General features: G+C 63.1%; 61 protein-coding genes, 6 tRNA genes and 1 pseudogene. 27 read left to right on the forward strand and 41 right to left on the reverse strand.

The genetic code is table 11. From position 1 onward, the window contains the following. A partial coding sequence (locus ACFYXH_RS02505; protein ID WP_389559929.1) for a hypothetical protein occupies positions 1-391 on the forward strand: 391 nt, incomplete at its 5' end. 494 nt (positions 392-885) lie between these two features. On the opposite strand, the gene ACFYXH_RS02510 is transcribed toward ACFYXH_RS02505, so the two are convergent. Both ACFYXH_RS02510 and ACFYXH_RS02515 read right to left on the reverse strand, forming a co-directional pair. Further along, the gene (locus ACFYXH_RS02510; protein ID WP_389559931.1) at positions 886-1,479 is read right to left on the reverse strand and encodes a DUF4291 domain-containing protein; all 594 of its coding nucleotides are present in this window, start codon (positions 1,477-1,479) and stop codon (positions 886-888) included. Between the two features lie 150 nt (positions 1,480-1,629). Next, positions 1,630-1,956 (reverse strand): annotated as a pseudogene (locus tag ACFYXH_RS02515) (serine hydrolase domain-containing protein); the annotation flags it as partial. Positions 1,957-2,786: 830 nt separating this feature from the next. On the opposite strand from ACFYXH_RS02515, the gene ACFYXH_RS02520 reads away from it, so the two are divergent. Both ACFYXH_RS02520 and ACFYXH_RS02525 read left to right on the forward strand, forming a co-directional pair. Next, positions 2,787-3,560, forward strand: a complete 774-nt coding sequence (locus ACFYXH_RS02520; RefSeq protein ID WP_389559932.1) for a polysaccharide deacetylase family protein — start codon at positions 2,787-2,789, stop codon at positions 3,558-3,560. Between the two features lie 259 nt (positions 3,561-3,819). Beyond that, entirely contained in the window at positions 3,820-4,221 is a 402-nt protein-coding gene (locus ACFYXH_RS02525; protein WP_389559934.1) for a DUF5958 family protein, read from the forward strand. A 106-nt stretch (positions 4,222-4,327) separates the two neighbouring features. Here ACFYXH_RS02525 and ACFYXH_RS02530 read toward each other — a convergent pair whose 3' ends face one another. The 3 genes from ACFYXH_RS02530 to ACFYXH_RS02540 form a co-directional block, all read right to left on the reverse strand. Then, on the reverse strand, positions 4,328-5,140 hold the full coding sequence (locus ACFYXH_RS02530) for a leucine-rich repeat domain-containing protein (RefSeq protein ID WP_389559935.1): 813 nt from the start codon (positions 5,138-5,140) through the stop codon (positions 4,328-4,330). A 507-nt stretch (positions 5,141-5,647) separates the two neighbouring features. Beyond that, positions 5,648-6,313, reverse strand: a complete 666-nt coding sequence (gene msrA / locus ACFYXH_RS02535) for a peptide-methionine (S)-S-oxide reductase MsrA (protein ID WP_389559937.1) — start codon at positions 6,311-6,313, stop codon at positions 5,648-5,650. 205 nt (positions 6,314-6,518) lie between these two features. Then, positions 6,519-7,622, reverse strand: coding sequence for a hypothetical protein (locus ACFYXH_RS02540; RefSeq protein WP_389559939.1), 1,104 nt, complete (start codon positions 7,620-7,622; stop codon positions 6,519-6,521). A gap of 110 nt (positions 7,623-7,732) precedes the next feature. Here ACFYXH_RS02540 and ACFYXH_RS02545 point away from each other — a divergent pair, with 110 nt between their 5' ends. Continuing rightward, a complete protein-coding gene (locus tag ACFYXH_RS02545; protein WP_389559940.1) occupies positions 7,733-8,887 on the forward strand; it encodes a cystathionine gamma-synthase in 1,155 nt (384 codons plus the stop codon). Positions 8,888-8,974: 87 nt separating this feature from the next. Here the strand turns inward: ACFYXH_RS02545 and ACFYXH_RS02550 are convergent, their stop codons facing one another. From ACFYXH_RS02550 to ACFYXH_RS02565, 4 genes are all read right to left on the reverse strand, one after another. After that, positions 8,975-9,166, reverse strand: coding sequence for a DUF1059 domain-containing protein (locus tag ACFYXH_RS02550; RefSeq protein ID WP_327325726.1), 192 nt, complete (start codon positions 9,164-9,166; stop codon positions 8,975-8,977). An 82-nt stretch (positions 9,167-9,248) separates the two neighbouring features. Next, complete coding sequence (locus tag ACFYXH_RS02555) at positions 9,249-9,500, reverse strand: hypothetical protein (protein ID WP_389559943.1); 252 nt, start codon at positions 9,498-9,500, stop codon at positions 9,249-9,251. After that, positions 9,497-9,970 (reverse strand): sigma factor-like helix-turn-helix DNA-binding protein, encoded by a 474-nt coding sequence (locus tag ACFYXH_RS02560; protein ID WP_389559945.1) that lies wholly within the window; start codon positions 9,968-9,970, stop codon positions 9,497-9,499. The genes ACFYXH_RS02555 and ACFYXH_RS02560 overlap by 4 nt, the downstream gene beginning before the upstream one ends. Before the next feature lie 32 nt (positions 9,971-10,002). Beyond that, positions 10,003-10,515: a MarR family transcriptional regulator gene (locus ACFYXH_RS02565; RefSeq protein WP_327325729.1), complete on the reverse strand. Its 513-nt coding sequence runs from the start codon at positions 10,513-10,515 to the stop codon at positions 10,003-10,005. A 146-nt stretch (positions 10,516-10,661) separates the two neighbouring features. Between ACFYXH_RS02565 and ilvA the strand changes: the two genes are divergently transcribed. The 3 genes from ilvA (at position 10,662) to ACFYXH_RS02580 (ending at position 14,171) form a co-directional block, all read left to right on the forward strand. Further along, on the forward strand, positions 10,662-11,891 hold the full coding sequence (gene ilvA / locus ACFYXH_RS02570) for a threonine ammonia-lyase (protein WP_389559947.1): 1,230 nt from the start codon (positions 10,662-10,664) through the stop codon (positions 11,889-11,891). A gap of 245 nt (positions 11,892-12,136) precedes the next feature. Continuing rightward, entirely contained in the window at positions 12,137-13,156 is a 1,020-nt protein-coding gene (locus tag ACFYXH_RS02575) for an ATP-binding cassette domain-containing protein (protein ID WP_389559948.1), read from the forward strand. Positions 13,157-13,367: 211 nt separating this feature from the next. Further along, positions 13,368-14,171, forward strand: a complete 804-nt coding sequence (locus ACFYXH_RS02580; RefSeq protein WP_389559949.1) for an ABC transporter permease — start codon at positions 13,368-13,370, stop codon at positions 14,169-14,171. A gap of 311 nt (positions 14,172-14,482) precedes the next feature. Here ACFYXH_RS02580 and ACFYXH_RS02585 read toward each other — a convergent pair whose 3' ends face one another. Beyond that, positions 14,483-15,013, reverse strand: coding sequence for a GNAT family N-acetyltransferase (locus tag ACFYXH_RS02585; protein WP_389559951.1), 531 nt, complete (start codon positions 15,011-15,013; stop codon positions 14,483-14,485). Further along, a complete protein-coding gene (locus ACFYXH_RS02590) occupies positions 15,004-16,248 on the reverse strand; it encodes an XRE family transcriptional regulator (RefSeq protein WP_389559953.1) in 1,245 nt (414 codons plus the stop codon). The genes ACFYXH_RS02585 and ACFYXH_RS02590 overlap by 10 nt, the downstream gene beginning before the upstream one ends. A 157-nt stretch (positions 16,249-16,405) precedes the next feature. Between ACFYXH_RS02590 and ACFYXH_RS02595 the strand changes: the two genes are divergently transcribed. From ACFYXH_RS02595 to ACFYXH_RS02610, 4 genes are all read left to right on the forward strand, one after another. Then, positions 16,406-16,633 (forward strand): hypothetical protein, encoded by a 228-nt coding sequence (locus ACFYXH_RS02595; protein WP_389559954.1) that lies wholly within the window; start codon positions 16,406-16,408, stop codon positions 16,631-16,633. Continuing rightward, positions 16,630-16,869, forward strand: coding sequence for a hypothetical protein (locus tag ACFYXH_RS02600; protein WP_389559956.1), 240 nt, complete (start codon positions 16,630-16,632; stop codon positions 16,867-16,869). The genes ACFYXH_RS02595 and ACFYXH_RS02600 overlap by 4 nt, the downstream gene beginning before the upstream one ends. 745 nt (positions 16,870-17,614) lie before the next feature. Next, positions 17,615-17,785, forward strand: a complete 171-nt coding sequence (locus ACFYXH_RS02605; protein ID WP_389559957.1) for a hypothetical protein — start codon at positions 17,615-17,617, stop codon at positions 17,783-17,785. A 91-nt stretch (positions 17,786-17,876) separates the two neighbouring features. Continuing rightward, complete coding sequence (locus ACFYXH_RS02610; protein ID WP_389559959.1) at positions 17,877-18,731, forward strand: aKG-HExxH-type peptide beta-hydroxylase; 855 nt, start codon at positions 17,877-17,879, stop codon at positions 18,729-18,731. Here ACFYXH_RS02610 and ACFYXH_RS02615 read toward each other — a convergent pair. Beyond that, a complete protein-coding gene (locus ACFYXH_RS02615) occupies positions 18,728-19,414 on the reverse strand; it encodes a pentapeptide repeat-containing protein (protein ID WP_389559960.1) in 687 nt (228 codons plus the stop codon). The two genes, ACFYXH_RS02610 and ACFYXH_RS02615, sit on opposite strands and share 4 nt — an antisense overlap. Before the next feature lie 1,754 nt (positions 19,415-21,168). Between ACFYXH_RS02615 and ACFYXH_RS02620 the strand changes: the two genes are divergently transcribed. From ACFYXH_RS02620 to ACFYXH_RS02685, 14 genes are all read left to right on the forward strand, one after another. Further along, positions 21,169-21,360 (forward strand): hypothetical protein, encoded by a 192-nt coding sequence (locus tag ACFYXH_RS02620; RefSeq protein WP_389559962.1) that lies wholly within the window; start codon positions 21,169-21,171, stop codon positions 21,358-21,360. 189 nt (positions 21,361-21,549) lie between these two features. Continuing rightward, positions 21,550-21,915: a hypothetical protein gene (locus ACFYXH_RS02625; protein WP_389559963.1), complete on the forward strand. Its 366-nt coding sequence runs from the start codon at positions 21,550-21,552 to the stop codon at positions 21,913-21,915. Between the two features lie 96 nt (positions 21,916-22,011). Further along, positions 22,012-22,344, forward strand: a complete 333-nt coding sequence (locus ACFYXH_RS02630; RefSeq protein ID WP_389559965.1) for a hypothetical protein — start codon at positions 22,012-22,014, stop codon at positions 22,342-22,344. A 162-nt stretch (positions 22,345-22,506) separates the two neighbouring features. Further along, a complete protein-coding gene (locus ACFYXH_RS02635) occupies positions 22,507-22,869 on the forward strand; it encodes a hypothetical protein (protein WP_389559967.1) in 363 nt (120 codons plus the stop codon). Between the two features lie 353 nt (positions 22,870-23,222). Beyond that, a complete protein-coding gene (locus ACFYXH_RS02640; RefSeq protein WP_389559968.1) occupies positions 23,223-23,987 on the forward strand; it encodes a hypothetical protein in 765 nt (254 codons plus the stop codon). A gap of 26 nt (positions 23,988-24,013) precedes the next feature. Further along, complete coding sequence (locus tag ACFYXH_RS02645) at positions 24,014-24,346, forward strand: hypothetical protein (protein WP_389559971.1); 333 nt, start codon at positions 24,014-24,016, stop codon at positions 24,344-24,346. Positions 24,347-24,592: 246 nt separating this feature from the next. Further along, positions 24,593-24,904: a hypothetical protein gene (locus tag ACFYXH_RS02650; RefSeq protein ID WP_389559973.1), complete on the forward strand. Its 312-nt coding sequence runs from the start codon at positions 24,593-24,595 to the stop codon at positions 24,902-24,904. 741 nt (positions 24,905-25,645) lie between these two features. Next, positions 25,646-25,870 (forward strand): hypothetical protein, encoded by a 225-nt coding sequence (locus tag ACFYXH_RS02655; protein WP_389559975.1) that lies wholly within the window; start codon positions 25,646-25,648, stop codon positions 25,868-25,870. Next, on the forward strand, positions 25,867-26,091 hold the full coding sequence (locus tag ACFYXH_RS02660; RefSeq protein ID WP_389559977.1) for a hypothetical protein: 225 nt from the start codon (positions 25,867-25,869) through the stop codon (positions 26,089-26,091). The genes ACFYXH_RS02655 and ACFYXH_RS02660 overlap by 4 nt, the downstream gene beginning before the upstream one ends. Next, entirely contained in the window at positions 26,092-26,433 is a 342-nt protein-coding gene (locus ACFYXH_RS02665; protein ID WP_389559979.1) for a hypothetical protein, read from the forward strand. A 1-nt stretch (position 26,434) separates the two neighbouring features. Next, positions 26,435-26,755: a hypothetical protein gene (locus ACFYXH_RS02670; RefSeq protein ID WP_389559980.1), complete on the forward strand. Its 321-nt coding sequence runs from the start codon at positions 26,435-26,437 to the stop codon at positions 26,753-26,755. 103 nt (positions 26,756-26,858) lie between these two features. Then, positions 26,859-28,322, forward strand: coding sequence for a DUF3987 domain-containing protein (locus ACFYXH_RS02675; protein ID WP_389559982.1), 1,464 nt, complete (start codon positions 26,859-26,861; stop codon positions 28,320-28,322). 18 nt (positions 28,323-28,340) lie between these two features. Further along, entirely contained in the window at positions 28,341-29,039 is a 699-nt protein-coding gene (locus ACFYXH_RS02680; RefSeq protein WP_389559984.1) for a hypothetical protein, read from the forward strand. Positions 29,040-29,334: 295 nt separating this feature from the next. Beyond that, a complete protein-coding gene (locus tag ACFYXH_RS02685) occupies positions 29,335-29,676 on the forward strand; it encodes an Lsr2 family protein (RefSeq protein WP_389559986.1) in 342 nt (113 codons plus the stop codon). A gap of 399 nt (positions 29,677-30,075) precedes the next feature. On the opposite strand, the gene ACFYXH_RS02690 is transcribed toward ACFYXH_RS02685, so the two are convergent. From ACFYXH_RS02690 to ACFYXH_RS02795, 22 genes are all read right to left on the reverse strand, one after another. Then, positions 30,076-30,285, reverse strand: a complete 210-nt coding sequence (locus tag ACFYXH_RS02690; protein WP_389559988.1) for a hypothetical protein — start codon at positions 30,283-30,285, stop codon at positions 30,076-30,078. A gap of 7 nt (positions 30,286-30,292) precedes the next feature. Beyond that, positions 30,293-31,078 (reverse strand): peptidoglycan-binding protein, encoded by a 786-nt coding sequence (locus ACFYXH_RS02695; protein ID WP_389559990.1) that lies wholly within the window; start codon positions 31,076-31,078, stop codon positions 30,293-30,295. Positions 31,079-31,137: 59 nt separating this feature from the next. Next, entirely contained in the window at positions 31,138-31,422 is a 285-nt protein-coding gene (locus ACFYXH_RS02700; RefSeq protein ID WP_389559992.1) for a hypothetical protein, read from the reverse strand. Between the two features lie 69 nt (positions 31,423-31,491). Continuing rightward, a complete protein-coding gene (locus ACFYXH_RS02705; protein WP_389559993.1) occupies positions 31,492-32,919 on the reverse strand; it encodes a glycosyl hydrolase family 28-related protein in 1,428 nt (475 codons plus the stop codon). Between the two features lie 152 nt (positions 32,920-33,071). Further along, the gene (locus ACFYXH_RS02710; RefSeq protein ID WP_389559995.1) at positions 33,072-34,145 is read right to left on the reverse strand and encodes a hypothetical protein; all 1,074 of its coding nucleotides are present in this window, start codon (positions 34,143-34,145) and stop codon (positions 33,072-33,074) included. A gap of 2 nt (positions 34,146-34,147) precedes the next feature. Next, complete coding sequence (locus ACFYXH_RS02715) at positions 34,148-35,365, reverse strand: siphovirus ReqiPepy6 Gp37-like family protein (RefSeq protein ID WP_389559996.1); 1,218 nt, start codon at positions 35,363-35,365, stop codon at positions 34,148-34,150. Between the two features lie 26 nt (positions 35,366-35,391). Continuing rightward, complete coding sequence (locus tag ACFYXH_RS02720; protein WP_389559997.1) at positions 35,392-36,390, reverse strand: phage tail domain-containing protein; 999 nt, start codon at positions 36,388-36,390, stop codon at positions 35,392-35,394. 9 nt (positions 36,391-36,399) lie between these two features. Beyond that, a complete protein-coding gene (locus tag ACFYXH_RS02725) occupies positions 36,400-40,926 on the reverse strand; it encodes a transglycosylase SLT domain-containing protein (RefSeq protein ID WP_389559999.1) in 4,527 nt (1,508 codons plus the stop codon). 9 nt (positions 40,927-40,935) lie between these two features. After that, the gene (locus ACFYXH_RS02730) at positions 40,936-41,349 is read right to left on the reverse strand and encodes a hypothetical protein (RefSeq protein WP_389560000.1); all 414 of its coding nucleotides are present in this window, start codon (positions 41,347-41,349) and stop codon (positions 40,936-40,938) included. Then, positions 41,349-41,654: a hypothetical protein gene (locus ACFYXH_RS02735; protein WP_389560002.1), complete on the reverse strand. Its 306-nt coding sequence runs from the start codon at positions 41,652-41,654 to the stop codon at positions 41,349-41,351. The genes ACFYXH_RS02730 and ACFYXH_RS02735 overlap by 1 nt, the downstream gene beginning before the upstream one ends. 69 nt (positions 41,655-41,723) lie before the next feature. After that, a complete protein-coding gene (locus tag ACFYXH_RS02740; RefSeq protein WP_389560004.1) occupies positions 41,724-42,314 on the reverse strand; it encodes a hypothetical protein in 591 nt (196 codons plus the stop codon). A 78-nt stretch (positions 42,315-42,392) separates the two neighbouring features. Further along, positions 42,393-42,779 (reverse strand): hypothetical protein, encoded by a 387-nt coding sequence (locus tag ACFYXH_RS02745; RefSeq protein WP_389560006.1) that lies wholly within the window; start codon positions 42,777-42,779, stop codon positions 42,393-42,395. Beyond that, positions 42,776-43,138 (reverse strand): hypothetical protein, encoded by a 363-nt coding sequence (locus ACFYXH_RS02750; RefSeq protein ID WP_389560007.1) that lies wholly within the window; start codon positions 43,136-43,138, stop codon positions 42,776-42,778. Before ACFYXH_RS02750 ends, ACFYXH_RS02745 begins: the two co-directional genes overlap by 4 nt. After that, the gene (locus ACFYXH_RS02755) at positions 43,135-43,464 is read right to left on the reverse strand and encodes a head-tail adaptor protein (RefSeq protein WP_389560009.1); all 330 of its coding nucleotides are present in this window, start codon (positions 43,462-43,464) and stop codon (positions 43,135-43,137) included. Before ACFYXH_RS02755 ends, ACFYXH_RS02750 begins: the two co-directional genes overlap by 4 nt. Then, a complete protein-coding gene (locus ACFYXH_RS02760) occupies positions 43,448-44,020 on the reverse strand; it encodes a phage gp6-like head-tail connector protein (protein WP_389560010.1) in 573 nt (190 codons plus the stop codon). Before ACFYXH_RS02760 ends, ACFYXH_RS02755 begins: the two co-directional genes overlap by 17 nt. Positions 44,021-44,047: 27 nt before the next feature. Then, positions 44,048-45,133 (reverse strand): hypothetical protein, encoded by a 1,086-nt coding sequence (locus tag ACFYXH_RS02765; RefSeq protein WP_389560012.1) that lies wholly within the window; start codon positions 45,131-45,133, stop codon positions 44,048-44,050. 66 nt (positions 45,134-45,199) lie between these two features. Next, the gene (locus tag ACFYXH_RS02770; RefSeq protein ID WP_389560014.1) at positions 45,200-45,751 is read right to left on the reverse strand and encodes a hypothetical protein; all 552 of its coding nucleotides are present in this window, start codon (positions 45,749-45,751) and stop codon (positions 45,200-45,202) included. A 39-nt stretch (positions 45,752-45,790) separates the two neighbouring features. Beyond that, on the reverse strand, positions 45,791-47,218 hold the full coding sequence (locus ACFYXH_RS02775) for a phage portal protein (protein WP_389560016.1): 1,428 nt from the start codon (positions 47,216-47,218) through the stop codon (positions 45,791-45,793). Positions 47,219-47,228: 10 nt separating this feature from the next. Further along, positions 47,229-48,791 carry a hypothetical protein gene (locus tag ACFYXH_RS02780; RefSeq protein WP_389560017.1) on the reverse strand — a complete coding sequence of 521 codons (1,563 nt, stop codon included), beginning with the start codon at positions 48,789-48,791 and terminating at the stop codon, positions 47,229-47,231. Positions 48,792-48,804: 13 nt separating this feature from the next. Next, complete coding sequence (locus tag ACFYXH_RS02785) at positions 48,805-49,230, reverse strand: hypothetical protein (RefSeq protein WP_389560019.1); 426 nt, start codon at positions 49,228-49,230, stop codon at positions 48,805-48,807. After that, the gene (locus ACFYXH_RS02790) at positions 49,227-49,382 is read right to left on the reverse strand and encodes a hypothetical protein (RefSeq protein WP_389560021.1); all 156 of its coding nucleotides are present in this window, start codon (positions 49,380-49,382) and stop codon (positions 49,227-49,229) included. Before ACFYXH_RS02790 ends, ACFYXH_RS02785 begins: the two co-directional genes overlap by 4 nt. A 58-nt stretch (positions 49,383-49,440) precedes the next feature. Continuing rightward, positions 49,441-49,516: transfer RNA gene (locus tag ACFYXH_RS02795), tRNA-Pro, on the reverse strand. A 19-nt stretch (positions 49,517-49,535) separates the two neighbouring features. On the opposite strand from ACFYXH_RS02795, the gene ACFYXH_RS02800 reads away from it, so the two are divergent. Further along, positions 49,536-49,916 carry a GntR family transcriptional regulator gene (locus tag ACFYXH_RS02800; RefSeq protein ID WP_389560022.1) on the forward strand — a complete coding sequence of 127 codons (381 nt, stop codon included), beginning with the start codon at positions 49,536-49,538 and terminating at the stop codon, positions 49,914-49,916. A gap of 825 nt (positions 49,917-50,741) precedes the next feature. Here the strand turns inward: ACFYXH_RS02800 and ACFYXH_RS02805 are convergent. The 6 genes from ACFYXH_RS02805 to ACFYXH_RS02830 form a co-directional block, all read right to left on the reverse strand. Continuing rightward, a tRNA-Glu gene (locus ACFYXH_RS02805) sits at positions 50,742-50,814 on the reverse strand. 56 nt (positions 50,815-50,870) lie between these two features. Then, positions 50,871-50,942 (reverse strand) — tRNA-Asn (locus ACFYXH_RS02810). Between the two features lie 15 nt (positions 50,943-50,957). After that, positions 50,958-51,031: transfer RNA gene (locus tag ACFYXH_RS02815), tRNA-Pro, on the reverse strand. A 60-nt stretch (positions 51,032-51,091) separates the two neighbouring features. Further along, positions 51,092-51,166, reverse strand: a tRNA-Ile gene (locus tag ACFYXH_RS02820). Between the two features lie 5 nt (positions 51,167-51,171). Then, a tRNA-Phe gene (locus ACFYXH_RS02825) sits at positions 51,172-51,245 on the reverse strand. 44 nt (positions 51,246-51,289) lie between these two features. Then, entirely contained in the window at positions 51,290-51,622 is a 333-nt protein-coding gene (locus ACFYXH_RS02830) for an HNH endonuclease (protein ID WP_389560023.1), read from the reverse strand. A 512-nt stretch (positions 51,623-52,134) separates the two neighbouring features. Between ACFYXH_RS02830 and ACFYXH_RS02835 the strand changes: the two genes are divergently transcribed. Next, a complete protein-coding gene (locus ACFYXH_RS02835; protein WP_389560025.1) occupies positions 52,135-52,602 on the forward strand; it encodes a hypothetical protein in 468 nt (155 codons plus the stop codon). A 51-nt stretch (positions 52,603-52,653) separates the two neighbouring features. On the opposite strand, the gene ACFYXH_RS02840 is transcribed toward ACFYXH_RS02835, so the two are convergent. Next, complete coding sequence (locus ACFYXH_RS02840) at positions 52,654-53,625, reverse strand: hypothetical protein (protein WP_389560027.1); 972 nt, start codon at positions 53,623-53,625, stop codon at positions 52,654-52,656. Between the last annotated feature and the right edge of the window lie 715 nt (positions 53,626-54,340).

Genomic DNA, 54,340 nt, shown 5'->3' on the forward strand with positions numbered 1-54,340 from the left:
GGCAGGCGGCTGGACGTCACTCCTCCCGCTCCAGTCGAACGGCCAGCTGTACCTGCTGTCGTACAGGGCCGAGTCGGGCGACGCCGCGCTGGACCGTTTCAAGCCCGACGGTAGCTACTCGGAGGTGTGGCGCCAGGGTTGGGCAGGCGGCTGGACGTCACTCCTCCCGCTCCAGTCCAGCGGCCAGCAGTACCTGCTGTCGTACAGGGCCGAGTCGGGCGACGCCGCGCTGGACCGTTTCAAGCCCGACGGTAGCTACTCGGAGGAGTGGCGCCAGGGTTGGACAGGCGGCTGGACGTCACTCGTCCCGCTCCAGCTGAGCGGCCAGCAGTACCTGCTGTCGTACAAGGCCCAGTCGGGCGACGCCGCGCTGGACCGGCTCGACCCCTGAGCCAGTATTCGTGCCTCAGGACAGGCCCAGAGTGACACCCGTGTGTGCCCTACCGCCCCGCGCCCACGAGGATCCTTCGAGCACATCGCATCGAATGCCTGCAGCCTGTAAACGTCGTGGCAGCGATGTCACCGTGGGTTCAAATCCCACACCCACCGCACGTGGATGGCCCCTGACCAGTCAACTTGGTCGGGGGCCGGTCTCGTTTCGATGCCCCGTGATCGACCGGTGTTCCCCCTGAATCCCCGCTCCACGGGCACGCGAGGGGCGAGGCTGTGGAAGCGCACCCAGCGTTCCGCGTACGTAGTGCGGAACGTGTGGGCGAGGGCGGACGGCCGCCGTTCCTGCCACAGCCCCTCCAGCAGCTCGGGGGTGAAGCCGGAACTCACCCCTCGGCCTTCGCGACGCCGATGGGGCACGAGACGCCCGTCCCGCCGATGCTGTGCTGCCATGTGTCCCAGGGGCGACAGTTGGTCGTTGGGCGGGCTCGCCCGTCACGGATGCAGGTGTGTCAGCAGTTCGTCCGCGGCGGGGTAAGGACGCTCCTGGGGCAGCAGTTGGGCCGCGGAGTCCACGTCGCCGTGGCTTACGAGCGCGTGGATGTCACGGGCGAGCGGAGTCACGTCGCTGATGGCGACCGTCCACTCGTCCGCGTAGCGTCGTACGGCCTCACCGGAGAGCCCGAGTTGCAGCGAGCGGTACGGCAGTGGCCGCAGGTGCAGATCGCGCTCGGGGTCCCATTGGACGCGGGCGAGTGCGCGCTTCACCTGACGTTGCCAGGTGCTGCGGTCGGGATGCACCCCGCGCACGTAGCTCGACAGGCACGCGTGGCGCAACGCCCACTCGAAGCCGCTGCGGGAGATCTCGATGGCGAGGACTGTCTCCTGACCGGCCTTCGTGCCCCATCCGCAGCGGTACATCATCCACAGGAACGACGGCTTGATCCATGTCATCCGGTCCCGCTTCCACGTGGCGGGGAAGCGACCCTCGCGGACGGCCGGCAGGCCGATGTCCGGGGAGTACGCCTGGTAGACGGTGACCGTGGATGCCGTGTGGAGCGCACGGATCCCGCGTTGCGGTTCTTCCATGGCGTACAGGGTGGTGCCGGCCGGGCCGGTCGGCCATTGATTTTCGATCGCCCCTTACAAGGCGGCGCCCCCGCTGCGACTGTGTGGGCGGGACCCTCCACTGGACGAGCCCGTCCGAAACCGCAGAGTGAAGTGTCCCTCCCAGAAGGAGTCCCAGTCGGGCAGGCCAGCCGTGTGCGCGAGCAGGTGGCGTACCAGCACCTTCTCTTTGCCCGCCGCGGCGAACTCCGGCCAGTACCGGGTGACCGGCGCGGCCAGGTCGAGTTCGCCACGGTCGGCGAGAACCAGCGCGCACAGCGCGGTCATCGTCTTGGTGACGGACCAGACGTTGACGATCGTGTCGCGCTGCCACGGGATCGTACGGTCGGCGTCGGTGAAGCCGCCCCAGACGTCCACCACCGGCCGGCCGTCCACGAAGACGGCCACCGAGCCACCGGCGTCTCCCTCGTCCAGCAATGCCGCCAGCGCGCTGGGCACGGCAGTGCCACATCGGCGATGGCGGTTGGTGCACCGTTGGTGATCATTACGTCAATGGTTGTGCTACTGGACCAGGGGGTTGAAGCCGTGACCAAGGATGCACGGCCCGCGGCCGAGCGTGCCTGTACGGCTGCGGCTTCCCGTTCTGCCTTGAGCGCCCTGCGATGAGGGACAAGGAATGCCGCGACCGCGACCAGGAGTGCTGCCAGTGTGCTGCCCACTGTCCACGCCTCACCCATGGCCCGCTCCTGACGTCAGACCTCTGTTCCGTCGATTCTGAGTGCCACACTCGTTGCCTGGTTGGACCCTGCTGAGCGAGACCGCCGCACCGTGTCACAGCGTGGCATAGGGCTGCCGCCGCGAGATAGGCGGCAGTCTCGGTGTCGTCGGGAAATTCGCGCCGCTGATGCGACGCCCGAGGCCGTAGTCGAGTCGCTTCGCCTCAAGGGCCTTTGCCCCACGTACAGCTCGAAAGGTACTGCTGGTGTCAGAGCCCCGCTTTGTTGCTGGGGAGCCAAAGTCGCGCCGGTCGAGGGTGAGTGTCGCGTTCATTGGCCTTCCACCAGGCGCTGGACTGTCCACCAACGCCTTGCTTCGTCGTCGGGGATGTCCGGGGAGGCTGAGTGGAACGACACCCGCACCGTGGCCGCCGCCCTGAGAACGGGCCAACTGGCCCGGTTCTGGCCGCTGCCGGCCGAGTTGTCCGCGAACTCCCCCGAGATTGTCCGCGATCGGTAACGGACGCATCCCGTGGCCGCCGCCCCTCGTCCTGCCAGGTGGTCGCAAAGTGACCGGGGATCGGCCAGGGACTGGGCGAAAGCGGGGCGGACATGGCACGGCACGGTGGTGGGCGGGGCTGGTACGGCAAGCTGGTCGGGGCGGCGCTCGGGGTGACGGTGCTCGCCACCGGTGCCTCGGTGTGGACGGCGCAGGCCAGCGCCGTGGGCGGCTCGTCGCCAAAGGCGGCCGCGTCGGCGACGCCGGGCAGTGACGTCAAGCAGGTCGCGGTGACCATCGCGCACGCCTCGGACAAGGGGACGCGCGGCGTCAACATCACCATCGACGACGGCCCCGCCCCTGTGTGGACCCCTCAAGTGCTGGACGTGCTGCGGGAGTACGGGGTGAAGGCCACGTTCTGCATGGTGGGGATGCAGGCGCAGGCCCACCCGGACCTCGTGAAGAAGGTGGTCGCGGCCGGGCACCGGCTGTGCAACCACTCGGTGTCGCACGACACCACCATGGACAAGAAGTCCCAGGCCTACCAGTCGCAGCAGATACGCGACGCCGAACGCATGATCACCGAGGCGTCCGGAGGTGTACGGCCGATGTACTACCGGGCGCCCGGCGGGGCCTTCACCCCTCACAGCCGTACGCTCGCCGCTTCCCGGGGGATGCGCCCGCTGGGCTGGAACGTGGACACCAAGGACTTCGAACGACCGGGCACGGACGCCATCGTCGCCACCGTCGAGCGGGAGCTGCCCAATGGGCCGACGCTCCTCTTCCACGACGCGGGCGGCGACCGTTCCCAGACCGTCGAGGCCCTGCGCCGGATCCTCCCCTGGCTCAAGGAGCAGGGCTACTCCTGCGGCTTCCCGGTGCGTTGAGCGGCCCTGGTCGGTCCCGGCGTTCGAGGTCCCGGCCCCGGCGCGGAGCGCCACCCCCAGCCCGGGCTGGGCAGCTCAGCGGCGTCGAGCCCACAGCATGCCCTTCGCCGGCAATGATGCCCATCCGGTCCTGCTACTCCTGGCCAACGGATCCTGGTGCTCGGTCAGTTCGATCAGTATGAATGCTGTCCGGGGCGGGGGCACGGGTCGTTACTTTGTTGGTTTGCGGGATGTTGCACGGTCAGGAGGCGAAGCAGTGATGCGTGAACGCGAGATCATCCTCAACGAGCTTGCTCAAGGGCTCCGTCCGATGCCAGAGGGCGTCGCGTGGTTCGAAAATCTCGCGGACGAGGAGCAGCGTCTGACGCTGCGTGAACTGTCACTGTTCTGTGGTCAGGCCCGTACCACAAAGGAAGACGCGGCAGAGGGTATAGCGCGTTCAGGGATACGACCCACCCATACACCTGCCGTGATGGCCAGCCTGGGACGCTTCCACATGTCCCAACTGCCTATGTATGAGCTCACCAAGGCGTTCCGGCTACTGGTCGCTCTGCTCGGCATCGCGGATGCTCGGAGACACCAGCGCTATTGCGCTGAGGGGTGCAGTCATGAGTGGCATCAGCTGGTGGCCGACCGAGATGCGGGAGCATCCGATACGTGATCCGCGCGAGTGCCGTGGTCTCGGTCAGGAGACAGTCCAGTTATCAGTGCTGCTGTTCATTGGACCTGGGGGGTATTGCATACCCAAGAGCACCAGCTGTGGACGGTTAGAGGTAGTCCGGAGACGGTTGGTCGACTCGGCCGCCTGCGTGCGTCGTTGGGATGTAGTCCCCAGCGCCACGGGGCAGAGCTGTCAGGCACTGTGGCGAGCATGCATTGACCAACAGGGGAAGGGCGTCCGTGGCTACTCGCAAGGAGATCCATGCCTGACGGAGCTCGGTCTGTTTGATCTGCTGGCCGCAAACGCTGCATGAGCGGATTGTGGTCGCACCCCAAATATGAGGATCCAGATCTCCGCGATCGAGGCGGTCCGCCGAGCTGCTCCCCGGGCGCTGAAGCCGGGGGAAGGGTGCCCGCAACTTGTAGTTGCCGTAGAGCGCGCGTGTGCTGACCGTACTTCTGGTGAGCTTTGAGCATCTGGTGATCTCGTAAGGGAACCAGTGCAGCCGGTATGAGGTGTAGGGGGTGAACTCCTCCAGGCTGCTCATGGCGCCGATCTCCGGGGGGATCCGGACGAGGTTACTGCCGTAGAGGACAAGGTGCCTGACGGCGGTCAGCTTCGCGATGGTAACGGGCAGGGTAATGATCTGTCGGCGTTCATCGGGGCTGAGTTCGGCGAGCGGGCGGAACTCCTCTCTGCCGTCAGCGGCCGCTTCCTCGATGAGCGCGAGCAGGCGCTGCCAGCTCAGGGCTGACGTGTCCTGACGTTCTGGGTGGAAGCCCACGCGCGCACGTGGATGTGGCTTGCGCTGGTCGAAGCACATGCAGGTGTCCCGGTAGGAGCCGCGACTGCCGGGGGCCGGGTCCGATGTATCACCCCAGCGATTCACGAAACGTGCAGGTTCTTCCTGATCCACCATGGCGCGAACATTACAAAGGTTCTCCCGCCGCGGCACAGTGGCACTCCATCAGCCGTCGGCCTTCCGCGACACCGATCGGGCAGGCAGCGCCCCTTCCCCGCCCAGGCCGCGGTATCGGGCTGGTGACTGCTCTCGCTTGACCAGGGTGGGTGTTCTCGCTTGCGCTGTCGGCTGCTCAGCGCTCGACGAAGCGAGGCTGCGGCCATGCTGTGATCGGCTCGCTGGACGCCGAGTAGATCTCCAAGAGCGAGAGATAGCCGTCCTTCGTGAAACACCATTGCCCCGGCGTCCTCGGGCGAGATGTACCAGGCATCCGCAGCCGGATTGCCGTGCGTCGGAGCCGGCGGCACCGCGGCGCGGTCCACCGCCAGGTCGACCGTCACACAGCCGCATCCGCACCTGTCCGCCACCTGCGTATGCGGAATCTGAGTGCGCAGCGCGCTGCTCACCGGATCCGAGCCGGTCAGCAGCGCCTTCAACGTCGCCGTCGCCTGCTGGGAGAGAGGCTCAGCCATCTGCCTTGGCGACGCCGATCGGGCAGGAGACACCGGTGCCGCCGATCCCGCAGTAGCCGTTAATGTTGCGGTCAAGATACTGCTGGTGATACCCCTCAGCAGGCCAGAACGGCCGCCCCTCCGCAGGGAGCAGTTCCGTCGTGATCGTGCCGTATCCCGATCCCGTCAGGACCTTCTGGTACGCCTCGCGTGATGCCGCCGCGGCCTGCGCCTGGGAATCGGAGTGGGTGTAGATCGCCGAGCGGTACTGCGTGCCCACGTCATTGCCCTGGCGGAAGCCCTGCGTCGGGTTGTGGGACTCCCAGAACAGCTTCAGCAGCTCCGCGTACGAGACGACCTTCGGGTCGAAGACGACGCGTACCGCCTCCGTGTGGCCCGTCAGGCCCGAGCAGACCTCTTCGTATGCCGGGTTCGGTGTGTAGCCGCCCTGGTAGCCGACCAAGGTCGTCCAGACGCCTTCCGTCTGCCAGAACTTGCGCTCCGCGCCCCAGAAACAGCCCAAGCCGAAGTCCGCGATCTCCAGACCCTCCGGGTACGGGCCCAGCAGCGGGTTGCCCAGCACCGTGTGGCGGTCGGGGACGGAGAATTCGGGGTCGGGGCGGCCGCGTAGGGCCTGGTCGGGGGTGGGGAGCTCAGGGGTGCGGCGGGACAGGAACATGCGGGGCTCCTCAGGGTGTGGGGTCCATACAGGGGAACGTACGGACCCCGCCGGGCATTCCTCAGCCTGCTGCCTCGCGGACCCCTTCCTCGCGGGCCGCGATGTACGCCTTCGCCGGGTCGGGGAAGTGCCTCGACCCGGCGTCGACCCGGCGTCGAACCGGCGTCGATCCGTCGTCGAACCGCCGCTGACGCGCCCCGCCGCGTCAGCGCGGCAGCGTCGCCGGGCTGCCGCCGTTCGCCTCGTACCCGGCCACCGCCAGCGCCCGGTAGACCGTGTACTCCGCCGCCGGATCGCCGCTGTGCGTCCACGGCAGCGCGCCGATGTGGCCGTCCACCCGCACCAGTTGGTTCATCGCCTCCGCCCACCTCTCGGAACGTACGAGGAAGAAGATCAGCAGATGGCGTACGTGCGCGAGCATCGGGTCGTCGGCGCGGGCGGAGTGCACCGCGAAGAGTGCGCCCTCCACCGCCTTTGTGACCACCGCGCTCTGATGGAAGCCCTGGACCAGAACCACGTCCGGGATGTGCTCGTACACCGCGAAGAGCGGGAGAGCGGCAAGGAGCGAGCCCTGCGGGGCGCGTGCCGCGGCCGTTGTCGCGAAGTGGTCCGCCTCCTCGCGCGAGCCGTGCCACTTCTCGCACCAGTACTGCAGCGCGGCCAGATGCGCGCCCATGTGCTCCGGCGCGCGGTCGATGACCTTCGCCCACACCTGGTCGAACTGCTCGGGGGAGTAGCCGAGTCCGCGCGCGACGGCGAGTTCGACGATGTACGGGATCGGGTCGCCGGGCGCGAGCAGTGCCGCCTCGCCGCAGACCGCGCGGGCCTCCTCCAGGATGATCCGGAAGTCGTCCGTCCCGGCGGTCGAGGACCGCCAGGCCTGCTGCACCAGGAACTCGGCGTGCACCTGCGCGGCGCCCGCGTCCTTCGGGGACTCGGTGCGCCAGGCGCGCAGCCACGCGCCGCCGACGCCAGGCCGCTGCTGGAGCTCCAGCGACGCGGCGCCGGCGAAGGCCTGGACGCGCTGCCAGCGCACCTCGCCCTCCTTCGGGGTGCCGGCCAGCAGCTGGGCGGCGGCCCGCCACTCCTGGGTGCGCTGGACGACATCGAGTACGTCGAGGAGGTCCTGGTCAGGTCCCGGCAGCCGGATGTCCAGCTCCTCCTGGCGCACAAATCCGTAGGTGTCCGGGTCGGCGGCGTCGGGCGAGCCGGGCGCGACCTGGCGGATGCCGGAGCGGCGGCGCAGCAGGTAGGGACCGAAGGCCGCGGCCAGCAGAGCCATCGCGATCAGGAACCAGAGAATCTCCATGACCCCATTGTTCCGGACAGGGGTCGGGTGTTCCGGACAGAGGTCGGTGTTCCGGACAGAGGTCGGGCCGGGGCCACGTCCGGGGCCCCGGCCGGACTACGCTCGGGCTCATGAGTGACCAGCACAGCTTGCACAGCTTCGAGACCCTTGCCATCCACGCGGGCAACACCGCGGATCCGCTGACCGGCGCGGTCGTCCCGCCCATCTACCAGGTGTCCACCTACAAGCAGGACGGCGTGGGCGGACTCCGCGGCGGCTACGAGTACAGCCGCAGCGCCAACCCGACGCGTACCGCGCTGGAGGAGAACCTGGCGGCCATCGAAGGCGGCCGGCGCGGACTCGCCTTCGCGTCCGGACTCGCGGCGGAGGACTGCCTGCTGCGTACGCTGCTGGCGCCGGGCGACCATGTGGTGATCCCGAACGACGCGTACGGCGGCACCTTCCGGCTCTTCGCGAAGGTCGTCTCGCGCTGGGGCGTGGAGTGGTCGGTGGCCGACACCTCCGACCCGGCGGCGGTACGTGCCGCGGTCACCCCCAAGACGAAGGTGATCTGGGTCGAGACGCCCTCCAACCCGCTGCTCGGCATCACCGACATCGCGGCCGTGGCGGACGTGGCGCGCGGCGCGGGCGCGAAGCTCGTCGTCGACAACACCTTCGCCAGCCCCTACCTGCAGCAGCCGATCGCGCTCGGCGCGGACATCGTCGTGCACTCCCTCACCAAGTACATGGGCGGGCACTCGGACGTCGTCGGCGGTGCGCTGATCGCGGCGGACGAGAGGGTCGGCGAGGAACTGGCGTACCACCAGAACGCGATGGGCGCGGTGGCGGGCCCGTTCGACGCGTGGCTGGTGCTGCGCGGTATCAAGACCCTGCCCGTCCGTATGGACCGGCACAGCGAGAACGCCGGCCGCGTCGCCGAGATGCTCACCAAGCATCCCAAGGTCACCAAGGTCCTCTACCCGGGGCTGCCGGAGCACCCGGGGCACGAGATCGCCGCGAAGCAGATGAAGGCGTTCGGCGGCATGGTCTCGTTCCGGATCGCGGGCGGCGAGGAGGCGGCTGTCGAGGTCTGCAACCGCGCGAAGCTCTTCACGCTGGGCGAGTCCCTGGGCGGCGTCGAGTCCCTCATCGAGCACCCGGGCCGGATGACGCACGCGTCGGTGGTGGGTTCGGCGCTGGAGGTCCCGGGAGACCTGGTGCGCCTGTCGGTGGGCATCGAGTCGGGCGACGACCTGCTGGCGGACCTGAAGCAGGCGCTGGGCTGACCGCGTCCGTCCGGCAGCCGGTCCGTCCGGCAGCCGGTGGGTCCGCAACGCCGGACGGGCTTGACCGAGCCCGTCCGGCGAACGACGTCAGGCGCTGACCTTCTCGTCCTCGAGGGTCTCGCGGATCTGCCCGCGCAGCTCCAGACTGTCCGGGTGCCCGTGGACGGAGACCGCGTGTTCACTGGCGGCCCGTACGACTTCCTCTTCCTCACCGGCGATGGTGAGGGAGCAGTTCGTCTCGCTGGGGAACTTGCGGCAGTCGGCAACTTTTCTCGTCATGGCGACCTCCTCGGTCGGTCTGTACGCCGCTTCCTTCAGCATAGATCCGTACAGGCCGGACACATCCTGACGAAAGGGCGACTTACCAGCCCTCCAGTGGAGGAGTCGTCTTCGTCGGCGGCGTGACCCACGGCTCCGCCGTCGCCGCCCAGATCGCGAACGCGATCGCCGCCGCCACCAGCAGCAGCCATGCCGCGCGGCGCAGCGCCCGGTGGCGGCGCAGCAGGCGGGTGCCGTGTTCCGCGGCGCGGGCCGCCAGATCGGCCGGGACCGGCGGATGCCGGGTCTCCAGCATCCGGCGGACCTCGTCCTCCTTGCGGTCCGGGCGGCTCATGACACCGCCTGCACCGGGGCGCGCGGCGGCGCCGGCGGGGCGCTGCGCATCGTCGCGATCGCGCGCGTGCAGATCGCGCGGACCCGTTCCACCGGGAGTCCGATCAGCGCCGCCGTCTGCTCCTCGGCCACCCCTTCGTACAGGCGCAGCACCAGAATCAGGCGCTCCTGCGGGGTGAGGCGTTCCAGTACGCCGCCGTGCGCCTTGTGGTGGCGCCAGCCGCTGCGTGCGAAGCGGGCGGCGAGTTCCTGACGGGTGCGGTCGTACGGGTCCTCGCCGCGCAGCCGGTCCCACTCGGCGTACGTGTGGGCCAGCGCGGCGGTCAGCAGCTGCTGCGCGTGCGGATTGACGCCGGGCGCCTCCGCGGTGAGCAGCGTCGCCGCATGCAGTAGTCGGCCGGCCGCGCCCGCGACGAATGCCTCGAACTCCCGGGCCCGGCGACGTCTCTGGGCCGTCTGCCGCTCGCTCACCTCCTCATATAGAGGCAGATGCGCTACCGGGGTCAAGAGGTCGGCGGTGTCTCCGTGTCCACGGGCGGCAGGCCGGACTGGCGTGCGGAGAGCGCGGAGTTGAAGCGGGTGAGCAGAGTGCAGAACGACTCACGCTCCGTCTCCGTCCAGCCGTCCGTCACCTGGGCCATCAGCTCGCGCCGCGAGGAGCGGACCTCTTCGAGCCTGGCCTGGCCGCGCGGGGACAGCTGGAGCACGACCGCACGGCCGTCCTCCGGGTGCGAGGTGCGCTTGACCAGGCCGGTGTCGACGAGCGGCGCCACCTGGCGGGTGACGGTCGACGAGTCGATGCCCATCCCCGCGGCCAGCGCCTTGACGCCCATCGGGCCTTCCAGGTCGAGCCGGTTGAGAAGCAGATAGGCGGCGCGGTCCATGGAGTTGCGGACCTGGCCGACCCCGCCGAGCCGGGTCTGTTCCGCGCGGCGTGCGAAGACGGCGACCTGGTGCTGGAGAGCATCGAGGAGGCCGGGGTCGAGATGAGTCGTCATGTCCTGAGAGGTGGGCATGGCTAGGGGGCTCTCTCGTGCGGTGGTCGGTTGGTGGGGGACAGAGTACGCGGCCTTCACCCGGTGCGTACCAGCGCTGCACAAACCAGTGGGGAAGCACGGGATCCGGGCGGCCGCCGGGTCGATGAGCTGCGAGACTGGGCGTCATGAGCTTCAGTACGTCTGGCACCTTGCGTCCCGTCATTCTCGACGACATCCGCGGTGCACAGAAGATGCTCTCCGGGGTCGCGAGGACCACCGCGATGGAGGGCAGCAGGCATCTGTCGCGGCTGGTGGGCGCGCCCGTCCACCTCAAGTGCGAGAACCTTCAGCGCACCGGTTCGTTCAAGCTGCGCGGCGCGTACGTACGGATCGCCGGCCTCTCCCCGGAGGAGCGCGCGGCGGGCGTCGTGGCCGCTTCCGCCGGCAACCACGCGCAGGGTGTGGCGCTGGCGTCCTCGCTGCTCGGCGTGCATTCCACCGTGTTCATGCCGATGGGAGCGCCGCTGCCGAAGGTCGCCGCGACCAGGGAGTACGGAGCCGAGGTGCGGCTGCACGGTCAGGTCATCGACGAGACTCTGGCCGCTGCGCAGGAGTACGCGCGCGATACGGGCGCGGTCTTCATCCACCCCTTCGACCACCCGGACATCATCGCCGGGCAGGGCACGGTGGGTCTGGAGATCCTCGAGCAGTGCCCGGAGGTGCGGACGATCGTCATCGGTATCGGCGGCGGCGGGCTCGCGGCCGGTATCGCGGTGGCGGTGAAGGCGCTGCGTCCCGATGTGAAGCTGATCGGTGTGCAGGCGGAGGGCGCGGCCGCGTACCCGCCGTCTCTGTCCGCCGGGCACCCGGTGTCGATCGATTCGCCGACGACGATGGCGGACGGCATCAAGGTGGGCCGGCCCGGCGACGTTCCGTTCAAAATCATTGGCGATCTCGTCGATGAGGTCCGTACGGTCACCGAGGACGCGCTCTCCAGCGCGCTGCTGCTCTGCCTGGAGCGGGCCAAGCTCGTTGTCGAGCCTGCCGGGGCGAGTCCGGTGGCGGCGCTGCTGAGTGACCCGCGGTCGTTCCAGGGGCCGGTTGTCGCCCTGCTGTCGGGCGGCAATGTGGACCCGCTGCTGATGCAGCGCATCCTGCGGCACGGCATGGCGGCGGCGGGCCGCTATCTCTCGCTGCGGGTGCGTCTGACGGACCGGCCGGGAGCGCTTGCCGCACTTCTGGCGGCATTGTCAGTGGTCGACGCTAACGTGCTTGACGTGAGTCATGTACGGACCGATCCGCGGCTCGGGCTCACGGAGGTGGAGGTGGAGTTGCAGCTGGAGACGAAGGGCCCGGAGCACTGCGAAGAGGTCGCGACGGCGCTGCGCGAGGCGGGTTACACGATCACGGGCTGAGCTGGGGGCACGCGCTCGCCGTCACTTCCTCGCGAATCGCCTCGGGACATCGTCTCGGGACACCGCATCGGGACACCGTCCAGAACATGGCCTCGGACATCACTGCCTCGCGACACAGTCTTGAGTGTCGCGATGTATCGCGTTATGGTGGCGCCTGCCATGCTCCCGCCGGGCGCTGGAAGACGTACACGTCCAAGTTTTCGCACCAAGAACCCACCCACCTGTCACCACCTTGGGAGACCCATATGCCAGGCGCCATATACGCCGAAGGTCTGGTCAAGACCTTCGGCGAAGTAAGGGCTCTGGACGGTGTCGATCTCGACGTCCCGGAAGGTACGGTCCTGGGTCTTCTCGGCCCCAACGGAGCCGGCAAGACCACCGCCGTGCGCGTACTGACCACCTTGCTGCAGCCCGACAGCGGCAAGGCAGTCGTCGCCGGTATCGACGTCCTGAAGCACCCGAACGAAGTCCGCCGCTGCATCGGCCTGTCCGGCCAGTTCGCCGCGGTCGACGAGTATCTGACAGGCCGTGAGAACCTCCAGATGGTCGGCCAGCTCTACCAGATGAGCGCGCGCGACGCGAAGGCACGGGCGGTCCAGCTGCTCGACCGCTTCAACCTCGCGGACGCCGCCGACCGCCCGGCCAAGACGTACTCCGGCGGTATGCGCCGCCGGCTCGACCTCGCCGCCGCCCTGGTTGTCTCCCCGCCCGTGATGTTCATGGACGAGCCCACCACCGGGCTCGACCCGCGCAACCGGATGCAGCTGTGGGAGGTCATCCAGGAACTGGTCGGCGGCGGTACGACACTGCTGCTCACCACCCAGTACCTCGAAGAGGCCGACCACCTGGCCGACGACATCTGCGTCATCGACCACGGCAAGGTCATCGCCCGCGGCACCGCCGACCAGCTCAAGGCCCAGACGGGCGGCGAGCGCGTCGAGGTCGTCGTGCACGAGCGTGACCAGATCGCCCCTGCCCGCGAGGTCCTGCTCGGCCTCGGCAAGGGCGATGTCGCCGTCGCCGACCACACCCGCAAGCTCACCGTCCCGGTCACCGGCGGCGCGAAGCTGCTCGCCGAGGTCATCCGCGAACTGGACACCCGGGGTGTTGAGATCGACGACATCGGTCTGCGCCGCCCCACCCTCGACGACGTCTTCATCTCGCTCACCGGCCATGCCGCCGAGCTCCAGGACGAGGAGAGCGGCGAACCCGAGGACGCCGTGGCGGCCAAGGGCAAGAAGTCCCGGAAGGAGAGCACGAAGTGACCACCACTACGGAAGCCCTGAAGCCGGCGGCGCCGAGGCCCCGCGGCGGCGTCGTCCAGTCCGTCAACGACTCGCTCGTCGTCGCCAAGCGCAATCTGATCCGGATGACCCGCATCCCGAATCCTGTTCGCTCGTCTTGGCTAGGTTTCGCTTCGTCGCACAGCCGAGACATGCACGTGAGTGGGCTGGGAGCCCGGAAGGAGCAGACAACGTGAGCGGCACGAGTGATTCGTTGGTCATCGCCCGGCGGAACGTGATTCGCATGGCCCGGATTCCCGAAGTGGTCGTTTTTGGGCTCATCCAACCGATCATGTTCGTGGTGCTGTTCAGCTACGTCTTCGGCGGATCGATCAGCGTGCCCGGCAGCGGGCTCAGCCCCTCCGGGTACCGAGAGTTCCTGATGGCGGGCATCTTCGCCCAGACCGTCACTTTCGCCACGGCGGGTGCCGGTGCGGGTATCGCCGATGACATGCACAAGGGCCTGATCGACCGGTTCCGGTCGTTGCCGATGTCCCGCGGTGCCGTGCTCACCGGCCGTACCCTCGCCGACCTCGTGCAGACCGCGCTTACACTCGTAGTTCTCGCAATCGTCGCTGTCCTCGTCGGCTGGCGCACGCACGAGAACTTCGGCAAAGTGCTCGCTGGCTTCGGCCTGCTGCTGCTCCTTGGGTATGCGTTCTCCTGGATCGGTGCGCTGATCGGCCTTTCCGTACGAACTCCCGAGGCGGCCACCTCCGGCGGACTGATCTGGCTGTTCCCGCTGACGTTCATCTCGAACGCCTTCGTGCCGTCCGAGAACATGCCGCCGTTCCTTCAGACCATCGCGAACTGGAACCCGTTCAGCGCCACGGTGCAAGCCTGTCGTGAACTGTTCGGCAACCTGCCGCCGAACTATCCGGTGCCGGACGCCTGGCCGATGCAGCACCCCGTGATCGCGTCGGCGCTCTGGTCGGTCCTGATCATCGTGGCGTTCCGGACGCTGGCGGTCCGGAAGTACCGTCAGGCGACCGGTTGATGGCTCCGCTTTCCAGAATTCCTTTCAATCACGTGGGCTAGGTCTCGACTGACACATTTGGTCGCCTGACCAGTGGAAACAACATCCGAGGGAGCCCCCTCCGCGGAGGGGGCTCTTCGCGTGCGTCAGCAGACACGACGACGGCCCTCCTCAAGGGGTACATGAGGAGGGCCGTCAGCCTCAGTGTACGTGCCGGCCAGCGGCCACACGGAAGATCCGGGCGCAGCCGTTCATCAGCTCATCGGCCTGACTCTTGGCTGATCCGCCCCAGGTGTGTTCGGGCCGTCCTGAAGCGGCACCTGAGACAAAGCTCAGTGCTGTTCCGCTTCAACGTGTAGATGGAGCGCCTTCACCATGACCGCGTATAGAGGTGAGTCGTCGGAGGACTTTGCCTCGCCTGCCTTGCAGTAGCCCCAACGCTCGTACAGGGCCCGCACCCTGGGGCGCCCAGCCTCTACCTGGAGCGTAACCATGTCGGCAGTCACCTCCTTGAGTAGCGCGTCATGGATCTGCTGTGCCCGTCCAGTACCGCGCCATTTGGGAATCACCATGAGTTCGGACAAAGCGAACACGGAACCCCTGAGGTCGGAAGGACGCCGATGACCCTTCCACCAGCCACCCGGCTTGAGCGCAGAGCCGTAGGCATAGCCAACCGGGCCGCCCTCCTCCCAGCCAGAAATGCATTGCCAGTCTTCTCGTGAAGACCAGAGATCAACGTAGTAGGAGAAGCGCTCACGCGAGTGGAACGGGTCCGAATCGTCGGCGTATGCCTCGTCGTGGATGTCCAGCAGCAGAGAACGCACGTCCCGTGCGTCTGAGTGCGTGTAGCGCTTCAGATCCATTGGGCAGACTCCTCGACCCACTCGGCAACTTCGGGCGCCTTCGAGCCCGAGGCTACGAGCACGTTGCGTGTGGCAGCCAGAGTGTTGGTCGTGCGCCGTGACCCAGACGCCGAAGGAAGCATCACGTACGCCTTGCGACCTGTCGCGCTGGCGAGTTCCAACTCCCCTTGCCTGGCCTGAGCGAGGGCCAAGTGCGCCGTATACAAGGCCCGGTTACGAGCCATACCATCTGGCAGGCTCGCAAGGGTGCGGTGCAAGCAGTATTCAGCCCTTCCGTGATCCCCTAGTGCCGTCCACATGAACGAGGACAGGGCGTCAAACTCGCTGCTGTCGTAGAAACTGACCCACTCGGGGCGCTGTTGCTCGGTGGCCCGCGCAAAGGCGCGTTCGGCATCGTTGAGGGCACGCAGAGCGTCGGACCGCCGCGCTGGCAGGCGTGCTAGTCCGTTGGCGTTGCGTACGTGCCCGAGAGAGGCATAGAGCGGATCTCGCCGTGCGACTGACGAGCGCTTCATCACCTCTGCACCTGCTACGGCCTCAGGATGGTTCTCCCGCATGCTGGACGTCAGGAACATGTGGTTCCAGACGTGAAACATCGCCTCGCTGTCCCGAGACAGGCCAGCGAAGGTCAAGGCTCTGTCGAGATGTACGCGCGCCCGCTGTGGTGCGCTGGCGTCGAGCGAAGCGAAGGCGGCGGAGCTGATGACTTCCGCGGCGAGCCGATGAAGCATGTTCCGCACGCGCGTCGAAGCCGTGGACACTGCTAGAGCGGACTCGATTCGAGAAGCCAGTTCCACCGCAAGGTTCTCCACCCTCTTCGAGCCCCGTCCCGCTTCGTCAGCCCGGAGATTGGCAACGTAGTCCTGATGGAAGCGCCGGACATCACTGATGCCAAGTCGCCCATGGTCGCTGATACCTGAGGTCCCGAGGGCTATGGCTGAGCCGCTCGCTGCGTGGAGGAACGTACGACGGTGCACAGGATCTGCCTCCTTCTTGCGGGGCACGAACCCTAGATCCTCGGAACTGGCAGTGAGTACCCGTTCCAGGGGGAGCCTGATGCGATCCTGCGGCCACTTCGTCTTGCCGCGTAGCCATCGGCGTACGTCCGCGTCAGTGACCCTGCCCAGCTTGCCCGTCAGAAGTTCGATCTCAGCATTGACCTGACGTGCTAACTCAGCCTGACCAATGCCGAGTTGTTCCATCCGGTCAGCAAGCTTCTCGTTGTCCTCCGGCATGTCCCCACGGTAGCCCTGAGCGACCCCACGGACACAGGTGAAGGTAAAAATCACCGGGGTCACGCAAGGGCGTTCCACCTTGTTTCACCTGTCTCGCTTCTCGAAGGCGTCGTTGACTGGTCGTCACCAGCCGGCACCTGGCAATGGAGGATGCGACATGGCGACGACAGAGCGCCGAAGGATGGCGGCCGACACGATCGCAGAAGCTGAGCGGGTTCGTGACGAACTGATAGCGGTCCTCAAGGCTGCGGGCATCGTCCTCCCTTCGCTCCGGATCGATCCGGCCTCCTGTGTCGGCAAGGCCCCGCCCCTCATCGAGCTGAGTCGCTGCAACTTGGAGACGGCCCGGAAGCTGACGGCGGCCCTCAAGGGGGCGTCGTCATGAGCCACCAGGCGCAGACCGAAGCCCCTCACGCGCCCAAGCCTCGCGAGATCGTGAAGGACGCTAAGGGCAACGTGGGTGAGGTTATGGGGTTCGACTTCGGTGGCTACCAACTCCGCCCTGTAGGCGGTGGCAAGGAGTGGCATGTAGTCCCGGAGGACGTCAGGGAGTGCCCTCAGGAAGAGCGGATGCAGGCGAAATTGGCCGTGGCCAACGCAAGGAGTGCGGGGGCGCTGTGAGAAGCACGTTCAGGTACGTCCCATACTCCGTGGCTCAGGACCAGACGGCCGCCACGGAATACGAAGTGGTCTGCGTCTCGGGGGATGAGGCGGATTGTGGAAAAGGCTCCGGTAGACACGACCACCCCGAGGCTGCTGAGGAGTGGATGCGGAAGCACACTCAGGAGACCCGGCACTTTCGATACCGGCGCACGTTCGCAGACTATGCCGTTTGGGAACCGAGGGACAGACTGCTGGCGGAGCTTGAGCCCGCCGTGATCAGCGGGGCTCCGAGCACGTGAACCCCTTCCCTGTTGCCTATTCGGCGGACCCCCCACAAACCGACGACGGCAACCATTGGGTCACTGGCAACTGCCTCCTGTACTGCCGCCGTGAGAACGCCCGTGTCCTGTGGATCGGCCCAGCGAAGACCCCTAAGGGGGATGGAGCCGTATTCGGCTGCGAGACGTGCATTGCAGAGCTGACCTACATGATTGACCAACAGCTCAGAAGCAAAGACTTGGGCGATCTCGTCGCCCGTTAGACCCGTGGCCCCTGTCGGATGTCCTTAGCGACCCCCGCGCTCTGATCCCGGTAGGGGTCACGGTCCCAATCCCTTGTAGCTCAGTCAGGCAGAGCCCCACATACGCCGATCCAGGGCGGACGTCACATCAGTGGGAGACCCCGGTTCAAGTCCGGGCAAGGGGACGGGCCTGCCTCCCAGGTAGGTCAGAAAGTGCCTGTCATTCGACACGAAGGAATGACCATGAACCAGAGCCTCACGTTCGAAACGGCGGCCGTCTCCGTGGGCGCGCTTGCGTCCCTGGTGGAGTCCGTGAAGCAGGACCCGACTCCCGTTGTCGCCACCGTCCGGGAGAACGTCCAGCGCTCCCAGGAAGGCGTCAACCGCTGCATGATGGGTGGCTGGACCTCCTGACCCCAGCCCTAACGGGCTGAATCCGAGTGTGCCCGGAGCGGCTTTCCGCTCCGGGCACACGTCGACACTGAGAGAGGTTCACATGCACTTCATGAGCATCGGCCACACCTACGAGAACATGGCCCGTCTTGTGCGGGCGGTAACCGGTGAGGTCCCCAGCGCTGCCACGCTGCCTAGCGCCTACAGGGCGACCATTTCCATCCTGCGGCCCATGCCGGCGGAGGGAACAGGGCTCTCGATCTCCTACGAGGATGGAGAGTGGGCGGCCCACTGCATGAAGCACGGAATCTTTGAGCACATCTTCAAGGGTGCTGGCACCACGGACGGACCGAAGCGGGAAGTCTGGGACGAGAGGGTGAACGAGGCCCTGGCGCTCATCGAGGCAATCAGTCCGGAGCTGCGGTTAATGGTTGACCTCCTGGTCACCGATCTCGTGATCGTCAACACCGGAGCAGACGGCGGCGGATCGGCCTCGCACATTCCCGGCGTGGTTGTCATGAGCCCTGGCCCCAAGTGGGGCGTTCTCGACTACGCCATGTGTCTCGTGCACGAAGGAATGCACCTCAACCTGTTCGTTGGCGACTCGGTGTATGGCACGTTCACACTGCCGTCCAGCGAGCTGGAGGCCGAGCAGTACCGCGCTCTTTCGGCCGTCAAGATCGGACAACGAAGGCCGCTCGACAAGGCATTTCACGCTGCCGTCGTTACGGTGCCACTCATGTTCATGGAGCATCACCAAGGAAAGACGACCTTGGTGGACCTCTACACCAAGTCGCTCCGCGACGCGTGCGTAGACCTCAAGAAGCAGCGCCCGCACTTCACCGAGTACGGGCGCATGCTGTTGGACGAGCTTTGCGGCTTCGGTGAGACGATCAATTTCGCTGACGTTGCCCGAGCCATCCGCGGTGCGGAGTTCGCAGGATACCGGCCGTCCGTGGCCGCTTAGGGCTCAAACAGAATCCCCGCTTCCCGTGCAAGGCTCAGGGCGAGTTCCATGGACCCTGGGCCTTGTACGGTTGCCCCCTTCAGACTTGCAGCCCCTCCAACGTCGATTAGGGTGCTGTTCTCGAAACGCACGCTGCCCATTTTGGCATTGGCGAACTGGGCGCCAGTGAGATCACAGTTCACGAAGCGCACGTTATGCAGCTCAGCACCTTGGAAGTCTGCTCCGACCATCTTGCAGTCATTGAAGACGACCGCATAGAACTTCATGTGGCGCATCATTGCTGGCGAAGCAATACAGCCATCAAGCCGCACATCTCGGAACGTACCGGACTTCCATGAAGAGCCGGTGATTCGGCTACCGCTAATGGTGCAGCGAATCAGCGATACGTCCAGTGCTGTTACTTGCGAAAAGTCGCACGTCCCGAAATGGGAATTACTGAACTGGCTCTGACGAAATCGGGAACCCGTGAAACGCAAGTTCTCGAAAACGCAGCCTTCCGCCTCCGCCGCCTCTGCCTCGATCCCAATGAAGTGAGTTCCCTCGAACTTGATGCCTTTGAGGATCACATCATCCTCTAGGCCGTCTCTGGGCATTTCTGCTGCACGGAGGTTAGGTGACAATCCGGGAGGGCTCGGGTTCTTCAAACGAACAACCCTTCCGCCCTGCCTGATGGCTTGAGTCATCTCGGAGGTTCCATCCCTCTTAGGACTGGTCCCCGCTAGCTAGAGCTGCGGGAGTCAAAGTCTAGTGGGTGAGCCGACTCCTGACAGACTCTTTCGGATGTCTGGTGCCTCCGTGACGGGGGCATAACCAACCCCGTCACAAATAACGTACGTGTCCTCTGAGCCACATCAGGACACGGCGGGTCGGAAGTGTGAGCCAGCCGACAATAATGTTGTTACCTCACCCAAGTGATGCATCAATAGGCGTCCGGTTCGACCCTCTTGAAGGGGCTGGGAGTGCCCGCGGTGAGGTCTGCCGGCCCCTGGGGAGCCGTGAAGCGGGTTGAGGGCGACTAGGGCTTGTGCCCTTGTGAATAATGTCAAACCCGTACACGGTCAAAGGAAGGCGCCCCTGCGGTCCTCGTGACAGCATTCTCGTTATATTACCCCCGTATTCATGCATCGCATGGGGTGCGGTAACAATAAATACTTGTGCGCTTGTGAATGATAATGGTGCATCACGTAATTGATGCACCAATAGCGCCCCTCGATTCGGCACTAGATGACACGTCATCAGGTAGCGGTGAGCTAGGCGACGAGCGCTAGGTGGAAGCATCCCCACCAGGAGCACGCGAAGAGGTCAAGAGGCGTGCCGTTATGTCCCTTACGTGGCTTGTAAGGGTAAAGCCCAAGCAAAGACTTGTGTTGCTGGGACGCGGTAGATATGCCCGACTATGTCCTATCGCTAATGAGCCTCAAGTGACCTGACCACTCCTTATGTCTTTACGCGTGCCCGTAGTGGGCTACTTGTGTTGCTGGGTGGCGTGACTTGTGTTGCTGGGATGGATGTGAAACAAACGGATCAGTTCAACGCCGCACCACAGCAGAGCGGCCCCGGAGTACCAGCCCAAAGGGCAGGCGGAAACGGGGATCACGCACAGACGCTGAATCGGTGCCCGAGGGCAAGTGAATGCAAGTGACATGAGCGGCAGTGCTCCGGACGTGAATGCGACGGGTGATGTCGGAACAACGTTCCTTGATAACTGGATAGCGAGTCTGAGAGACAGTCTGCGGACTAGTCACCTCTTGAGCGCGAGTATGTGACGCGCTCTCTGAACGGGCCTGTAGGTCTCGTGAGCCAACCGGCGCACCGTAGGTGCGTGTCAGGCACTCACCGGAAACCACAAGCCTTCTGAGAGCGTCTGACGGGGTCTTGCCTGCCGTGGCAAGGGCTAGCGAAAGCGCAGTGACGGGGGTGGCTTAGAAAGCGGCTGAAACCAGGCTCGGTGTCCTCTCACTCTCCGAGTGAGCACCCATAGGGCGGGCCTGCCAAGCCCAGACCCATAACCGGGATTGGTCTTCCGGGATGAATAGACCTACATGCCTAGCGAACGTGGCGTCAGACAAGCCGTGAAAGCCGTTGTGCGGTACCTACGGAACCAACCAACACAAGTGGAAACGGCGCGACTCATAAAGCGTGAGTGAAGCGCGTATGCACAACTGAGATTGCCTACGGTTCGCACGTTCAACACGACGCATCCGGCGCACAGATGAACGGGCACAGTGACTGATACTCACTGGCCCGTCAGAGTGCGCTTTAAGCGTCTGAGAGCGAGTGAGCCTAGGGGAGTGTCGGTTATGCAGTCTCGACACTTGCAAGGGCCCGTAACGGGCCGTACTGCGATCCCTAAGGGAGTCACATGAGACGGCGCGGAAGTTCAGCGCTAGCTCGGTTCGCGTTTCATCGCGAGCACGTTAACCATGACCGGTTTGAGGTGAGCATCACGGACGAACACGGACCGTTCGTCTATGAGGTACGCGGGTGGGCAAACCTCATCCGCACCTTGGAAGCATTCACCCGCAGTATTGCTCACCCCGGTACGGCATTGGCCGCAAAGGCCAGTCTCTACCGAACGGGCAATGCCGAGGTGAACGGCATCAACGTTCGCGTTACTCCGCTTTCGTGAGGAGGTGAATCCACTTGTGGAAGCCGTTGGTTGCGCTGGGTCTCCTAGCGCTCACAGTGGCAGCGCTGGTCATAACCCTGGCCTAGCCCTTTCGTAGGGGAGTCGGGTGCACGGTGGGTATAGGGGTACATCTACCGTGCATCCTCTCACCCATTACGAGAGACGTAATGGAGCAGGGGAGGAATACGAATGAAGACGTTTCACGGGTACCGCTATGCCGCTAGCTACAACGGGCCTAGCTACTCGGGTGGGATGAATTCGCACGTGGAGCTGTTCCGCAGCGTCGAGGCTGCGCGGGAAGCGTTCCGCTCTCGGGTGAACGGTTCCGGGGCATGGCCCCAAACCGTCACGAACGTGGAAATGGAAGATGGTGCGTTCATCGGTAAGCCGATGACTGAATCTGTCGTCTTTCCGGCCACCACGAATGACGACTACATGGACCTGCACGCGCTTGTGTGGCTAGAGCGGGAAGAGTCCTGGACGTACTGCGAGGATGCCGCTATCCGTTTCGTGGTCGGTGCCCGTAAGGAAACCGTCTGCACCGAGCGTTTCTGAGCCGTAGTCGGCAGTACGGGCACACGGAATAGGGGTACTTCGTGTGCTCCTCTGTCCACTGCGTACGTAGCGCAATGGCGAACGATCGGAGGGGCAATGGGTTACACCATTGAGCGTCGGGGACGGCGGGATTACTCCGCTTACCTGGCCATGTACGGGCACGTCTACGGGGACATGAGCGACCCTGCTAGACGGGAGTCGGTCATCCGTTCTCTGCGGCGTAGGGATGGGCTCACGCTGGCGGCTGCGCGCCGTGAGCTGTGGCGGGAGGTTACCGCCATGGGCACTGAGGACATCCGACACGCGCTCAGAGTCAAGCGCTATCAGATCGAAGAGTGCGGGAACGTCCGTCCCTGGAATGTCCGCAACGCGGATATCCGCATGTTCCGGACGCTTTCCCGTGAGCTTGCCCGCAGAGGGGAGAGCTGACATGAGGCGTCCGCAGACTCCGGAACGTGCGGCACAGCTCCCGTAATGACTGGCCGGCACAACGGCACAGCAGATTCAGGTTCAGTGGCACGGAGGTCTAGGGGTACGTCTCCGTGTCTTTTTCATGTCCGCTCACAGGAGCGGAGAGACGGGAGACAGGAAATGCAGACGACTTACATTAAGCGCGACGCGTGGGGTAAGGCAGAGACTCGCGCCATCACGGAGCCGATCACGCACAAGGGGGAGTCTCCGGAATCCCTTGTGGGTCGCCTGGTGAACGTCCGGCCGTACTACCACACACCTAAAGGCCGCAGTTCTCTTGCCCCCACGCGTTCGCCGTTCGTGTTTGAGGCTTACGTGATCGAGGCGCAATCGGAAATGGTCAAGATTCGGTATGCGTGGGCAACGGACACCGCTCCGTGGTCGCGTGAGGCCGTTTTCTACCCGCACGAATTGCACAACGTGCACGAGTGTGAGTGTGCGGGATGCAAGGGCGACGGAATCCAGGAACTGAGGGGCGCGTGAGCCATAGCTAGCGACCCGATATCGGGGGCAGAGAAGTGCAGCCGCTTACTGAGGGCCATTGCCACTCCGTCCCCGGTATCGGGCCTCTAGAGACAAGCTCAGAGGCTTTAGCAGGAGGTAGGGAGATTGCGTAGACCGCTGTTCACCATCGAGACGATTCGAGCGGCACACCGGGGGCTGCATGAACTCCAGTCCCTATCCATCACGTTCCTTGACGGAGAAGTGATCCTCAAGGGACGAGTGGTCGGCATCGGCAGCCGCATTGCGGCACGCACGGACATGCGGTTGCACGAGGATATTCACGCAAACCGAGTCTTGTCCATGGAAGTCATCTAAGGGAAGGGGCGCACCCAATGGCCGAATGGCAGCAGGGTGGTTATGACGGGGTCTTCTACCTGGGGAAGGAGGGAACGGAGGAGTACGGCGGTTACGTCGTCCAGGTGGACAGTGCGCCGAACCCTGAGAAGTGGTTTGCGTACGAGTACGACAGCGAGAAGCGTGCAACGGTATGGGTCGGTTGGGCGCCGACTCGTGAGACCGCACAGACGGCTGTGAAGGCGGAGTTCCTGTGCGAGATCTACCGCAATGATGAAGGCGGTCACTGCCCGTACCCGGGGGCAGTCGTCCGCACCACCCTGTACAAGGGTGAGCGACTGCGTACGGTTCTCTGCGGAGAACACGCGCACGTCTTCAAGGACTGGGACACGTTCCGGCTGGAGGAGTACCGGGGACGGTATGGGCTCCTTCCGAATGACCCGATCATCGGTGAGCGCATTACTCCTCCTCTGGCTCACCCCTCCATCAAGGAGTGCGTTTACGACGCAACGACCTTGACCGAGCGGAACATGTGGATTGCGCTTAACCGCGTGGTCCGTCCGCTGGCCGAACTCCAGCGCTGGAGGGCGCACTACGCGCGCTATCCGCTCGACCTGAATAAGGCGCCGTGCATCGACGCACGCGGGCAGTGGAAGCGGGCACAGGAGCACGCAGAGGGCATGTACGCGGTCTACATGCGCGAGGACCACGGGCAGGAAAAGGCCGCCCTCCCGAGTGAGTTGCTGCGGCTCATCGAGCGTGAGGCCGTCGAATGCCTCAAGACCAAGAAGGGCGGTAAGTGATGCGCCGTTCGTCTCAGACGATCGCAATGAACCTCCGGTTCTACGTGTACGCCAGTGAGCCGGGAGCGTTCTACAACACCTATCCGAACGGCTCGGGCTCCCGCCCGGTGCCCGTGGAATACACCCCGGGCGAGCGGGAGGAGAACACCCGTAAGCGGGATGCCGCTTTCGGGGAATGGCAGGAGCTTGACCCGGAGGGTTACCGCCTGTGGCAGCTGGCCAGCGTTGCCATGCAGGGGGGCGATTCCTCCGAACTGGCCGACGGATGGTCACTCATGATGGTCCAGCGTCACAGCGTGCGGATCGTGGACCCGTGTAAGTACTGCCGCCAATGCAGGGGACGCAACTCCGCTCGATAGCGGCGCAGTTTGGGGCACGGACGGATTAGGGGTACTCCGCCGTGCCCTTTGCTTTGTCTCTAGCGAAGGGAAAACCCATGGTTCAAATGACATGCGGTGCGTGTGATGGCGTAGTTCTGGTCACCGTAAAGCAGTGGAGGGAGGAGAACACCGTTCCCTGTCCGCACTGCCCGGATGGGGGCGTGGACCTTATCCACGCTCGCCGCCACGCGGACGCAACCTAACCGAGCGAAAGGAACCCGCGAAATGATGGAGAACTCCCCGAACATGCCCGACCTTGACCCCGTGCTCAAGACGGGAATGAGCAAGCGCAACATCGCGAGCGCTGAAAAGGCGCTCGCTCGAATCCGTGAACTGGGCTGGGAACCGTTGGCCGCTTACCCCGGAAGTGACACCCACTGGAAGGTGCGGTGCCTCCTCGGTTGCGGAGAGGACGGGAAGAACTGGGAAGGCGTCATGTTCTACAGCCACATGCGCCGTGCACGGCGTCACGCGGGATGCCTTCCTACTGGTGTGCGGGAAAAGGCGATTGAGGCACTGAACAACTCCCGCCGCTAGGCAGTGGGCTTGGGGCATGGCGGGTAGGGGTACGCCTCCATGTCCTTTGCTCATTGCCTAGTTGCGGAAGGGGTGCAATGAATCACTCGCACATTGCGGTTGGCCTGGACTCGCTCGGGGCCGTACGCGTGGACATCTTTTGGACGCCTGGAAAGGAGGGTGTAGAGCTGAACGTTCGGGACTTGCCCTCGCTTGTCTCGTACGGCATTTGGGAGGCGCCGAGACTGGCAATCATGCCTTACACCCCGGAGAGCGGGACGCTCCACAGTGCGGCCCGGTGCATCCTCGGGTCTCTCCCTGATCCTTCGTTCTGGGCGGCCTATGCCTACGGCGTGGCCTGCCGGAATGCGTTCACTTGGGTCCCGGAAAAGCTGGCAGGGGTGGCCTCATGAGGTGTTTCGAATTCTTCCCCGTCATCGTGACTCGGCACCCGCAGGACGAGGACCACGCTCCGATCCTGGAAGGCGAGATTCACACGCGTCTCTCGTACGCAGAGAACGTGTGCGACGGAGATTTGATCCTGGCGTCATTCGGTGATGACAGGCGGTCGGACTACTTCAACGACCAGTATCCGGCGAGCGGTTACGCCTATGACCCCGATTGTGGGTGCGGCGTGTGCTGCTACCTGTCAGATCATCCGGGCCCTGTCGTTGTCCTGGCGGACTGGGGCGGCTGGTGTGACCCGTGGCCCGCTAACGCACCCGTTCTGATCATCCCCACCGAGGAAAGGCGGATACAGGAATGAGAAAGCCCGAGTTCGTACCGGGTGACCGGGTCTCGCACTTCCGCGAGCCCGGCAACGTGGGCAAGGTCATCAGCCTTGAGAAGCGGGGATTCCGGCCCTTCCGACGCTGGGTCTACTGGGTCCGCTGGAGGCACGGTTACGCCCCCGTCCCGCTCTCCTACGGGCTGTGGCCCGTGTACCCGACGGACGCTCAGCAGGTCGGCCACGGTGAGGCCGCGTGAGTGCCGTCAAGGCTTGGGCCCTGGACGTACAAGAGGCCCAGGAGCGCGCGAGGGCTGCCGCCGGCACCGCGGATTTGTGTGCGCGCATGGACGCCTGGCGGGACCTCTGCGGCGAGCTGGGCGAGACGGCCAACGTGTACGCCTGCCCGCTCATAGCCGCCCGCGCTCTGGTGGGCGAGGCCGCCCGCGCATTCGTGGCCGAACAGAGAAGGGGAAAGTGAGTGAGCACGGAAACGCTGTTTCTCGACACGTCGGAACTCAGAGCGGGGGACGTCGTGTGTACGAATGGAATACGGGCCCTGCTGGAAGGTGAACCGAACACGTTCCCGTCGGGGAACTCCGGGACCATTCGCACGGTCTACGCGTGGAAGGCACGCGTAATCAACTTGGACGACGTGAAGCGGGATGGACTCGTTCCCCTCGGGTGGCTGTACCCGGACGTATGGGGCAAGGGCGCAAAGGGCGGGTGGGGAAAGGACTGGGACGCCGTCCCCACCTGGACCATTCAAGGAAATGACCTCGCTCGGTGGAGTGTCGAGCGTGAGACGGAAGGGGCTGATTGACGTGATTCAGATGGACGCCGTAATGCAGGAAGAGGCCGCCCGCTATCACGCGGTGCTGAGTAAACACGAAACCATCCTCCGGACCGCGCTTCAGGTCTATGTGGAACGGATGGAAGAGGCTGCCAAGGAGGCGCAAGCAGCCTACGAGGCCGGGCAGACGGACCCGGAAATGAAGGCACAGCAGGACAAGTCTTTCGTTACGAATTTCGGTTACAAGCACTCGGCCGAGATGTTCCGGCAGAGTGCCCACTCAGCGCGCAAGGCGTCGGACGACATTCTCAACGCCGTACTCGGTCCCGATGAGGACGACGAGCAGGGCTGAGCCTCTTTGGTGAGGGCTGGGACAGGGGTACTTCCGGCCCGATCCATGGACGCTCACACGCTAAGTGTGGACGTACCAACACAACAGAACAGGGAAGGATGGAGTGGACGAGAAAGCGAGATACGAGCCGATGGCTTACGGGCCCATCGGTGCGGCTGTGAAGGCCGCCATGCCTCACACCGAGGCTGATCCCATCGGCGTGTACGCGGCTGTACTTGCGCTGTACTCCGCTGCCGTTAACGGGAAGCTCACACAGCCGGACGGGCGCCCGGTAGTGGTCTGGACGGCCCTTGCCGGACGCTCGATGGTCGGTCGTAAGGGTTTCGCCCTGGCAACGGCTGAGACCGTTCTCAACAACGCTATCGGAGAGTGGCTTGCCCTCCGCCGGCAGGGCGGTATTTCCTCGGGCCCGTCCCTCGTGCAGACCCTTTACGAGACGGAACAGGACTCCCTTACCTCTGAGGGTGGGTTGGACGGCCGGACGCTCGTCATTGACGAGGAGTGGCCGACCACGCTTCAACTCACGAAGCGTTGCCCGAAGTACAGCGGCGTACTCCGTACGTCCTGGGACGGAAAGCGGATCTCCAACGTCACCAAGAAGGACGGTAAGCGCGTAGAGATCACCGTGAACGAGCCTTCGCTTGGCTTCCATGTTCACATTCAGCCCGCGCTCTGGGCTAAGTTCATCAGCGCGACTGAGGCACAGGGAGGCTCGTACAACCGGATTCTCCCGGTCATGGTCGAGCGCTCCAAGCGTCTCCGTCGACGGGATTACAGGGGCAGCCCGCTCGATGAGATCAGGGTCAGTGGCTCGCTTCGCTTGGCCTATGAGTGGGTGCAGAAGGAGCCCCGACAGATGGAGTTGAGCGACGCGGCAGCGGACCGGTTTGACGACATCAGCGCAGAGTACGAGGACGCTCTTGAAGAGCTGCCCGAGGACGTATCTTGCTACATCGAGCGTTCCGGGGAACAGGTCATGCGCGTTGCCTGTGTCCTCACTGCGGCCGAGCGAAAGACCACGATCACGGTCAAGGCGCTGGACGCTGCAAAGGCGTTCGTGGACTACTCCATAGCCTCGGTGAAACAGCTCATCTCACAGGGCAACGTCACCAAGTCGCGGACGATCCAGCCACTTGACGCCAAGATCCGACAGAAGCTCGAAATGTACGGCGGGGAGATGACGAGCACGCAGCTCTACCGCGCGCTCTCCTCTCGGTACTCGGCTGCTCAGATCCTCAACACGGCTGAGGACATGGCAGACGTTCAGGTTGTTGAGCAGCGGCAAAACCGCCCGGGTGCGAACCCGATGATCTTCCGGTTGGTGCCAGTCCTGCCGGAACCGGTGGCCGAGCCTGAGCCCGAGCCCGTGAAGGTGCCTGCCCAACGTCGGCCGCCTGCCCGCAAGGTGACTGCGAAGAAGGCTGCTCCGAGGGCGGCTAAGAGGGCTGTGGCTCCTGCAAAGAAGGCCACCGCGGCTTCCCCGCCGGCACGTCCCAAGGCTGCGAAGAGGACGGCAGCCAAGAAGGCAGCACCCGCCAAGAAGACCCCTCAGCCTGTCTCGGGCTGAGTAGAGAAGGAGGAAGACATGACCACAGACCTCAAGGACACCCTTGCCGGGCTGAAGGTGGGCGACTACGTGACCGCTACCGGCGTGGATACGCGCGGCCACGCCGTGACGCGTACGGGAACCCTGCTGGCCCCGCCGAAGGAAGTGACGGCCACACGGAACGGCGCGCGGGCAAAGGGAGTGCGCGTATGCGTCGGGGCCGCTGGCGTCGCCCCCTCAGAGCGGTCCACCTGGACCACCATTTACCCTGACGCTGGCTTGGTCGAGCTGGCCGAGGAGTCGAAGGAATTCGCCTGGACCAACAGCGAGTTGCGGATGGTCCCTGGTATCCGCGCGAACAACAGTGACGCACGGATCTACTTCGGGGGGAAGGGCGGGAAGCGGTCGAGCGAGCCGGATGAGCCCGTGATTCTCGCGGGGGTGACGTACACCGGTGAGGGCAAGTACGAGATCTGCGACGCTGACTCTGGAGACGTGCTGCTTACCTGCACCCTTCAGTCTCAGATCTGGTGGTTGCCTGCTCCCGTAGGCAAGGAGCCGCAGGCGCTCACACGTGAGGCCCAGGAGCACAACGAGCACCAGGAGCAGGGCCAGGACGTGACCGAGTACGGGAAGCCCGTCTATCACGTCGAGACCCGGAGAATCGTCGGATACCTCAGGCCGGATAGGTTCACGCCCATTGAGGACGTGCGGGCTCAGGACGAGCCCGAGTCATGAGCGCCACTGAGACAAGGGGACGAAGGACTGTGTCACCCGCCCACATGCCCAAGGCTTGCCGCATAACTTCCCGTGCGGTACAGGGCCGTTACGCCCCTCTCACTCGGAAGTGGTCAGAAGGGAAGTGGAGGGAGTGAAACGAGCTTGAGGGGGAGAGATGAGTGTGACAACCTCCCGTAACAGATGAGCGCCCCAAGGCGCTGAAGAGATAGCGGGCTCGTTTTCCGTGTAGGGGTACGACGGAAACAGCCCGATCCGTCAGATCCAAACAGATGCAGAGTGGAAGGCACAGACAATGGCTCAGAAGGTTCAGGTTCTCCTCATTGACGACCTTGAGGGCGGGAACGCTGACGAGACGGTGACGTTCGGGCTCGATGGCAAGGTCTTTGAGATCGACCTCAAGGAGGCCAACGCGGACAAGCTCCGTGAGCTGCTTGAGCCGTACGCGAAGGCAGGACGCCGGACGGGCGGCAAGGCTGCCGCTGGCACCCGCGGTCGGACGGGCGGCAAGGCTGCCCAGGACGGCCCGAGTGCTGACGAGATGCGCAAGTGGGCTGCGGCCAATGGGTACGAGGTCAGTACTCGTGGCCGTGTTCCTCAGTCCGTCCGTGAGGCGTATGCAGCCGCACACGCGTAAGCGCTGAAGACCTCATGAGGCTCAGTAGCGACTCGCAGTAGAACGAAAAAAAGCCCCCCTCCCGTTTCCGGGAGGGGGGCTTTTTTGTTGCTCTACCCACGGCGGACCCATCCGCCTCAGTCGATGTGCCGGCTACTTGTCAGCCTGGCCCCGAAGCTCTGCATCAAACGGAGAGTCAGCGTAGAGGGCCTGAAGGGTCTTGGTGTTCTCGTGCCGCTGCGCGGCCTCACCAACACCAAGGAGGACTGCTGAGAAGGTCAGCAGAGCCTCACTGGGAAGGTCTGGCCAACGGATCAGGAGAAGCGGCATAAAGGCCGCAAGGATTCCGTAGGTTCGAACGCCGTGCTTCGAAAGGATAGCGTTAATAGTGCATCACTCCTTGGTGCATAGTTACGGCGGTTAGCCGCCGAGGATGATGTGAGGGAGGAACCACAGATAAAGGGCCGTGAGGGCGACCGTGAACACGACCTTCCCGGTTCGTGTGTCGGTCGAGAACCATTCCCGGATGCGCTCAGAGAGGGTGTAACCCTCCTTGTGCCGGAGGATGGCCCATGCCTCAACGGCCGTGAGGGACGCCAGAAGCGCCCCCCACAACACGTCAGAATTCATGCAGCTCCTAGCTGAACAGTCGCTTCCAGGTCTCCGGGCCGGGGTAGCCGTCAGCATCCGATCCGGACCAGCCCTGAGCGAGCTGGAAAGCCCTGACCGCCGCACGGTCCACGGCCGTCCAGGTCGGGCCTGCCCCAACCTGGTAGAAGCGGCCGTAGCCCTTCTTGATGAGCTGCTTGCCAAGCTGAGTGACATAAGCGTTCTTCGCGCCAGTGCGGAAATATGCCGCACCAGGGAAAGGCGGAATCGACGGCTTCGGCTTGCTCGGTGTAGTCGGCTTAGAGCCGACCGGAGCCGCCTTGAAGATGGCTGCGGGGGAAATTGCACCGGGGTCCCAGTGGTCATTCCCTGGAACATTGCAGTGACCGTAGTGCCCGCCGACAGTCAGCCACTTGTCACGATCACGCTTGCTTGCGTCTCCGTACTCGGTAGCCAGAGCCATGACGAACTTGTCCGGGACACCCCACGAACGGATAGCCGCCATGAGCTTTCGGAAGTTCGGGCCCGGCTTCCAGTAACCAGTGAACGGCTTGCCGGCCCGAGCCAGAACCTCAATCTGAATGCACGCCCTACCCACGCGGTTAGTTCGCGTGCTGCCGTCGTTCTTGAGCGCTCGCGCGCTCTCATTGAGGGGACCGAACTGGCCGATCCGGTCAGTCGTTGGGTCATAGAGAAAGTGAGGCTCGGCGCCAATCTTGGTCAGGTAATCGGCAACGCTCTTGAAAGAGGCGTCACCGTCACCGGACTCGGTGGTGTGCCAGACAACCCGTGCCGGGGCATCCGGCTTGTCCATGGCTCCGCCAATGGAGCCGTCTCCCAGGCGCTCAGCGCCAGTAATCCAAGTGGTAGGCATTAGTCCTCCGTTGGGTGATCCGCCAGCCGGGCAACGGCAAGGCGGGCAGGGTCGAGAGAGGTGAGAAGCTGAATCAGCCTGGCGTTCTCGGCTTCAATTCGAGAGAGGCGGTTCTTAATCTCGGTAAGATCGCCCGCGAGACGATCAGCCCTTTCCTTCTGGGCCTCGGCCTCGTCGCGCCACACCTTCGCGGCGCTGGTCTTGTATGCGGCAAGGACAACCACAGCAGCCGCAACAACTGAGGCCAGGGTTCCCGCTATTGGGAAGATCTGAGAAAGGGGCATCGGGTGCCTCCTAGGGGCAACACAAAGGCGGCCACGGAAGACTTGCCGGGGCCGCCTGTGCTGGTGGGGTTAGACCTGTACGCGGTCCTCGGAATAGTTGTTGCCGGCGACCGTGGTCACGCCCGTCAGCCTGATGCGCTCGTTCGTGCCTTCCTGGAACACGCCTGCGGTGGCTCCGTGGAGATAGGCCGCGGTGACAGTCACGTCTCGTGCGTCAGCGATCCTGAGGCCGTACTGAGGTGACGTGTTGGCCGTACCGCCGTCGTCCGTGCCCACGTAGCAGGAGAGGCTCGTAACGACCACTGGAGCCCTGTTGAGCAGGGCCAAGCCTGCGTAGCCTCCACCACCAGGACCACCGTTGCGGCCGTCCCGACGTGTCTGGAGGCCGGTAATCAGGAACGGCCCGTTTCCGGTTGCGTCAACCTGGACGCCATCCCACCCATTACGGTCGGTCGAGCAAGCCGACATGGTCATAGAGCCCGATCCTGGCCAGTTGCCCCAAGCGCCCGTGAGGTGGAAGCCGTACCCGCCACACCATTCCGCGCGACATGCCTCAAGGATCGTGTTCGCGGAGTTGATCAGTCGGAACCCGGCAGCCCAGCAGCCAATGACCTGAACATCGATCATTGACAGGTCTGTCTGACGCTCAAACACAATCCCGTTGGCGTGGCAGTTGTCCACCATCACCGAGTGCAGACGCCAGGAGTAGGGCCACTCACCCCCAGTGTTGGAACCGGTGATGATGCCGTTGTTCGGCATCTTCCGAACGCACACGTCCCTGAGTACGACGTTCTGAACGTTGCCCTTGGCGTAGATACCGTCAAGGTTCCCGGTCGTCACCTTGGAGCCATCGAGCATCAGATTCAAAATCCTCTGCTCACCGTTGATCGCTGGGTGAGTTCCGTCGTTGTCGCCGATGATCTGAATCATGGCGCCCGTCGTCATCGACGGAAGGGCCTGGATGTAGCAGGGAAAATCATCCTCCTGCATCCCGGGGCCAACCATCAGGTTGGAGTGAGACCCCATGAGGGTGACTCCGCGGGGGAGGTCGAGCGGCGCAGACGTGCGGTACACGCCCTTGGGGAAGTAGACGACACCACCGATGCCGGCTGCGTTGATGGCCGTCTGGATAGCGGCCGTGTCGTCGGTGACTCCGTCGCCCTTGGCTCCGTACTGGGGGGACTGGACGTTGACCCAGTCGAGCAGGTCAGGCGGAGTGAGGACAGGAATCTGAGTCGTCGGTACCTTGCCCGTGGGGTCGAGCGTGGCCAAGCCGCCAGCACTGCCCCGAAGGGTGTCCAGCTCGGCCATGACAGCAGCTCGTGAGCCGTGGGGGTCATCAGCAGTTGCGTGGGCTGACAGTCGCTCGCCCACATCCACGGCCTCAAGCGAAACCCTGCCGCCCCCGAGGTCGAGCCACAGACGCTCCGCACCATCAGGGCCGTAGAAGGCCGGGATCATGCCGTTGCCGTCTGCCACGAGCTGACTGATTGGCACGCCCGTAGAGTCGGTCAGATCGGTGACTTGGCTGGCACCCCCAGTGGGCCCGTCCCAGACGGTTCCACTAGCGCCGGGTACGCGGACGCCCGCAGAGTCCTCAGCGACATCGGCAGCCGAACCACCAAATAGATTACGTGCCATGAGGCCCCCTATTCCTTGAAGGCGTTCGCCTCATACACGCCTGAGAAATTGATCGCGGCCTTTGCTGGGAAGGTCCGGAAGTTGTCGAGCCCCTGACCCGGGTTGCTCGGGCTGGGGATGTAGACCGCGAAGGATGCACGAGTAGCAGATGGAGCAACACGGCCTAGAAGGCTTGTGACCGTGGGATAGCCCCCACCCCGGGACGGGTTGGAGAGGTACCCGGTGATTACTTGTCCCGTCTTGCCGCTGGCAGGGACAGGAAGTGCCACAGCGTAAGCAACTGCGTTGTCCGAACTCATGTTGACGGCAAGATTGTTGGTGATCAACGCTGAGAACCAAACCGTGTTTGGCGCGATCCAGCGCCAACGGCCCAAGTAACTGATCCCAGAAGCAGGCAAATTCGCGTCAAAGTAGAGGCTGGGCTTGTAGGTTTGCGCCTTGCCGAGATCGCGAGCAACCACGTAGCCGTCTCGCCCTCGAAAGCCCTCCTGCTGCCGCTCGCCTCCGTCGCTATCCAGGTCGAGTGACAGAGAGCCCATGGGCAGGAACCGGGCAGAGGCGGCAGCGTTCCAGGGGAAGCTAGCCCGCGGGGCAGGGTTGAACGGAGCCCGGAGAGAGAAAGAGACTGAAACGTTGTTCGCTGCGGCATCCACCTCGTACAACACCATTTCCCAGATGCCGCCAGCCTGGCGCCGGGGAGTGGGCGCAATAGGTGTTGCGGCGGGCGTACCCTGCACCACAGCCAGATTCACAGCCGACTTTGCCATGTCTGCTTGAATGACGATGATGTCCTTGCGGGCGAGGGCGGTTGCGTTGGAAGCAATGGTCACGGCCTTGGTAGCTGTGAGGCTGTAGTAGAAGCCGCCCACCCACGCCTTGCCAGGGTCTATCTCCACGCTTCGGCCGTTGACAATACGAGCGGTGAAGGGCAGTGCCGTAGCGCTGTAGCTGTTGCCCGTGAGTTGGAAGTCCACGCGGTCTCCACCCCATAGAGCGGCCATGGCTTGCCACTGCGTCTGAGACACAACGGAGGTTCCGCCATCGGGGCTGTCCGCGTTGAACGGGTAACTGATCTCTGCCACGGTCACATCCTTGATTCGAGTCGGCGAAGCTTCTTCTGCATTTCGTAGACGGTCCGGTACAGGTTCAGAGGCTCACCGGAGCCCTGCTGACCGATCTTCGGATTCACGTCCTGGGCATTGCCGCCGTCATCCACGCTGATAGCGACCTCACGCACGACGTCTGAATATTCAGTGCCGTCCACGGCCACAGTCACCTTGTCGCCAACGAAGTAATCCCTTCCGAACTGGCAGTCGGTAGTGTCAATGGGGTAGATCTGAAAGTTGCCGGACATGACGCCCTCTTCGAGGGCGGTCGTTGCAGCTTCTTCAACCGCCTTCTTGGCAGCGTTGAAGTCGGCGGTGGTCATGGTGGGGTCTGCCTGCATAGGCAGGCCGGTAGTCTTGTCTACCTTCAGCGCGATGTCCCGCCGGTCTATGAACTGCTCGACCTGTATTCCCCATTCGGCCTCGGCCGCAGTGTCAACCTTTTGGTGGTAATAGCGATCCAGTTTTTCCCCAGCGCACCCAACAATGGCTCGTGTGACCTTGGGGGCGTTGAGGGTCCAGATGTACTCACGCAGGTTGCCGAGTTCCGGACTGAAGCGAACTCTCTTGGAGAGGTCCCGCGGCTCGAAGATCTCTAGGTCGAGCTTCTGTGTATCGGCGTTGTAGATGAACCGGTAGGCGACACCGCGGTTCTTGTACCACTCTTCGAGCTTGGCGCCGATGATGTCGAACCTCATCGAATCTGCCATCCCGAGGCCAAGCGTGGACGCAGTGAGGTTCAGCCCCGCAATCCGCCGGTCAGCAAGAGCACCAGGGCCAAAGGCCCGGTTCAACTCGGTATAGATCATGTTGCCCATAGAGCCGCTGTCCGGCCACTGCCGGGCGGGCAAGGTTGCCTGATACTGCTGACCGACAGGCTTACTTGGGTCGGGAAAGGCCAGGCGACGGTATGCAAGGCTGTTGTGACACTTGCCTGCGATGTAGAGCGAGCCGGGCCCCGTGTGCTGGATTTTGGTCCAGTATTTTTGGTACGTGTCCACCTGACCAGAGAGCAGGGGCTTAGAAACGCCGTCCTGCCAAATGGCAATGCCTCCTCCCTTCTCAATCAGGGCGGCCTGAGGCGTGTCGTCCTTGATGAGGAGCTGCCAGATTCCCTCTTGGGCAAGCCGCACGGTGAAGTCAAGCGAGATCCATTCGTCAATCTCACCGATGCGCTTCAAGTTCCTGTCGAACACCTCAACCCTGTAGCCCAAGGCTCCCCCTATACGTAACTTGCGAACCGGGGGCGGAAGTTAAGGACCACGGCGGCCATTCCTGCACCGGTTACCACGGATACTGACGCGTTGGTGTCGCCCGGTTCGACGGGCCAGAACTGAGGGGCCGTGTCGAGCTTGTCCCAGTAGTTCAGGCCCTGGTCATCCATGACGGTCTTCTTTCCGGGGCGCGTATCGATCGTCAGGACGCGACCAGGGGGGACGAGATCAGCTCCGCCGGCAGGCGGGGATGCCTTCACCATCTGACCCGTAGGGCTGGTCAGAGTGAAGCTCTTGATGGGGCCGTGCAGTTCCCAGACGGGCCAAGCCTCAATGTCTCCGGGATTTCTGATCAGAAGGGCTTCGCCAGGGCCGCCCATGACACCGCTACTGATGTTCATGGGGAAGAAGGCCGTGGTTGTGCTGAGCAGCGGGCTACCGGTTCCAAAGTCCCATCGAGCTGTCTGACTTCGGTCCGGATACCACCACGGGTCCATAGCCGTGAAATTCAGGCCGTACTTAGCCCAGGTGAAGCCCGCTGTGTCGGTGGACTCAGCGCCTTCCATGCCGCCCTTGTAGTAGGCATTGAGCATGCGGGTTTCGTTGTCGCCCTCGGTGAACCGCAGCACGCAGTAACCTCGCTTGGGGTTGAGGGCCTGAAAGAGCTTCCGCTTCAGTCCGTTCACCGTGCTTCGGTCGATGCCGTGCAGGTACACAGGGATCATGACCTCGCGTGCCGCAGCCCGAGAGGACCGGAATATGGAGCCGTCGAGATTCGGAGCGTCATCCGAGAAGAGGCCGAATGGTGGCATGTCGAGCCCCGTTGCTCCGGGCTGCATGATGATGGAAGGCCACGAGGGGCGGTCGAACACGGTCAGGGGGATCTCCTCCCCCTGACCGTTGTTCCCGGCGATTGTCACGCTGGTGTGGCCCCATTCGACCGGTACCGGTGCCACTGGCGGATTGACAACTGGTGGAGCGGGTACCACCTTCACCGGAATTGGCATGGGGCCTCCTTACAGGGTGGTGTAAAGGGCCTCTGCTGTCTGAAGGGCCCTCATCACTGCCTGAGGCGTCGGCTCGTTGCGAGCCTCATGAACGTGAATCTCGTACTTCTTTCCGTTGAGAAGGGCCTCCGTCTCGGCGTGGTTGAAGACGCGCTCACCACCACCAAACGCAACCAACTCACGCCCCTTCTCTCCGACCATTGCGAGGCCAGGAGACGCGGACATGGTTCCCGTCGCATAGCCGGTATTACCGGCAAGGACGGACTGCCAACGAGCCCCATAGCGATTCCTCGCGTAGTTGAGTCCCGCGTAAATATTGGCCAGAGGGTTGACGGAAGTGCCGTACAGGAATGGGCCAGTGCCCTTGAACATCCCGGCGTACGCCTTGTAGGTGGGACCAATGACCTGCATAAGGCCGACCGAGGGGTTTCCAGCCTGCCAATTGGAGTCCCAGCGGTTAACTATGTTCGGGTCTCCGCCGGACTCCATGTTGATCCGGTGCAGGACCGTACTCAGTGCGGAACCAGGTAGGCCGAGCATTTGCAGTGCCTGAGCGGCCACGAGACGCCACTTATCTGCACCCTTCCCCTGGGGGAGAGATGCCGTCGTGGCGTCGAAGTCGGGGACATCAGCGCCGACCTTGGACCCCTTCTTGAAGTCAAAGAGGCCCTTAGTGTTCGGCATGGATTCCTTGGCGTTATCCATGAAGCCGTCGAAGACTCGTCCGGCATAGCCCAGTGGGCTATCCTTGATCTCCTTTACGGTATCGACCATCCCGATAAGGTTGTTGTAGGAGCCCGAGACGATGTCACCGATATCCCCGAACACGTTGCTGAATGCGTCGATTGGATTGGTGATCGTATCCCAGATGGCTCCAAGGGAGTCACCAACTCCGGAATACAGGTTGTCCCAAACCTTACTCAGGGTATCCATGCTGAACAGGTGGCCAAGATAGGTCTTACCTCGGTCGACAATGTTTCCATTGCCCTTCCACACGTCATCCCAGAAGTAGTCAGCTTGGACCGGAGCCAAAGCGCCGCCGAGAATACCGGCAGCCTGACCAACAAGGGTCGGGACCTTCTTGAGGACAGTGAAAACGTCCTCGGTCATCCAGTCATACATCCTACGGAACTTGGTAGCAGCAACGCCACCGCCGAAGCGGGCCGAGCCGTCGCCAGTACGGAGGATTCCGCCCTGAACACTGCCGCCGAGTCGGTCAGAGGAGCTGTCCAGCCCCATCGTCTTGAGCATGGCCGTGCCCACGGGGTAAATGTTCTGGAGTGAAATCAGTTCCTTGATCTGGTCAAGGTCGAACTTCCCTCCACCACCAGTACCGCGAGCATGGCGTGAGATCTTGCCTCGAACCGCAAGAGAGTTCCAAGCGTTGATCTTCTCTTCACCAATGGCGTTGGCAACCTCGGGACGAAGAACCGCCTCACCTGGAGTGAGGAGGGTCGGAATCTTGTCCGCCCATGGCTGGTAGCCCGGCATGACCCCCGCGTAAGACACGTCCGATGGGCGCATCATGCCGCCTCGGGCACGACCCTTCTTCTTCTTCGAGCCGCCGGAACCGCCTCCACCAGGAGACTTATTACCGATCCGGTCGAGAGCCCCGTCAAGGCCGTCACCCTCGTCACGGGCCTTCTTCAGGGCCTTTTCGAGAGCCTTCACGGCATCCGTGATCTTCTTGAGAGACCTACCGTTGAGGAGTCCGATGCGGCCAGCAACGGAACCGGCACCGGTTCCCTGACCGATCTTGTCGTAGACATCATCAGCGGCATTCAGGAGCTTCTTGAACTCCGCTATGACATCAGTCAGTCGACGTTTGTTGAGGTTCGCAGTGCGGCCAGAGGTCGAGGACGACATAGCGCCATCACCGATCTGGTTCGCCGCCTCCTTCGCAGCGTCCGTCATCTCACGGATGGAGCCAGTGACACCCTTGACGTCCTTGCCGTTGAGGTTGCCGACCCGAGTGTTGTCGCTCGTGATCTGCTTTCCGGCATCCTCAGCGGCCGTCTTCAGCTGACCGAACTCCGCGGTGACCGCATTGAGGTTCTTGCCGTCGAGAGTGGTGACCTCGTTCTTGACCTTGCCCAGCTCCGAGGCAACATCCTGAACAGACTTCCTGACCTTCTCTAGCTCCTGGTGGAGCTGGTTGAGGCTCGTGTTGTTGGCCTGCCGCGCCTGTGTCTGGACCTGATTGACCGCGTTCTGAGCCGTGTTCGCGGCACCCTGCACGGAGTTCTGACCGTTGCCGGCCAGCGCCGCAGTGATCTGCCGCATGGACTCGCGGTTCGCCTCACGCAGCTCGTCCCGGAGCTGGTTAGCCGCGTCCCGGGCCTCACGGATCTGGTCCTCAAGGGCCCGGATCTGTCGCGCTCCATCGGTTCCACGGGAGTCACGTCCCATGAAGCCGTCCAGGAGACGCGTGCGAGTTGAACGGTCGTCGCCCTGGCGGTTGTCCGTCCGCTGCTGGCGGTACGCCGCTCGGCCTGCCTGGCGTGCGTCACGGCGAGAGCCACCGTTGGCACGGGACTCATCCCGAGCGGAACGAGCTGCGGCACGCTGGCTACGGACATCCCGCTGTCCTTCGTACGCGCGGACACCAGCTCGTGTCACAGCAGCGGCAGGAGCGAAGAGACGACCAGCCAGGCCCACAGCCTTACCGATCACCTTGGACAGAAGCCCCACCGCGAGGATCAGAGGTCCCCACTCAAGCAAGAACTGTCCGACCGCTTTCGCTACATCAGCCAGCCCAGATTCCTCAAGCCAAGTGGCAGCCCGATCAATGGTGCTGATGAACTTCCCGAGGGAATCCAGGAAGACACCGAGGAAGTCATCAACCTTCGGAGCCCACTTCTTTGCAAGTGCCTGGACCTGGTCCAGGATTCCGTCCTTGCCAGCAAGCTTGTTGCCAAGGTCGGTGTACTTGTACTCCCCGCCCTTTCCTTCCTCGACGAAGAGATTGCCCAGCTCGAATGAAGCTCGTTCCTTCATCTGCTGGAGTCGACCGGTGATGGTCTGACTTGTCATCTTCTCGGCGAAGCCCTTTGAACCCGCGCCCGTCTGGTTACCCTTGTACTTCTCGGGGTTCCAGTAGTTGAGCATCGCACTCATGATCTGGGTACCGGAGACGCCACCGCCCTTGGCAGCGGGAGTACCGATGACCTTCCACATCTTCTGAGAGTTCTCAAACCCAAGGAGCTGAGCCAACTCAGAGGCAGGCATACCGGATGCGGCAGCGAGCTGCTTCACGTTCTTCGTGGGCGCCCGGTCCATATCCATGATCATGTCCATCGCGTACATAGCACGCTGGAACTGCTGCGGATTCAGGTTGCCGGCTCGCGCCATCGAGTCGCCGATGGCCATGATCAGGTCAGTGGTCTTGCCAGCCGCCTTATTGGCGGCACCCGTTCGCGTCTTCGCGTCCTTGCTGTACCAGTCCTTATCGCCACCGGCCACAGACCGAATCAGCTTCATCTGATACTCGTGCATGACATCGATCGAGAACGGTGTATCGATAGCATAGTTCTGGATGGCGGACATCTGATGGGCTGACACCGACTTGGAGACACCCGCAGAGCTGAGGCCAAGCTGACCCAGGAGACGCTTATCAGCGTTCTGGACACCGATAGCCGTAAGAGCGGCACCAGCGGTAGCCAGGGGAGCCAGGAAGCGCGTCGAGAGGATGTTTGCGGCCTCGTTGATGGACTGTCCGACCTGATCGAACCAAGTGCCCATCTGTTTCAGGCTGGTGCCCGTCCGGGTGAAGTAGCTCTGAGTCGTGGTGTTGGTCGTGTTGATGTTCCGGTTGATGTCCCGGATCTGGTCACGGAGCTGCACCATGCGCCGCTGCTGGTGAGTAATGCCGTCCTGCAGAACGGCACGCTGAGCGGCTGCCTGCTCTCGCAGAGCTGCAATCTGCTGACGAGCTGCTTCACGCTGAGCGGCTACCTGCTGCCTCAAGGTCTCGCGCTGAGCCTGGAGGGCAAGCCGGGCCTGGCGGTCTGACTCCTGGCGCTTTTCCCGCTCCACGCGGTCGTGCTCGCGCTGACTCTGAACCTGAAGCTTCCTGCGCTCGCGCTCCAGGCGCTCAGCGGCGGTCTGCCGCTCGCGGGCGGCCCGCTCCTCCTGGCGGACAGTCTCACGGAGAGCCGTACGGGTCTGGGCAGAAGTCTCCTCCAAGAGCTTCTGCTTCTTCTCCTCGGTCTTCCGGTACTCACGGAAGCGCCTTCCAGCCTCCTCGCCAAACTCTCTGGTGATCTGCCGCTCGATCTTCCGCAGAGTCTTTGCCGAGTCGACCGCTTCCTTCTCAACGGCTTCCTTGGCCTTCTTCGCCTGCTTCTGCGTTTCCTTCGGCAGGCCGGCAAGACCTTCCTTGACCGCCTTCGAGACTTCCCGTGAGGCTGTAGCACCGAGCTTCGCCATCTCGCCAGAGACCTTGCGGCGAAGCTCCTCCACGTCCTTCTGAAGGACCTTAGGAATGATCTCGATGTAGCCAGTGCCGACCTTGATAGGTCCGCGTCCCTCAGCCATGGGACCCCCTTAGAGGCTGTTCAGCCGCCCAAAGAAGGCCGTGAGTTCGCGCGCATCGCTGAACTCTGGCTCTGACGTGGGCTGCGGCTCGGGTTCACCGGGCCGCGGAATCGGTGCAGGAAACTCAAGGTCGCGAGTGTCGTCATCGGAGACATTGGCCTTGAGGAAGAGGAAGTTGGAAAGCTCAAGCGCGTCAGAGATACGCGCGAGGAAATAATCTCGCTCAGCCCACTTGGCGCGTTCGTCCATGGCCATCAGGAGAGTTGAGCCTCCCGGCTTGCTCAGCAGGGATTTGATGAGAACGCCCACACGACGCAGGGAAAGCCGTCCACGCCACAAGTCCAGGAGGTCAACGCCGAAGAACTCAAGGAAATCCGCTTCCAGTTCATCAGGGTAGGTCTGGATGACGTAGACGACTGCCATTAGTTTCCCGAGTCTTCGTCCCGTCCCTGAGCCTCAGACATCCGCTTGGCGAACTCGCCGAAGTCCTCAATGTCCGGACGGGTCGCAAGGTACGCGGCCCACTGGTCCTCACCAAGGATGAGCTGAGTAGCAACCAGCTCGTCATCCGTCATCAGAACCTCAAGAGGGAAATTCTTCGGGTGGGGCAGCCTGAAGGTGAGCCCGCGGTGCTCAAAGGTGGCAAACGCCTTAGTCGCCTCGGCCTTAGCCGCGGCAACCTTCTTGGCGCCGTTCTTCTTTGGGCCAGACTTCTTCTGATTGGACATGGGGCAACTCCTTGGGTGGGTAAGAGAGAGTGCCGGGGACGTACCCCCGCCCCGGCTCAGGGACGACTCTTATGGAGTCGCAACGATGTCGTCGTTGGTCAGCACGTAACCGAGCTTGCCGGCGGAGTCCAGAGCCTCAATCGTCAGCTCGTACTTGCCGTTCTCGGTACGGGAAAGCTGGATCGCCCCACGGTCCGAAATCATGGCGCGAGGGATCACGCAACGGCTCCGAACCGCACCCTGATTCCAGTCCACGACCAGAGAAAGTTCCTTCAGGTCCGGAGTGGACGCGAGGTCCAGCCGGAAGACGCCTGTACCAACAGGGGTTGGGTCAGTGGACATGATCTCGACCCACTCAGCGCCCCAGAACAGCTCAGTCGTAACCTCGTTGGTCTCCTGGAGCGTGGCCTTCACGCTGAAACTCGCAGAGGTCACGTTGTAGAGAACCGGGACGGCGGACTGCCACGCATTGACGGGCTGAGTCTCGATGGCCGGTGTAAGGGTTACGCCGCCTTCATCTACATAGCCGAGTGCCCGGTAGCCAGTTGGGGCGGTCACGCCGTCGCCCAGAACGACAGGCGGCACGAGGCTGCCAGTCGCGGGGGCTACGTAGATAGTGCCGTTCGGAGCGAACCGAATCTTCTTTGCGTCATTCGCCATATGGGATCTCCTCAGGGGCATAAAAAGGCCCCCAGAGAGGGGGCTTCAATCCGAGCCCTCTAAGGCTCGGAGGGGTTGTCAGGATGCGGTGTAGAAGACCGCTACATGCCCGCAATAGACGTGCTCGCGCGAGGAGTCGTCAGGGTCGTACGTCGGAAAATCGATCTCCGCTACATCCAGGACGAGAGCACCACTGGCCGCGGTGTCAGGAAGATCCTCCAAGAACTTCTCTCTCACGAGAAGCGCGAGATCGACAGCCTCTTTGCGGTCCAGCGAGTAAGCGGCGTACTCAACGTCAATCCGGTCCATCCGGTCCCGGACAACGCGGAAACCGCCCATGTGTTCTAGGTAGATGGCCGTCTCGCCGGTAACGTGGTTAGTAAGGTCGCCCAGCACCGATCCGTCAGGGATTTCCTGGATGGAGTCGAGATATTTGACCAGGAACTCGATTGGGTCAAGCTTCATCGCACCCTCATTCTCAAAAGGGCGCCCTTGAGGTACCTACGGCCCTTGACCCTTCGGCCTCGGGGACTGGTGAAGCCACGCTCTTGCAGCATGGCGTGACGAACCTGAGGGTCGTCCTCGATCACGACGTTGCCGAACCATCCGTCATGGTCGAGCCGCACATACGCCTCGATGTTCTTCTTGATGGCGTTCCAGGGCAGGGACTTGTGGCCCCTACGCGGCGCGTCAGTGATGGCCCGGTGCAGCAGTTCTCCTGTGTGCTTGGCAACCAGCTCGCGGACACCTGGGAGGGCCAGGGCTTCACGTTGCCAGCCCTGGTGAAGGGTCAGCTTGTTGCGGGCCCTCTTGGAGTCAGTCATCGGAGTGCCCTCCAGATGGTGAGCTTCAGGTGCCGGCGGGACGTGTAGCCCCAGCGTTCGGGCTCCCCGTCGACCTCGTACATGTGGCCGTTGAGCTTCACCCTGTCGCCCGAGGCGACCGCGGCCGTGTACGGCAGGAAGACCGTGAGCCGTTCCTGAGAGATGTCACGAGCTGGAGTGAAGGACTCAAACGCCTTGTCCGGCTGAACGCTGGCCAGGCCAGCCCAGACCTTGTCGGCCCGGTCCCAGTCCGGCCGGGAGGTGTAAGCCGACTGAACCTTGGTGAGGGCCCGCCAGACCTCTACGGGGTCAATAGCCGAGTACATGTCGGCTCTCCCTCCGAAGAGTCATCACGCCAACGCCCCGACGCCTGTAGGGCTTCAGAGCGGCCGTAGAGATGGAAGAGAGGGACTGAGCCGAGGAAGCCCCGGCGAAATTCACCTCGACTTCTCCCACGCGCTCTGACTCGATGCCTGGTGACAGTGCCATCCAGCGGATGACCTCAGAGCAGGCAACGGCTCTCAGAGTGGCCGGGGGAGTCTGGTAGCCCCAGGAGCCAGTGAGGGTCACTGGGCCAGTCGGCCAGCCGTCCGCGTGCACGAGCTGCCGCCCGTTGAACGTCCAGCCGGTGAGGGCCTGGCCGTCGACCTGGACGGCGGAGACGGTTGGGAAGGTGAGGTATCGACCGGGGATAGACAGGAGACACCCGCCCTCGGCGTGCAGGGTCAGGCTCTCGTCCTGGCGCCGGTCCAGCTCCCTGCCGCAGTAGTCCTCTATGAGGCCCGTAACGTCTACGAGGAAAGCAGATACACGGGGGTGCTCGTCCTGAGTGACAGGCCGCCCAATGCGGGCGGCCACGTCCTCAACTGTTGCCAATGGCATGAGACCTCCCTAGGCAGCTAAGGGAGATCAGGGGGTTGCCGTCTCCGTAATCGAAATCTTCAGACCGCGAACAAACTTCTCACCGATGGTTGCACCGCGGACGCTGTAATCCGGGTCTTCCTTGACGGTCGCCATGCCGTACATGGTGTCAAGGCCGATGGTGTCCATCTTCTTGTTGTAGTCGTAATCAACCAGCATTCGCGTGGCGATGCCGTTGACGTTCTGGATGGAGCCGGTAACGGCACCCATTGGCAGCGCCGGGCAAGCCGACGCAATGAGCATCGCGCTCTTGTGGAAGAGGTACATCTCCAGCCCGAAAGCGTTGTGAACGACGATGTCAAAGCCGTAGATACGGCCAACAGTCGCCCGACGCAGAGCGTTGGTGTCGCCCGAGTAGTCGACAGCTACGAACTCGGGGTCCTTCAGGAGGATTGCCTCAACCTCAGGACCGGCAATGAGGAATCGTTCAGAAGCCGGCACCAGCGCAAGGTTCAGGTTCATACGCGCATCAACCAGCGCGGTACGAATGCCAAGCGCACGCTGAGTCAGGTTCGCCGCAGTGCCGTTGGCCGCAGGAATCGACACGGTGAGGTCTCCGCCAACTGCGTTCTTCTGCCCAGCGGTCAGGCTCGACCGGTTGATGTTCGCCTTGATGAACGCCGCAACGGTGTCGTCAAAGTACTCAGCGAAGCCGCGAGTCAGCTTGGAAAGAACCTGAGCGCCGAACTGCCTGAGGTCAAGCGCCACGGTTTCCATACCCAGCGCAGTAGCGTTCTGGGCAAGCGTGGTGAGCTGGACCGGGAAACGCGTCTCGTTGATGAATCCGGCAGGCGCCCGGCGGTCCGCGCTCGGAAGAGGACGGTCCGACGCAGCCGCAAAGACGTTCTTGTCACCGGTGATTGGGTTGGTGACTGGGGACGAGATACCGCCCGCCTGAACCGGAATACCGCGACTCTCGCGGTTGACGTTGATCACGTCACCGACGCCACCAGTGAAGTTCAGCTCAGAGTATCGAGCCGGAATACCACCGAGGGTGAGCTGACGGTCGAGAATCCCCAGAGCAGCAATGGTGACCTGCTTGGGGTCAAGATTGAAGTGATGCGTGGTAGCCATTCAGCCTCCAAGAGGGCATAACAAAAGCCCTCCAGGGATGGAGGGCTGTGCAAGATAGGGAGAGGCTTAGAGGAAGCCCCCGCCGGAAATGAAGTCAGCCAGCTCGTTAGGGTCGAGACTGGAAAACTTGTCGGTGCCACCTCGGTTGTGACCTGCGCCCGCAAGATGCGGGAACTCCGATCCGGAAGACTTAGGCAGAGACTCAATGAACGACTTAACGGCGTCCGAGTCGGGGCGCTCGTTCTCGCCCTTGAACCGGGCAAGGTCAAGGAACTTCAGGTCAGGAAGTTCCACGCCACCCGTCGCGGCCTGGAGACGAAGCTCAGCGGTCACAAGCTCCTGGGAGACCTCCCCAAGTGCGGACGTCCGGCCCTCGGTGCGGGCGGTCTCAATGGCCGACTGCTGTGCTGCCTGGAGCTGCTGAAGCTCAGTGCGAGTGCTGTTGAAGTTGCTCTCATTCTGGCGAGAGAGGGCCTTCCACTTGTCGCGGTCGGCAATGGCCTCTTCCAGAGTTGGACCAGCGGGAGGAGTCGGCGGAGTCGCCGGGGGAGTCACAGGAGGATTTCCCTCAGTGGACCCGGTACCAGGCTGGGCAGTGCCGTCGTTCTGAGTCGTCATATGGATTCCATTTCGGAAGGGACTCGCCATTTCGGCGGGTCAGTTCGTAACCTCGTGAATCTTCCGGTTAGCGTTTCCGGAATTACCCTGCGGAGGCTTGATGGCATGGGAGCTCTGTGGTTCAGGCCGCGGCATGAGCTTCTGAATCTCGGCAGCCGCCTGAGCGTCCTCCTTACGCATTTCGCGGAAGGAGTCGATCTGAGTAGCGGAGAAGCCAGCCTCAGCCCACAAGACTTCCTCAGGGACATTGAGCTGTTTGAGCTTGAGAAGTGCGTCAACGTGCTGCGCTTCGGTGCGGTACTCGGGATCACGCCAACGTGTTTCCATCTCAAACGCGTCCTTGCGCTTGTCCCGCTTCACAGCGAAACAGAGACGAATGACCCGCTCCCACGCCTCACCGAAGTGGAGCATGCGTTCCCGGACCTTTGCGACTAGACCGGCCTCAGCCGAAATGATGGCCTCACCCGATGGGGAGTTGGACGAGTTGACCAGGAAGTAATGGCTTGGTACCCGGCTGACACTCGCAAGGTGCTGAACGAGCATGTCCACGAGCGTGACGTAATTCTTGAGGTCGGCAGCCGCGAAAGAGCCGAACTTGGCCCCTGGGTCCTCGGCCTGCAAGAGCTTGTCGTGACCGACGTTGAACGGCTCAATCGGGTTGCCGTTCGCGTCCTCCTGGATCTCCAGGCCAGTCACAAAACGCTGAGGGAAGGCAGCAAACTCGGAGGCCGTCAGAGCGTCCATGACCGTCTTGTTGATGGCGTCCTGAATCGGGATGCAGTTAGCCAGATCCGAATACGGCTCACCAACGAGTCGAGCACGATTCTCGAAGGGCACCACAGGAACAACCCCGAGGGGGTTGGGCTCCCTTACACCCTGGTCCCATTCGGTCGTGCCGTACGCGACCTCATAGACGTAGTCCTCAGTCCACAAGGTGACCTGCTGCCGGCCCCACGCGTCCAGCTCGAACCGAGCGGCGGCCTCCAGCTCGTACAGGCTGCCCGCCTTGTAGCAGACGGCCATGCGCTCGCCGGAGACCGGCGTAATGGTCGGCTCGCCGTCCTTGTCCGCCCACACCACGACGTAAGCGCGCCCCTGAATCAGGGCTTCAAGGTGGACGGCATTGGAGTAGGCATCCATGCAAGATCGCTGCCAGAAAACCCGAGCGTCCTTGTCCGCGCCCTCATCCCCAGGGATACGGAAGCTGTCAACGTTCAGGCGCTCATTCGTGGCATCCACGATCATGCCGCAGAAGTTGTCTCGCCACTGTTCAAAGACACTGGCAAACGCTGCCTTGTACCGCATCTGGGAGAAAGCGAGCTTCTGTTGCTCTCCTTCGTAGTACTCCGAATACAGGCGAGACGAATGGTTCGGGGCAGGGATCTTCCCGTACAGATACATGAGCCACTGGTCTGGCGATTCCGGCTTGCCTATGAAGGCTGTATGGCTTCCTGGGGGAACAATCAATGGGCCTCCTTCAGAAGCCCACTACGCGTGACCTTCTAATCTTCAGTCGTCCATCTGCGATGGCATCGGCTCTGGCCTCCAGGGCGAGAACTGCACAAACGGCAAGGTCGATCTTCCGCTTAGAGCGCGGACTGTCTTTGGTGATGAGGAGTCCCTGAGGAACCTCACGAGTAACGGCGTTCAGGACGTGCCGAGTTAGCCGGTGGTCCCCGTCGTGTTTGAGATCGCCAACCATGGCGGCAGTGCGGAAGCGCTCAACTGCCTGGACCATGCGAGTCGGCTTGTTCGTCCAGAACTCAAACACGGTGTCGTCTCCGTGCTCGATCGCCCAACGGCCGATGTTCTCTTGCCAGTAAGGCGGGTCGGCGTAGAACCACTCAACGCGGTAGGTCTTGAAGGCCGTATTCACAGCGGCCTCTACCGAGAGAACGTCAACTTCCCAGTCATCAGGGGCGTGTTCAGGTCGTTCCCAGATACCGAGGACGAACAACTTGGCGTCACGCAACCGCACTCCGACAAGGCCCGTAGCGTCACCGCGGATCGACCCGTCAAAGCCGATGGCTATCTGGTCGCCTGGCGTGATCGGGTCGTCGTCCCAATAACAGGCGTCCCACTCGGTCTTACTCATCCAGCCGTCAGAGGACTCAGCAATTTGGTTGAAGAAGAACCGGCAGTACGTTGAGTCCGGAGTCGTCCTGTCGTACAGGATGGTTCGTGTCAGGCCGTCGACGTCGGCCCATGTCGCGTCTCCGTACGCCTCTATGAGAGAGGCACGAACCGCGGCTTCATCTCGGATGTCTTCAACGTCAATTGAGCCCTCTAGGCAGTCGTACAGCCAATATCCCTGAGTCACCATGTCGGACTCGTGGATGATCTGGGCCACGCTGTCTTCGTTGGGGTTATACGCGTTGGTCGTGCAGACCCAGCGGGAACCGGCCCTACCCGTCTTCTCAATGTTTCGCTTGATGGTCTGGTAGAAGTCCGGGCCACCGTTGGAACTCACCCAGTGGTGGACCTCATCCATGAGAGCGAAGGTGGGCCTGTTGCCTTCATTGGTCCTACCGGCGGTGGCCTTGGGCCTGATGGAACCCGGCTTGCCACTCTTGAACTGGACAATCGACTTACCGATGTCCAGACCGTATTCAGCCTCAGCAGGAGACTCCGAGAGCATGCCTCGGATCATGTCTAGGGTCTGGTCGGTCTGATCGAGCGCGGTAGCGCCGATCTGCACAACGGGCAGAGGGACGGTCTTACCAACAGGCAGGCCGAACGCATCAAAGTGGCTGAACCGACACGGACCTAGGAACTCAACAATGGCCAGAGCGGCAAGGAGCGGGGTCTTCCCCCAGCCCTTCGCGCGACGAAGCGTTGCCGCCGAATACTTCCACGAGCCATCAGGGTTGATGGCGTAGAACCAGAGGACGAAACGAAGTTGCTCAGCCGTAAACGTCCAGGACTCACCGGCCCTGTCTCCGTCTGGCTGAACGATGTACTTCTGAGCCCACCGAATGATCTGGTAGCCCAGCGCCTCATTTGGTCTCGGAACCCCTGCGGGCAGATTGCCTGTCTGCAAGGATCACCGCCTTCTAGGAGCCGTTCAGCAGCCTGTAAAGCTCCTCGTCCATGTCCACCTCCGGAGGTGCCTCAGAAGGCGCCTCGGGCTTGGTCTCATCGGTCTTCTCAAAAGTCATTCGGAGTCGGGCACGGTCTTCCACCGTGGCGCCCCACTTGGCAACCCGCTGCCGGATCTCACCGGCTAGCTTGAGGTCCCCAAGGAAAAGGCCGTCAACGAGCTTTGTCGTCAGCTCCAGTTCGGCCCAGTCGGTTGCCGTCCATGCCGCTGTCTGCGGGGCTTGGCTCCAGGTCTTCCAAAAGCGCTTGGCTCCGCCGGTCGAGATACCGAGGGCCTTCGGCAGCTCGCGGCCCGGCTGGGTGCCGGCGGGCAGCTGCTGCGCGTGCGGGTGAGCATTGCGGCGTACAGCGTTGTCCTTGGGGGCTGGTCCCCGCGTCATCGCAGCCTCACCTCCGACACCTCGATGCCGTACAGGTCACCCAGCTCCTCAAGCTCAAAGAGCGCGTCCTGACGCCAACCCCGGTTCCGCTCAGCGCGGTTGGGCTCGTCGGCCGTCCTCAGGCGTGGGCCCTCGGGCTCGTCCTGGTGCATCGCTGCATCACTTCCTTGAGGTAACAACAACAAAGGCCCCCTGACGGGGGCCTGGTGGTGGTCTGATCAGCAGGGCTCGAACCTGCGGCCTTCCGGTCCCAAACCGGACGCTCTTCCAACTGAGCTATGACCAGGTGGCGGTACCTTGATCCTGTGGAGGGACCCAAGTACCTGAAGATTGCCGACGACATTGCCGAGACGATCGGTGCTGGGGCACTCGCTCCGGGGGAGCCAGTGCCTAGTGAGACAGCTCTGATGGACAGGTACGGCGTCGCAGTTGGCACCGTGCGTCATGCCATGGCGGAGTTGCGCACGCGCGGTCTCATCGAGACCCGCCACGGTGCAGGCTCCTTCGTCAAGTCAGCCCTGCTAGAGGGCAGCGTGCCCCTGTCGCCAGATCTCTTGGACCAGCTCAGGGAGAAGCACGGCCTGACGCGGGAGGGATTTAAGCGCGCTATGCAGTCAGCGGAAGTTTCGATCACAGAGGCGGACTCGGGCGAGTACGCATTGACGTACCGCATCCCTCTGAGCTGACTCGTACGTCCGGCTTCACTCAGCTTCCCTCTGGACGGAGGTTGCGCTGGCACCCCGTACAGGGCGGTACGAGAACGCGGAGCCAACAGGACTTGAACCTGCGGCCGTGAAAGAGTCATGTACCTGACGAGCGCCGGTGCACTTGCCAACTCGCCGCCAGGCTGAAACTGGCAGACAGTCAAGAGCGAAGGCGCGAAACTGTCCTACGACATCGGGGGGATGGATGACGGATCTATGGGCGGTTTCCGGAACGGTTGCTACCGCTGGAGCGACGTTGGTGGCGCTGTGGGTTGCTCTAAGGGATGGTCGACTCCGAGACGAGGAGCGCCGAGACTCAGAAGCAGCCCAGGCGCGCCTTGTCGCGATTGACTGGGAAGAGAGCAATGATTGCGTCATTCGGAACCTCGGGACCCAGCCTGTCTTGGACATCATTCTTGTGAGCGTTGCTCTAGTTGACAGCGAGGGCGTTCGATGGATACCCCACATCGACGACAGGCTTCAGTTTCCGTACAGAGTTGGCAGGATCCTACGGCCGGGGGCCTCATGTGAGATCCCTACTCAGCGACTCAGACGTGAGGGAGGTGGCGATGCCGTCCGGGTCCCCAGACACATCAAGGACAACGGCGCGAAGCTCGATATGACGATTCAGTACATGGACGCTCAAGGCCTGTGGTGGGAGCGGCGTAATCTTCAGCAACCGCGGCGACTGTTCGCCCCGCCGGAATTGGCAGTCCGGCGGATCGAAGGCTGACGAGCGGCGCAGGATTACCCCAACTTCCGGGTCCAGGGCCCGGCGTGCTGCCAATTGCACTAACAGGGAAAGTGGGCGCGTTACGGGATTCGAACCCGCGCTACCTCCCGGAAGGGGAGGAGTCCTGAGCCACTAGACGAAACGCGCGTCTCCTCCGTCCCCTGATCAGGGGGAGTTTCAGAGACAGGGGAGCTACCCCACTGCTGACATGGCTGGACTCGAACCAGCAACCTGAGGATTAACAGTCCTCTGCTCTGCCATTGAGCTACACGCCATAGGCGAGACGGCTGAAGGCGCGAGGGGATTTGAACCCCTGATCTCCGGGCGCCTTGCCCGGCGTACCTCCTGGCAGCACTTCACGACCACCGCTCTAGAAACGGTCAGCCAGTCTCGCTATCCCGTGATACGCGGCACGGGCACCTCGTTGACCATCCCGGATTTGAACCAGGGACCTACGCCTTATCAGGGCGTTGCTCTCACCAGACTGAGCTAATGGCCATTGAGTCGGCCCCGGTGGACTTGAACCACCGCCTCAGGGATTTCACTCCTGCGCTCTCCCCTGACTGAGCTAGGGGCCGATGGTCCCGACTGGGTGAGACTCTTCCCCCGCTCAACGGGGGCATTACTTCTCTCGTCGTTCCTGCTGCGTCTTGGCAGAGTGGCAGGGCCGGCAAAGGGTCTGGGCATTCTCCAGAGTCCACGTACCGCCAAGGGCAACAGGGATGATGTGGTCCACCTCCAGGCCCTCACGCGCCGCGCAGCGGACGCAGGCGAAGCCGTCCCGGGCCAGGGCACGAGGACGTACCTGCCGGTCCCATCCGCGGTCCCGGAGCTGGTTCCTGGCGCTCGTTCGAGCCCAGGCCCGTTCGGCAGGGGCATGCACTGGGCATCGGCCAGAGCGGACGGTTCGAGAGGTGCAACCCTGGACGTAGCAGATAGAAGCCGCACGGGGCATCGCCCACCTCCCCCTTCTTGATCAGGTCGTTACCTCAACTTAGGATCGCCTTGCTCGCGTAGTCGTAGAGAGTGGCCCCGGTGGCTGCTGATCTGGCACCGGGGCCACCGCCCCCTCTGGCGCTCTACCTGGAGCAAAGTCGACAGGGAGACTGCAGCAGGGGGAAGTTCTCAAGTGAGAGGTACATCTAAGACGTTGTCTAAGAAGGGAAGCGTGGAGTTGGCAGTTCCTCTTACATCAACAGATTCTGTTGAGTAACTGTTGGTAACTAGACTGTGTGCAGACTGTTTTAGGTAAGTAGTGTTCTTGGTTGTGCTCTCATCCTGTATGTACGTGTCCTCTGGGTCATGTGAGGACCGAGGAGAGCCGGACTGAGACCTGGATCACACCCGAAGGGGCTCACCGGAGCAGGTTCCTGCGGGCCGAGTAAGCTACGCCAAAACCCCTGCGCGCGATCCGATGGGATTGCTTAAATTGTTAACACCGAAACCGGCCTCTGAAGGAATCATGTGATGGTCCTCCCCGACAATCTGACGCTGTTGAAGCATAATGCGGCCGGGATGACAGAGCCGGAGATGGCTAAGCTGTACGGTGTTTCACAGCAGGCAGTAGCCTGGAGGCTTAACGGGCTTGGGGTTTACAAGAAGGGGCGCAAAGCGCCTGTCATGTCGCTTCTTCCGTGGGATATTTCCGCGCATCCCGACAAGAAAAGGCTTTCTAATCAGAATAGCTTCGCGGGCCTGCGGAGCTTCCTGAGGAAGAAGTTCGGGGAAGAGTTGTCCGCCAGAGCAGAGCTAGACCTTCGGGCATTCGTTCGGCACCTTGCGGCCGGAGAGGTTCTGGCCCTCGACGAGGGCCGGGGGTTCATCTACGTTCCTCGTTCGAGCGAGGATGGCAACCTTGTCATTCGATGGCCGGAAGGTCATGAAAAGCCCGACTCTAGGGCTCTGGAAATGCTCACCTGGAACCCTGCGAACTGACTCAAAGAAGCGCCCACTCTGGATACCGCGAGTGGGCACTGTTGTTTCGCCCTAGTCGAGCTTGCGTTCATCTGAAGAGTTCCACCATGCGCCGAGCTGGAACAGACTGGTACACCCTGTAGCGCCGTACAGCTCTGCCATGTCTTTATTGACGGTGCTCAACGAATATCCTGTGTCGCTTGCTATCTGTTTCAGGTTGCGACCGCTCTCCAGCTTGCGCAGAATCGCGCGAGACCGCTGCGTGGTAACGGTGTCCTCGGCGATACGTGACCGCTCACCCATCCACGGACTCGCCCGCTCCCACTGGTGGTCAAACACCGTTGCCAGAAGGGCGAGCATCCCGGGATGGGTGACTTTGAATCCAATCTCCTTGTTCGGAGGGTCGTCGCGGTAGTCGGAGATGATTGCTATCGCGCCGTCGATAAGAACTATGCGGATGAACTCCCCTGCAACCGTCCTGACTTGAGCGCCGTGGGCGCTCACAGCCTTGGCGTAATCCTGCTCAGGTTGCCGGAACCGAGCACTCTCGTGGTAAATGGTGCGCTGTATGATTCCGCGTTCTAGGTTCTTGATATCCCTTTCCTTGCTTACCGTAAGGTTGTGTGCCGGCCGAGGAATGGTCTGGGCTGTGAAGACATGGGAAGTGGCTGATGCCAGGGACTGAGCGAAAATCGCGTTGGCTGCACCGGCGTTGGGAAGGAACTCGATACCGCCCGCGTCGAGGGCCGTCCTGATCTCCATGGAGGCAAAAGCCGTGTCTAGCTGTGCCATCCGCTCAAGGTGGTGGGCGACGGCAGCGCGTTCCGCGGCCTGATGTGTGCGCCGGGCATGAGCCGGGTCGCCCAGCACGTATCGGCCGCTGTACGACTCAAGGACAGCGACGTCGAGACTCACCAACTCGGCCAGGCCGGGATGCCCTTCAGGGAACGTCTCTCTCTGAAGCAGACGAGGAATCAGCAACTCCGCTTCTGGGGACAGCGTGAAAGCAGGGCATCCATGGGAAGCTTTGTCCGGATCATGCACGTTTGCTCCCACATCTTTCTGTAGTGCACATGAGTGCACGTGCTTTCGCTTGCCTCTGAGGGGCCTCTCGTGTCCTGATCTAGACACAGGGGGCTGACATCCAGCCTACAGACCGTGAGGAACGCGCTCGCTCGAACGTTCGAATCGCGGGTACAGTCGGAGGCTGAGCGGTTTCAGTCGCAGGCGGAGCCCCCTAGCGGGGACACGCATGCGGAGGGGACCGTTCCTAGTTTCTCACGCTGCGTCAACTTGGTTCGGATGACAGGAGTTGCACGTATGAAGAGGCTACGCACTAGCCGGAAGCGGTTTGCCGCCCTTGTCCTGGGGGTGGCGACACTGGGAACGGTCTGGGCGGGACAGCTAGGCGGGACCGAGACCGTTCGGGCTGACCCGAACTGGGGGGTCGTTACTGCCTCAGACGCCACCGGGGACGTGCCAGGGGACGTCACGCCCGCAGTGGCCCAGGACCCGACATGGGGATGACGGGGCAGGCGTAGCGAAGACTGCTCATCGGGGGATGGGCTGCGGCGCAGCCGGATTACCTGAGGGACGGTGCAGCGAGTTCGAAGAGGCTCAGGCGACGGGGATCGCATGCCCGTCGCCTGGCCTTCAGTACTTTTTGGGGGGGGCTGAGAAGTCCATGCACAGGGGTGGGGCAATCGTTAACCGGCGCAGCCGTGAGGATCTGCTGAAGGCGATTAGGGACGCGCCAGGC

Origin of the sequence: Streptomyces sp. NPDC002730 (assembly GCF_042888805.1) — a bacterium.
Lineage (GTDB): Bacteria > Actinomycetota > Actinomycetes > Streptomycetales > Streptomycetaceae > Streptomyces.

Coding starts and splice junctions, on each gene's coding strand:
- ACFYXH_RS02510 (WP_389559931.1), bottom strand. CDS start 1,479: ATGGAAGAACCGCAACGCGGGATCCGTGCGCTCCACACGGCATCCACG.
- ACFYXH_RS02520 (WP_389559932.1), top strand. CDS start 2,787: ATGGCACGGCACGGTGGTGGGCGGGGCTGGTACGGCAAGCTGGTCGGG.
- ACFYXH_RS02525 (WP_389559934.1), top strand. CDS start 3,820: ATGCGTGAACGCGAGATCATCCTCAACGAGCTTGCTCAAGGGCTCCGT.
- ACFYXH_RS02530 (WP_389559935.1), bottom strand. CDS start 5,140: ATGGTGGATCAGGAAGAACCTGCACGTTTCGTGAATCGCTGGGGTGAT.
- msrA (WP_389559937.1), bottom strand. CDS start 6,313: ATGTTCCTGTCCCGCCGCACCCCTGAGCTCCCCACCCCCGACCAGGCC.
- ACFYXH_RS02540 (WP_389559939.1), bottom strand. CDS start 7,622: ATGGAGATTCTCTGGTTCCTGATCGCGATGGCTCTGCTGGCCGCGGCC.
- ACFYXH_RS02545 (WP_389559940.1), top strand. CDS start 7,733: ATGAGTGACCAGCACAGCTTGCACAGCTTCGAGACCCTTGCCATCCAC.
- ACFYXH_RS02550 (WP_327325726.1), bottom strand. CDS start 9,166: ATGACGAGAAAAGTTGCCGACTGCCGCAAGTTCCCCAGCGAGACGAAC.
- ACFYXH_RS02555 (WP_389559943.1), bottom strand. CDS start 9,500: ATGAGCCGCCCGGACCGCAAGGAGGACGAGGTCCGCCGGATGCTGGAG.
- ACFYXH_RS02565 (WP_327325729.1), bottom strand. CDS start 10,515: ATGCCCACCTCTCAGGACATGACGACTCATCTCGACCCCGGCCTCCTC.
- ilvA (WP_389559947.1), top strand. CDS start 10,662: ATGAGCTTCAGTACGTCTGGCACCTTGCGTCCCGTCATTCTCGACGAC.
- ACFYXH_RS02575 (WP_389559948.1), top strand. CDS start 12,137: ATGCCAGGCGCCATATACGCCGAAGGTCTGGTCAAGACCTTCGGCGAA.
- ACFYXH_RS02585 (WP_389559951.1), bottom strand. CDS start 15,013: ATGGATCTGAAGCGCTACACGCACTCAGACGCACGGGACGTGCGTTCT.
- ACFYXH_RS02590 (WP_389559953.1), bottom strand. CDS start 16,248: ATGCCGGAGGACAACGAGAAGCTTGCTGACCGGATGGAACAACTCGGC.
- ACFYXH_RS02595 (WP_389559954.1), top strand. CDS start 16,406: ATGGCGACGACAGAGCGCCGAAGGATGGCGGCCGACACGATCGCAGAA.
- ACFYXH_RS02600 (WP_389559956.1), top strand. CDS start 16,630: ATGAGCCACCAGGCGCAGACCGAAGCCCCTCACGCGCCCAAGCCTCGC.
- ACFYXH_RS02605 (WP_389559957.1), top strand. CDS start 17,615: ATGAACCAGAGCCTCACGTTCGAAACGGCGGCCGTCTCCGTGGGCGCG.
- ACFYXH_RS02610 (WP_389559959.1), top strand. CDS start 17,877: ATGAGCATCGGCCACACCTACGAGAACATGGCCCGTCTTGTGCGGGCG.
- ACFYXH_RS02615 (WP_389559960.1), bottom strand. CDS start 19,414: ATGACTCAAGCCATCAGGCAGGGCGGAAGGGTTGTTCGTTTGAAGAAC.
- ACFYXH_RS02625 (WP_389559963.1), top strand. CDS start 21,550: ATGAAGACGTTTCACGGGTACCGCTATGCCGCTAGCTACAACGGGCCT.
- ACFYXH_RS02630 (WP_389559965.1), top strand. CDS start 22,012: ATGGGTTACACCATTGAGCGTCGGGGACGGCGGGATTACTCCGCTTAC.
- ACFYXH_RS02635 (WP_389559967.1), top strand. CDS start 22,507: ATGCAGACGACTTACATTAAGCGCGACGCGTGGGGTAAGGCAGAGACT.
- ACFYXH_RS02640 (WP_389559968.1), top strand. CDS start 23,223: ATGGCCGAATGGCAGCAGGGTGGTTATGACGGGGTCTTCTACCTGGGG.
- ACFYXH_RS02645 (WP_389559971.1), top strand. CDS start 24,014: ATGAACCTCCGGTTCTACGTGTACGCCAGTGAGCCGGGAGCGTTCTAC.
- ACFYXH_RS02650 (WP_389559973.1), top strand. CDS start 24,593: ATGATGGAGAACTCCCCGAACATGCCCGACCTTGACCCCGTGCTCAAG.
- ACFYXH_RS02655 (WP_389559975.1), top strand. CDS start 25,646: ATGAGAAAGCCCGAGTTCGTACCGGGTGACCGGGTCTCGCACTTCCGC.
- ACFYXH_RS02680 (WP_389559984.1), top strand. CDS start 28,341: ATGACCACAGACCTCAAGGACACCCTTGCCGGGCTGAAGGTGGGCGAC.
- ACFYXH_RS02685 (WP_389559986.1), top strand. CDS start 29,335: ATGGCTCAGAAGGTTCAGGTTCTCCTCATTGACGACCTTGAGGGCGGG.
- ACFYXH_RS02690 (WP_389559988.1), bottom strand. CDS start 30,285: ATGAATTCTGACGTGTTGTGGGGGGCGCTTCTGGCGTCCCTCACGGCC.
- ACFYXH_RS02695 (WP_389559990.1), bottom strand. CDS start 31,078: ATGGACAAGCCGGATGCCCCGGCACGGGTTGTCTGGCACACCACCGAG.
- ACFYXH_RS02700 (WP_389559992.1), bottom strand. CDS start 31,422: ATGCCCCTTTCTCAGATCTTCCCAATAGCGGGAACCCTGGCCTCAGTT.
- ACFYXH_RS02720 (WP_389559997.1), bottom strand. CDS start 36,390: ATGCCAATTCCGGTGAAGGTGGTACCCGCTCCACCAGTTGTCAATCCG.
- ACFYXH_RS02725 (WP_389559999.1), bottom strand. CDS start 40,926: ATGGCTGAGGGACGCGGACCTATCAAGGTCGGCACTGGCTACATCGAG.
- ACFYXH_RS02730 (WP_389560000.1), bottom strand. CDS start 41,349: ATGGCAGTCGTCTACGTCATCCAGACCTACCCTGATGAACTGGAAGCG.
- ACFYXH_RS02735 (WP_389560002.1), bottom strand. CDS start 41,654: ATGTCCAATCAGAAGAAGTCTGGCCCAAAGAAGAACGGCGCCAAGAAG.
- ACFYXH_RS02740 (WP_389560004.1), bottom strand. CDS start 42,314: ATGGCGAATGACGCAAAGAAGATTCGGTTCGCTCCGAACGGCACTATC.
- ACFYXH_RS02745 (WP_389560006.1), bottom strand. CDS start 42,779: ATGAAGCTTGACCCAATCGAGTTCCTGGTCAAATATCTCGACTCCATC.
- ACFYXH_RS02750 (WP_389560007.1), bottom strand. CDS start 43,138: ATGACTGACTCCAAGAGGGCCCGCAACAAGCTGACCCTTCACCAGGGC.
- ACFYXH_RS02755 (WP_389560009.1), bottom strand. CDS start 43,464: ATGTACTCGGCTATTGACCCCGTAGAGGTCTGGCGGGCCCTCACCAAG.
- ACFYXH_RS02760 (WP_389560010.1), bottom strand. CDS start 44,020: ATGCCATTGGCAACAGTTGAGGACGTGGCCGCCCGCATTGGGCGGCCT.
- ACFYXH_RS02765 (WP_389560012.1), bottom strand. CDS start 45,133: ATGGCTACCACGCATCACTTCAATCTTGACCCCAAGCAGGTCACCATT.
- ACFYXH_RS02770 (WP_389560014.1), bottom strand. CDS start 45,751: ATGACGACTCAGAACGACGGCACTGCCCAGCCTGGTACCGGGTCCACT.
- ACFYXH_RS02785 (WP_389560019.1), bottom strand. CDS start 49,230: ATGACGCGGGGACCAGCCCCCAAGGACAACGCTGTACGCCGCAATGCT.
- ACFYXH_RS02790 (WP_389560021.1), bottom strand. CDS start 49,382: ATGCACCAGGACGAGCCCGAGGGCCCACGCCTGAGGACGGCCGACGAG.
- ACFYXH_RS02830 (WP_389560023.1), bottom strand. CDS start 51,622: ATGCCCCGTGCGGCTTCTATCTGCTACGTCCAGGGTTGCACCTCTCGA.
- ACFYXH_RS02835 (WP_389560025.1), top strand. CDS start 52,135: ATGGTCCTCCCCGACAATCTGACGCTGTTGAAGCATAATGCGGCCGGG.